Raw genomic sequence first — 50,347 nt, 5'->3', positions numbered from 1 at the left:
TCCTAGGGAAATCTTATCTTGAGGTAGGCTTCCCGCTTAGATGCTTTCAGCGGTTATCCCTTCCGAACATAGCTACCCGGCGATGCGACTGGCGTCACAACCGGTACACCAGAGGTTCGTCCACTCTGGTCCTCTCGTACTAGGAGCAGATCCTCTCAAATTTCCAGCGCCCACGGTAGATAGGGACCGAACTGTCTCACGACGTTCTAAACCCAGCTCGCGTACCTCTTTAAATGGCGAACAGCCATACCCTTGGGACCTGCTTCAGCCCCAGGATGAGATGAGCCGACATCGAGGTGCCAAACACCGCCGTCGATATGAACTCTTGGGCGGTATCAGCCTGTTATCCCCAGAGTACCTTTTATCCGTTGAGCGATGGCCCTTCCATACAGAACCACCGGATCACTAAGACCTACTTTCGTACCTGCTCGACTTGTGGGTCTCGCAGTTAAGCGCGCTTTTGCCTTTATACTCTACGCGTGATTTCCGACCACGCTGAGCGCACCTTCGTACTCCTCCGTTACTCTTTAGGAGGAGACCGCCCCAGTCAAACTACCCACCAGACATGGTCCTCGTCCCGGATCACGGGACAGAGTTAGAACCTCAACATTACCAGGGTGGTATTTCAAGGACGGCTCCATTGGAACTGGCGTTCCAACTTCAAAGCCTCCCACCTATCCTACACAAGTAAGGTCAAAGTTCAATGTCAAGCTGCAGTAAAGGTTCACGGGGTCTTTCCGTCTAGCCGCGGGTACACTGCATCTTCACAGCGATTTCGATTTCACTGAGCCTCTGCTGGAGACAGCGCCGCCATCATTATGCCATTCGTGCAGGTCGGAACTTACCCGACAAGGAATTTCGCTACCTTAGGACCGTTATAGTTACGGCCGCCGTTTACTGGGGCTTCGATCAAGAGCTTCGCTTACGCTAACCCCATCAATTAACCTTCCAGCACCGGGCAGGCATCACACCCTATACGTCCACTTTCGTGTTTGCAGAGTGCTATGTTTTTAATAAACAGTTGCAGCGGCCTGGTTTCTGCGGCTATCAACCGCTCAGGGAGCAAGTCCCATCACCGTCAACAGCGTACCTTCTCCCGAAGTTACGGTACCATTTTGCCTAGTTCCTTCAGCAGAGTTCTCTCAAGCGCTTTGGTCTACTCGACCTGACCACCTGTGTCGGTTTCGGGTACGATTCCAGTGTAACTGAAGCTTAGAGACTTTTCCTGGAAGCATGGTATCAGCCACTTCGCTAGTAAACTAGCTTGCTATCAGCTCTCAGCATAGAGCACCCCGGATTTGCCTAAGATGCATGCCTACAGCCTTCCACCTGGACAACCAACGCCAGGCTGACTTAACCTTCTCCGTCCTCTCATCGCATTACACTGAAGTATTGGAATATTAACCAATTTCCCATCGACTACGCCTCTCGGCCTCGCCTTAGGGGTCGACTCACCCAGCCCCGATTAACGTTGGACTGGAACCCTTGGTCTTTCAGCGAACGGGTTTTTCACCCGTTTTGTCGTTACTCACGTCAGCATTCGCACTTCTGATACCTCCAGCAGACTTCTCAATCCACCTTCATCGGCTTACAGAACGCTCCCCTACCACGTATACAATGTATACATCCGCAGCTTCGGCACATAGTTTTAGCCCCGTTACATCTTCCGCGCAGGCCGACTCGACTAGTGAGCTATTACGCTTTCTTTAAAGGGTGGCTGCTTCTAAGCCAACCTCCTAGCTGTCTATGCCTTCCCACATCGTTTCCCACTTAACTATGATTTTGGGGCCTTAGCTGGCGGTCTGGATTGTTTTCCTCTTGACTACGGACGTTAGCACCCGCAGTCTGTCTCCCGGATAGTACTCATCGGTATTCGGAGTTTGCATCGGTTTGGTAAGTCGGGATGACCCCCTAGCCGAAACAGTGCTCTACCCCCAATGGTATTCGTCCGAGGCGCTACCTAAATAGCTTTCGGGGAGAACCAGCTATCACCAGGCTTGATTAGCCTTTCACCCCTATCCACAAGTCATCCCCTGGCTTTTCAACGACAGTGGGTTCGGTCCTCCAGTTAGTGTTACCCAACCTTCAACCTGCTCATGGATAGATCGCCTGGTTTCGGGTCTACACCCAGCAACTATACGCCCTATTAAGACTCGGTTTCCCTACGGCTCCCCTATGCGGTTAACCTTGCTACTGAATGTAAGTCGCTGACCCATTATACAAAAGGTACGCAGTCACATAACAAAGTTGCTCCCACTGCTTGTATGCATGCGGTTTCAGGATCTATTTCACTCCCCTCACAGGGGTTCTTTTCGCCTTTCCCTCACGGTACTGGTTCACTATCGGTCAGTCAGGAGTATTTAGCCTTGGAGGATGGTCCCCCCATATTCAGACAAGGTTTCACGTGCCTCGCCCTACTCGTCATCATTATGTGTGCCCTTTCGTGTACAGGACTATCACCCACTATGGTTGCACTTCCCAGAGCATTCCACTAAAACACACATAACTTAATGGGCTGTTCCCCTTTCGCTCGCCGCTACTGAGGGAATCTCAATTGATTTCTTTTCCTAAGGGTACTGAGATGTTTCACTTCCCCTCGTTCGCCTCAATACACTATGTATTCATGTATTGATACCTACCTTATGGTAAGTGGGTTTCCCCATTCAGACATCTCCGGATCAAAGGATATTTGCCGCCTCCCCGGAGCTTTTCGCAGGCTATCACGTCTTTCTTCGCCTCTGACTGCCAAGGCATCCACCACATGCACTTAATTACTTGACTATACAACCCCAAACAGTCGTTAATCCCTACAAGTAGGATTAAGACAATTAAATAAATAATCAATTATCTATTTAATCTACAGTTCGAAGTCTCGTGCACTTAAGCACCGTACAGCTTCAATCTAAATTCATATACCAAAACGCTTGATTCAGTTAATTTGCTAGTTCTCAATTCAATCTACGTTCATCAACCCGTCATAACAACGCGTTAACGTATATTGATTGAGTGAACAATTTATTTCAGACTCAATTTTGCCAATCTGTTAATGATTTACTGCATCCTCGTCGGACTGCAGTCAACTGTGATAAATCACAGAACTTAATAAGCTTATACTTACTAAATTCTGTAATCTTTAGCTTAAAGCTTCAGTATATGTGTGCCTGCGCACAGCATAGCTGTTTGCTTAAATTTCAAGGAAAAACGTTGTTTTTCTAATCTTGAAATTTGGTGGAGACTAGGAGAGTCGAACTCCTGACCTCCTGCGTGCAAAGCAGGCGCTCTACCAACTAAGCTAAGTCCCCAGCTTATCATCTGTGATTCGATGTATCTTCAATTCCTGTAACTTGATTTATTCAATCTAGGTCAAAGTCATGGTGGGTCTGACAAGACTTGAACTTGTGACCCCACGCTTATCAAGCGTGTGCTCTAACCAACTGAGCTACAGACCCTGAGAAAAATCAAAGCATCGCTTTGTATTTTTCGCAAGACAAACGCAGTGCGTAGTATCTGCTACTCAATCCAATTCGAAAACCTCGAATTATCTTTTAAGACACATCGTCATGAAGAACAACTTGTTGTGGATTCTTACTAATCGTCAATCTTTCGTTAAGGAGGTGATCCAGCCGCAGGTTCCCCTACGGCTACCTTGTTACGACTTCACCCCAGTCATCGGCCACACCGTGGTAAGCGTCCTCCCTAAGGTTAGACTACCTACTTCTGGTGCAACAAACTCCCATGGTGTGACGGGCGGTGTGTACAAGGCCCGGGAACGTATTCACCGCGGCATTCTGATCCGCGATTACTAGCGATTCCGACTTCATGGAGTCGAGTTGCAGACTCCAATCCGGACTACGATCGGCTTTTTGAGATTAGCATCACATCGCTGTGTAGCAACCCTTTGTACCGACCATTGTAGCACGTGTGTAGCCCTGGCCGTAAGGGCCATGATGACTTGACGTCGTCCCCGCCTTCCTCCAGTTTGTCACTGGCAGTATCCTTAAAGTTCCCATCCGAAATGCTGGCAAGTAAGGAAAAGGGTTGCGCTCGTTGCGGGACTTAACCCAACATCTCACGACACGAGCTGACGACAGCCATGCAGCACCTGTATCAGAGTTCCCGAAGGCACCAATCCATCTCTGGAAAGTTCTCTGTATGTCAAGGCCAGGTAAGGTTCTTCGCGTTGCATCGAATTAAACCACATGCTCCACCGCTTGTGCGGGCCCCCGTCAATTCATTTGAGTTTTAGTCTTGCGACCGTACTCCCCAGGCGGTCTACTTATCGCGTTAGCTGCGCCACTAAAGCCTCAAAGGCCCCAACGGCTAGTAGACATCGTTTACGGCATGGACTACCAGGGTATCTAATCCTGTTTGCTCCCCATGCTTTCGCACCTCAGTGTCAGTATTAGGCCAGATGGCTGCCTTCGCCATCGGTATTCCTCCAGATCTCTACGCATTTCACCGCTACACCTGGAATTCTACCATCCTCTCCCATACTCTAGCTAACCAGTATCGAATGCAATTCCCAAGTTAAGCTCGGGGATTTCACATTTGACTTAATTAGCCACCTACGCGCGCTTTACGCCCAGTAAATCCGATTAACGCTCGCACCCTCTGTATTACCGCGGCTGCTGGCACAGAGTTAGCCGGTGCTTATTCTGCGAGTAACGTCCACGCATCTAGGGTATTATCCTAGAGCGCCTCCTCCTCGCTTAAAGTGCTTTACAACCAAAAGGCCTTCTTCACACACGCGGCATGGCTGGATCAGGGTTCCCCCCATTGTCCAATATTCCCCACTGCTGCCTCCCGTAGGAGTCTGGGCCGTGTCTCAGTCCCAGTGTGGCGGATCATCCTCTCAGACCCGCTACAGATCGTCGCCTTGGTAGGCCTTTACCCCACCAACTAGCTAATCCGACTTAGGCTCATCTATTAGCGCAAGGTCCGAAGATCCCCTGCTTTCCCCCGTAGGGCGTATGCGGTATTAGCATCCCTTTCGGAATGTTGTCCCCCACTAATAGGCAGATTCCTAAGCTTTACTCACCCGTCCGCCGCTAGGAATCAGGTGCAAGCACCCTATCCCCGCTCGACTTGCATGTGTTAAGCCTGCCGCCAGCGTTCAATCTGAGCCATGATCAAACTCTTCAGTTAAAATCATTTTGTCACTTTATTCGAAGTGACCAAATCTGGCTCATCAATTACTGACTTAAATTCGCTCAAATAAACTTCGAGTAATTTAAACCAATCAATCAATGAAAATAATTTCGATCAATCAACCAGTAAAAATCCACACAAGTTGTTCTTCATAATCTCTTAATGATCTTCTCGATGCTTCGTCAGCATCAAGCTAGGTCGGCTATATTGCTCTCTATTTTTAGAAAGTCAACATGCAATATTGATTTTATTTCTAAACTTACCACCTAAACCAGAATTCAACCATTTTAGCTAAATCCTTGTTTATCAACAAGTTTTTATCAACATCACCGCCGATGGATGTGCATTATAGGCGAAATATTTACGCTTGCAAGCCCTTTGATAAAAAAATTTAATCATCCGATTATTTTTTATTCATTTTACCTTTTTTAGCTATAAATTTCGGCCAAAAGTGTTTAAATACTCTCTTAAAATGTGCGCTGGGTCGAATGACCCTGCTTTCTCTTTTTTGCTTTCAGTATTCAAAGCACTAGGATCTTTTATGCGTCAACAACAATATGTATGGATTAGCCTGCTGACTTTAGGGATGGCCTCCCCTGCTTTTGCCAATGAATCTGCAGTAGACAGTTCTACCCGCACCACAGCAGAAGCAGACTCATCTGCAGCAACCAGCAAAGCCCCTTCACGCTTTGAATCCTTAAAAGAGCTGAAAAATATTAAAGCACAAGATTTGAAAGTGAATGCCAATGCCGCACAACCGGAAAGTGTTAAAGATCCACTACAACCTTTAAACCGTCAGGTCTATGCCTTAAATGATGTGTTAGACCGCAATATCGCCCGTCCGCTGGCTGTGCAATATACAGAAAAAGTTCCTGGCGATGTGCGTGGTTCTTATCGTAACTTCCGTAAAAACCTGGGTGAACCATGGAATGCAGTAAACCAGCTGATTCAGGGCCGTCCGCTCAGAGCAGCAAAAACGCTGGGCCGTTTTACTGTAAATACCATCACCACTTTAGGTCTGGCTGATCCGGCCCGTCGTTTGGGAATGGAAACCGAAGATGAAGATTTTGGCACCACTTTAGGCTATTTCGGGGTGCCGTCTGGCCCGTATCTGGTTTTGCCGATTATTGGCCCAAGTACCTTCCGTGATGGTTTTGGCCGTCTGGTTGACAGTCAGGCCCGTCCACAAAAATACATTCTAGAAGATCATGATGGACTGTACTGGACCGAGCAGGCTTTACGCGGCATTGATGCCCGTTCCCAGATTCTGGATGTAGAACAGGTGTTACAAGGAGATCGCTATGCCGCTATTCGTGATATTTACCTGCAGCGTAAAAACTTTGAAATTGCCGAGAAAAAAGGCTTAGAGGCCGAGAGCATTTCATTTATTGAAGATGTCGAAGACGACTACATCGAAGATGAAGAAAACTTTGATTCAGTTGCACCGCTCACTGAATAATTTGTAATACTTCTTTCTGGCGGGAAGTTCAACTTCCCCCTAGTAATTCATTGATTGTTATAGTACATCTATCCCCTAAAGCGCATAGGATTATATTCTACATTTATGTATTTCATTCAGCCCACACGTGATATTCCCTATCTAGATCAGGTGATTGACACACTGCCCAGTGTGCAAATGATTCGCATAGATGACATCGACCTATATGATCAGACCATCATTGCCATTGCCGATGTGCAGGATTATTTAACCCATCGCTGGAATTTACCGACCATTGTTTTGGGCTTTGAAGATGAAGGGCTGGCCCTATCGCAAGCCTGGGAACAAGGCGCTCTGGCCGGCTGGATCTGGAGCAAACTGCCAGCAGAACCGCAGCAGGCCCTGCTTAAAATTGATGCACAATATAAACGCAACCAGGACAGTCGTGATTTACCCTCGGCTGCGGAATTACAAAAACGTTTGCTGCCGAATCCGATTGAACTGGTCAATTATAAAATTGAAACCCTGTTTCAACCTTCCGCCTATTTATCTGGCGACTGGTTCGATTACTGGAAAATTAGCGATAAAGAGCTGATTTTTTATCTGGCCGATGTGTCCGGACATGGGGTAACCAGCAGTTTATTAACCTCATGGATGGCGGCTTTTCATGGCCGCTCCAAAACCCCGCGCGAGTTACTGAAAAAACTGAACGGGATGCTGGTACAGGAAAATATTGAAAAGCATATCACCATGATTAGCGGGATTTTAAACCTGGAAACCCATCAGCTGCGCTGGTCCAGTGCCGGACATTATCCGCCTGCGATTATCTTTGAGCCAAATCAGCCACCGAAAATCTTAAACACCAGCAGCTTCCCGTTGGGCCTGACCGAAGACCTGGAAGTAGAAGAATATGAATGCGTGCTGTCACGTCAGGCGCGCTTTATTATCTGTTCAGATGGTGCGCTGGAACCCTATGTTGGTGGACTCAATGAACAGTTTGAACAACTGGTCTATCACTTGCAGAATCAGTCCTTTAAAGCGCCAGAACACGTGGCCGACGATATTGCCATCCTCAGTTTGTGCCGACTGAATTAATCACTTAATCAACCACTTAAAACCATCCTTAGACTTATGTCCATAGCAGACACTTGAGTCTGTGGTGTCCCTATGGGATAATTTTATTTATCCTTCTCTGCAAATGGCATTTATATGTCAACAGGTCATGTTGAATACGCAAGTTTGGATGGAACGCATATTTTCAAGCTGATCGGCGAAGTGCGTGCCCAATCTTGTATCAGTTTAGACAAACTACTCAGTAAAATTGAACAGCAAACCAATGTGGTCGGCGCCATTGTCGATTTAACTCAAACCACATTTATTGACAGTACTGTTTTGGGTGTTTTAGCAAAACTCGGGCTAAAACTCAAACAGGTACATCAGATTCAGGCGGTTATGCTGTCGACCAATCCGGACATCACCACACTGGCCAATAGCATGGGCTTGGGGCAGGTGTTTGTGATTCTGAATTACTGTGGCGATCCGAGTGTCTGCACCCGTGCCCTGATTGAAGAGCATGTGACGCATAGCAATATGCTGTCGACCGTACTGGATGCCCATAAAACCCTGATGAAACTCAACGACAGCAACCAGAATATGTTTGAACCCCTGGTCAAACAGCTACAAAAAGAACAGGACAACTTGGAACAGGTGTCTAATCAGCAAAACGTATAATTTTCAGTTTGGGAGAATGCCTGCATGACTTTCGTTTCTGTTGCACAGATGAACTCGCAAAATGATATTGAAGCCAATTTCAACACAGTCGAGCAGCTGATTCAGCAGAGTAAAGCCGCCGGCAGTGAACTGCTGGTTCTTCCTGAAAATTTTATCTGTTTTGCTGCCGGCAAGCAGCGCGAAACTGCAGCCCAGTTTGAATCTATTCAACAACGTCTGGAACAACTGGCCCATCAGCATCAAATCTGGCTGGTGGCGGGTACCCTGCCGTGTCCATTCCGCCCGGATGGTTCAGTCATTGAAGATGGCCGGGTACGTACTGTCAGCCTGTGTATCAGTCCGGAAAAAACCGAAGCCCGTTATGACAAGATTCACCTGTTTGATGTACAGGTGGGTGATGCCGTCGGGGGTTATCAGGAATCCAAATTCTTTGAACCGGGCCAAGACGTTGTGGTGGCCAAAACCCCATTTGGCAATATTGGCCTGATGGTCTGCTATGACCTACGTTTCCCGGAACTGGCGCTAAAACTGCGTGCACAAGGCGCCAATCTTCTGACAGCACCTTCTGCTTTTACCTACACCACTGGCCAGATGCACTGGCAGCTGCTGCTACAAGCACGTGCCATGGACAGTCAGTGTCAGGTTTTAGGTGCTGCCCAGCAAGGCTGGCACGGCGAAAAACGTCAAACCTGGGGTCATTCTGGTGCGACTAATTCCCGTGGACAATTACTGGCCATGGTGCAGGACGAAGGCGCGCAACTGATTACAGTCGAATTTGACCTGAAAGAACAGCAACAGGTACGCGAGTCAATGCCTTTAATGCAGCATCGCGTGTTAGTCAATTATTAAGTCTTTCCCTTGATCTCGCTGATATTGTTATCGACGTAAGCTTTCAACTTACATATAATAATGATTCTTATTTTCAACAACAAATTATCCTGATGTTTAAAATCGTGATCACCAGTCTGGGGCTGCTGTGCTCGACACTGGCCTTGGCCGAGCTGAGTATTTCTGAAAAAATGCGTCCTGTGGTTTATTCTCAGGTCAATCCGGAGATGGCACGTCTGCCGGTTCCAGCCACACCGAATCAGATGAATCTTCCGGCCTTTGGACAGGGACTGATTGGCTGGGGCAGCGGCCCGGAAGGTGCGCAAGCGCGTTTAGATTCCATCACAGCTGCCGATGTGCATCAGATGCAAATTCAAGGTTTAACCCTGGAGATGGTGCAGGCCTGGCTGGCATTTTATACTCATGAAAGCCAGCGCAATCCCGGCAATCCGACGGCACCCTTACGCGCCCTCTTAATGCAAAAAATCGTCAGCCTGTGGTAGGGACTGACGATTTTTTTAAACAGGCTCTATAGCTCTGCTAGTCTGCCGCTTCATTGGTGACACGTAACACTTCTTCGACTGTGGTTTTACCGGCCAGCACCTTACGCAAACCGTCTTCACGAATCGAACCAGATTGCTGGCGCGCATAGTTTTCCAGTTCATACTCTGCAGCATTGCCATGAATCAGGCGGCGCATGTGATCATCTACCGGCACAATTTCATAAATGGCGGTCCGACCAGTAAATCCGGTATGCGCACACTGCTCACAGCCTTTTGGTTTTGGCAGGCGCAATAGCTCTGCGCTGCTGACAGGTTTAAACAGTTCTTTTTCAAAGTCATCAGCATCATGCCAGGTGGCACAGTGCGCGCACAAGGTTCGGACCAGACGCTGCGCAATCACGCCAATCAGGGAACTGGACAGCAGGAAAGGTTCAATGCCCATATCTTTTAAACGGGTTACGGCGCCAATCGCAGTATTGGTGTGCAAGGTCGATAATACCAGGTGACCAGTCAGCGAAGCCTGTACTGCAATTTCTGCAGTTTCCAGATCACGGATTTCCCCGACCATTACCACATCCGGGTCCTGACGCAACATGGCTTTTAAAGCACGGGCGAAAGTCATATCGACCTTGGTGTTGACCTGAGTCTGCCCAATCCCTTCCAGCTGATATTCAATCGGATCTTCAGCAGTCAGAATATTTTTCGAGCCATCATTCAGGTCCGACAGTGCTGCATACAAGGTGGTGGTTTTCCCCGAGCCAGTTGGACCGGTCACCAGAATAATGCCATGCGGACGATGCACCAGCTGTTTTAGCCGGTCATAATCATTTTGCATTAGGCCCAAATGGGTCATGTTCAGCCGTCCGGCCTGTTTATCCAGCAGACGCATCACCACCCGTTCACCATGCGAAGATGGCAAGGTCGATACCCGCACATCGACTTCACGGCCCGCCAGTCGCAGCGAAATACGGCCATCTTGCGGAATGCGTTTTTCAGCAATATCCAGTTTGGCCATGACTTTAATCCGCGATACCAGTAACGGCGCCAGCTCACGACGCGGCTGTACAATTTCACGTAATTGTCCATCTACCCGCAAACGCACCGATAAGCGTTTTTCAAACGATTCAATATGAATATCCGACGCACCGACCCGAATGGCTTCGGACAGCAGTGCATTAATCAGCCGGACAATGGGCGCATCATCTTCCTGGTCCATTAAATCTTCGGCTTCAGGTACCGAGTCGGCCAGACTGAGTAAATCTGGATGATCTTCCAGACCTGCCGCAACCTGTTGTGATTCCCCGGTATCGCCGGCAAAACTGCTGCTTAACAGCTGATGAAATTCCTGATCGGTACATAACTGGAACTGGGCCGGATGCCCGAGAAAACGGCGTGCTTCCTGAATAGCCAGCAGCGGCGTATTTTCACGGCGCACGATAAAAGCATGATCCCCCTCATAGCGAATCAGCACGCCATGGCGTTTTGCAAAACTATAGGGGATTTGTAATTGTTTAAGTACTTGCATCAGCGATTATAATAATGATGAAAAAATCTCATTTGAGTGTACTCTAAGCTTATGACAGCGTGAAGTCTGTTTTTAGGGTTTTAAATTGAAAGGAAGACGCCCTTGCCGCATCCGAATGAATTACTGAATCATGATGAATTGCCCGATTTAAAATGGTGGGGCGAACACGAGTTTGAACTGCATCAGCCCAAAGCCTGGCAATTTGGCTCCCTGCTGTTTCGTTTAACACGCGGCATGCAGGAGTGGCGTCTGGAATATCATCGTCCGCAGGTGCAGTATGACTATGAACAGCAATGGCATCGCATCAATGACCCGAATTTTTCCTTTCCGCAGCCGGTGAAAATTGAACGCTACATGTTCAAATCGACCACCAACAAACTCCAGCTGATGCCGCGTCTGGCAGATCGGTCGGTGGTGATTAAACCAGTCGATCCGATTTATATTCCGGCTGGCCAGCGCGGCACGCTATACATTAGTACCCCATTATGGATTGCTGGTTTTGTTGATGGCCAGCGTGAGCCAATTTTTGATTTGCCGGTGATTTTGCCCAAAGATACCTGGTTTGGACCGAATCACCGTTATGGCGAAATCTGTTATGCCACCGCGGTGGATGGCCGGACCGAGCTGCACCAGCTACGCCCGCGCGCCTTTCGTGCCATTACGCCTATTGAGTTTCATAATATCAGCAACCAGCAATTGCGCTTTGACCGGATGAATGTACCGGTGCCGGCACTACCGCTATTTTTTAGTGAAAGTACCGGACGTTTATGGACCTCGCAGATTAAAGTCTTGCACGAAGGTTCCGACCGGCCGCCACGGGTACGGATTGAAAACCGCACCCCACCGCATGCCGGTGAAGTGATTTATGTGCATCCGCCACGTGAAACCGCAGGGGCCTTATTTAATATGTTTGATTCATTCTTCTAGGGAGTAGACATGGCCGATTCCAATATCCCTAAAGAAATTACCAATAGCCTGAAAGGGATTTTCACCAATATCAACACCGAGCGCCTGACTGAAATTCTGGTGGCGCTGGTGCTGTGCTTCTTAGGCTTTCTGGTGGCGCGTTTTGTCTCTAATGCCTTTATCCGCACCATTGGTAAACGCTTTAATGCGCATCAGAGTCTGGTCTGGCGTCGCGGGATTTTCTATTTTATTTTCCTGATTTTTGTGATGGCCAGCCTGAAAGAAGCCGGCTTTAAACTTAGTGTCTTCCTGGGTGCAGCCGGTATCTTAACCGTGGCGTTGGGTTTCGCGTCACAAACTTCGGCTTCCAACCTAATCAGCGGTCTGTTCCTGATTGGTGAAGGTTCCTTTGAAGTGGGTGACACCATCCAGATTACCCTCATTCGTGGTCATACCGTAGAAGGTGAAGTGATTTCGATTGACCTGCTCTCGGTAAAACTGCTCACCCAGGACAACGTGTATGTGCGTTTACCGAACGAACAGCTGATTCGGGCGCCAGTACACAACCTGTCCAAATTCCCGATCCGGCGGATTCCAATTACTCTGGCCATTAATTTCCATGAAGATATTATCAAGGTGCGTGAAGTGCTGCTGGATGTGGCCAATAAATATCCATTGGTGCTGGCCGATCCGAAACCTGCGGTGACAGTAACTGCCTTCCGAGAATCCTCAATTGAACTGTTATTTGCGATCTGGTGCCAGCAGGAAAATTTCCTGCGAGTGCGTGATGAAATGCAGGAACGGATTCGTAATGGCTTTGTCGATAACCAGATTGAAATTCCGGTACCGAAAATGGGCTTTGTCGATCATCCGCTGTCCCGACCGCTGGAAAATGCAGAGATTGATCAATATGCCAATGAAAAAGCCCTGAAACGTGAACCGGATGTAAAATAAACTTTGTAATATTAGCCTTCTCCACCAAGAGAAGGCTTTTTCTATTCAGAGGGTGAGCGTTCAACCGGTTGTTCTGGATCGGGCATTGGCGCAATATAGGCAATAATCAGCATCACCGCACCGGCAGCTAAAAATGAAATGACCCGGGTTAAAGTGCCAATATGCGACAGATCAAACAGCACCAGCTTTAAGCTGACAATCACCAGAATACTGCCGCCCAGGACCCAGACCGAGCGTAACTGTTTGCGGCTGGCCCAGCTCATGGTGACAAACGCCAAGCTAACCCAAAGTAAAGTCAAACTCAGTTGCACCGTGCCATTACGCCACAGCGCCAGTTCATTCAGCGGCGTTCCCACATAGACATGCAAGCCACGCAGCACAATATAGCTACTCAGCCACAATAAACTCAGCACCATCAACACTGCAGCCATACTCCGATCCAGCCCAGCCTTAACCTGCAATGACAGCATCCATAAAAAGCCGACCAGCATGGCGATGCTGACCAGATCAAAAGGATTTAAGATGGGCAGCAGATAGCCATGAAACGCCTGCTGGCTTAACAGCTGCGAACAGATCATCCAGGCCAGCATCAACAGCAAACTGCTTCGGGCCTGCCAGAACATCTGCCAGTCGGGCTGTGCCTGCCAGTAACACCAGCCGCAGAACAGTAGCGGCAAAATCACCATACTGATATACGGTTGCTGCGGTAATAAAGTCAGACTGGTCAGTAGCAGACTGAGTAAAGTACAGGCACTGACCCATTCTTTTTCGGTTCGCACACCCAAAAGCGGCCTCAACCAGAGCAGACTGAGAATGATGCCAGCTCCGGCAAAGAACAGCCGCTCCTTGAAAGATACCCAGACAATACTGCCCTGTTGCATCCGCAGCATGATGATTCCTGCCGCAAACAGCAGCAAGGGAACCAGGCCCGACCATTTGCTAAATAACCAGGCCACCCCGGCCTGACGGCGTAACAGGATTTCATTCACAACCCAATAGGCCAGACCTAGAGTCAACAAGCTCAGCACCGCACTCAGCTCGCCGGACCATTCATCCTGGAGCAGCACCAGCAACATGGTGGTCGCCAGCAACATCAGCAGACATTGAAAGCCAATCATACTGCTACTAAGTTGTTGCTGAAATTGCAGCCGGCTATTGGACAGCAATACCACGCCCACATAGCTCAGGCACAGCACCCAGAACATGGCGCGTGGAAATACAATCAGCTCCACCAGATAGTACAGGCTCGACAGCCCCGCCACGACCAGCAGGCCCATGGCCAGATACAGACTGATTTTGGACTGCCGCACCAGCCCCAACAGGAAAATCAGCAGGCCTTCAATGGCCCAGCCCATAACACTTTTTTCAGCTGGTAATAAAATCGGCGGAATTAAGGCCAGAAAAATTAAGGTCAGGCTTAAATAGCTGTGCGCAATTAGCTGTACCGTTTGATGGTGTCTGGACAATCGGTACAACACGGCGAACAGCAGTGCAAACAGCAGACTGAGGCCCGCCTGCCAGGCTGTGTCCTGGAAATGCAGCACATATAAACTGCTATAGGCCAGCAACGGTGCAGCAAAAATCAGCCCAATATCCAGCGCCGGTTTAAGCTTAAACTTGTCTAAGTCCTGCTGTGCCAATAACTGGCTAAAGCGGAAACCCAGCCAGATAAAGATAGCGGCATGTGCCAGAATCAACCCAGTCATCAGGTCGCGGTCAGCATCGCTGCCATGCACAAAGGCATAGCTGCCACCGACCAGCACGGTCATTAAAAAAGCAATCTGATTCAGAAACTTCCACGGTCGCAGGCTGCTGAGCACGGCCACCGCAATATTAATCACCAGATAATAGCCAATAAATTCCGGTGCAGTTGCATCACGCACCGGTAAGGTAAATGGTGCAAGATAGACCATCACCATGGCCATTAACGCCAGTTCAACCGACTGCTGTCTTAAACTCAGCCATAACGTCAGGGCCATTAGTAGCAGAAAACAGCCACTGGCAATCAGCAAGTTTGGAATCACCGCATTGTAATAGGCAAAGAATAAGGTCAGACACAAGGCTGCCAGCCCGAGCCCTTCCAGCCCCAGGGCAAAACTGCGATTGCGCTGCTGCAAGCGATAACCCAGTCCGGTCACGGCAGCACTACTCAGCGCGACCATGGCCAGTTTGGTGGCCAGGCTCAGCTGCCAATGTTCCGTGGCAAAACGCAGCAGCAGAATAATGCCGATCACCAGAATAGAAATCGCGGTTTTCAGCACCGGATTACCCTCAAAAATCCAGTGTTTGATTTGCTGGACTAAATTGGGAGCAGGCACTGGCGTAGCTTCAGCTGTTGCACTAAACGGTAAAGGCGGTATGTCCGACTGTACCGAAGAAGCCGGCTGCGGCAAAAAATGCTGGGCCTGTTGAATCTGGCCCAAATACTGTTCCAGACGCCGCAGCCAGCGCAGAAAAAAGAAAATCCAGGCCGCAGCGCCAGCAGCAATCATCCAGCCCCAATCCAGCAGCCCACCGACCACGGCAATAATCGAGGAGAGATACAGCGGCACTTTGGAGGTGGCACGAAACTTAATTGACCGTTGTTCGCCTAGCACTTGAGCCGGTTGCTGAATAGCATCGACATAGTGCATAACACTCATCAGCAGTGCAAAACCACAGACATAGGTCAGCAGTGGAAATGATAAAAACCACGCGCTGATGGCGACAATCATCAGGCTCATCAACCAGATCATGCGGATTTCGCTCTGCCCTCTCAGCATCTTGTTTTATTCCTTTATTAATTGTGCTGATCATACAACAACTTGCACAGTGCTTATTTTATATTCATCAGATATTCGGTAACCTGCATATACAATCATCACTCAGCGTGCGTGTGTAAAATCACGTACAATAAACAGGTTTTTTGGATTAGGAAACTTTCAATGCCACCATTTGTCTTGGTCGATGGGTCTTATTTTTTATTTCGTGCGTTTCACGCCTTACCCCCTTTAACCACGTCAACCGGTATACATACCAACGCCATCCGTGGGGCAATTTCCGCAATCCAGAAACTGATACGCCGTACCCAGCCTACCCATATGGCGGTGATTTTTGATACCCCGGAACCAACCTTCCGTCACGAACTGTCACCTATTTATAAAGGTGACCGTCCAAGTATGCCAGATGAACTGTCACAGCAGATTCCTTATTTACACGCCTTAATTCGCGCACTGGGGATTCCTCTTTATATGCTGCCGGGTGCCGAAGCCGACGATATTATTGGCACGCTGGCCAAACGCGCCGAAGCCGAAGGTCATCAGGTGTTAATTTCCACCGGCGACAAAGACATGGCTCAGCTGGTGACCGACAAAGTTACGCTGGAAGACAGCTTCAAAGAGAAACCAATGGATGTGCAGGGTGTCTTTGAGAAATTTGGCGTCTGGCCGAATCAGATTGTTGATTATCTGACCCTGATGGGCGATGCCTCGGACGGGATTATGGGTGTTCCGGGCGTGGGTGCTAAAACTGCCGCCAAACTGCTGACTGAATACGGCTCTTTAGGCGGAATTCTAGAAAATGTCGACAAAATTAAAGGTCGCGTTGGCCAGAATATTAAAGACAATGTCGATGGTATTGCCATTGATCATCAACTGGCCAGTATTGTCTGTGATCTGGACATGGGCCTGACCTTTGCAGACCTGAAACTGTGCGATCCAAATACCGAAGAATTGCGCCGCCTGTATACCGAACTGGAGTTCCGGAACCAGCTGCAGTCGCTCGATCATCCGAACAACCCGAACAGCAACAGCTACAAACAGGTCAGCCAGGCCATTAGCCAAACACCAGCGGCCGCAGAAGTCGCCACCGAAGATCAAGCTCAGCTCAGCAGCAGTGAAGATCAGCTAGGTGAAGCCACCTATCATACAGTGTTAAGCCCGGCAGACTGGGATGTACTCTTCCAGCGTTTAAGCACCGCCACACGTTTTGCCTTTGATACCGAAACCACCAGTCTGGATTATCGGATTGCCCAGATTGTCGGCTTCTCGGTGGCTTTTGATGCTACGGAAGCCTTCTATGTGCCTCTGGCGCATGACTATGCCGGCGCACCAGAACAGTTAAACCGTGAAACAGTGTTGGCGCAGATCAAACCGATTCTGGAAAATCCAGCGGTTGAAAAAATTGGCCATCATTTAAAATATGATGCGCATGTGCTGGAAAACCACGGCATTCACTTACAGGGCTGGTACTTTGACACCATGCTGGCCTCGTATGTCTTAAATTCTGTCGCCACCCGTCATGGGATGGATGATGTGGCGCGGCTGTATTTAAGTCATCTGACCACCACCTATGAACAGATTGCCGGTAAAGGCGCCAAACAGAAAACCTTTAACCAGATCGAGATTGAAACAGCCGCGCATTATGCCGCTGAAGATGCACATGTGACGTATCGCCTGTATGAAGTGCTGAATGAAAAGTTACAGCGTCATCCGGAACTAAGCAATCTGCTGCATCATATTGAAATGCCGGTAGCACGCGTGCTAACCCAGATGGAAGAAAACGGCATCAAGCTAGATCTGAATTTCCTGGATCAGCTGGGCGTAGAATTCTCCAATACCATGCTGCAACTGGAACAGCAGATTATTGAACTGGCCGGCCAGCCGTTTAATGTCAGCTCGCCCAAACAGGTTGGCGAAATCCTGTTTGAAAAGCTGGGCATCAAAGGCGGCAAGAAAACTGCCACCGGCCAATACAGCACCAGTGAAAGTATTTTAGAAAAGATTGAGCACCCGATTGCCAGCCTGATTGTGGAATATCGCGGTCTGTCTAAACTGAAAAGTACCTATACCGATGGCTTACAAAAGCAGGCTAATAGCAGCAGCCATCGCGTGCATACCAGTTATCATCAGGCACTGACCGCAACAGGCCGTCTGTCTTCGACCGATCCGAACCTGCAAAATATTCCAGTGCGTATGGATATTGGCCGTCAAATTCGTAAAGCCTTTATTGCACCAGAAGGCCGCGTGTTACTGGCTGCCGACTATTCGCAAATTGAACTGCGTTTAATGGCGCATTTCTCGCAAGATGACGCGCTGGTTGATGCCTTCAATCATGGTCAGGATGTACACCGCCGTACCGCTGCAGAAGTGTTGAATATTGCCCTGGAAGATGTCACGCCGGATCAGCGTCGCCAGGCCAAAGCGGTTAACTTCGGCCTGTTATATGGTATGTCCGAATTTGGTCTGATCCGTCAATTGGGCTTTACCCGGGAAGAATCGCAGAACTATATCAAGCAATACTTCCAGCGTTATCCGGGCATTTATGAATATATGCAGCGCACCCGTCAGGTGGCTCTGGAACAAGGCTTTGTTGAAACCCTGACCGGCCGCCGTTTATATACCCCGGATATTGATGCCCGTAACATGATGGTGCGTAAAGCAGCAGAACGTGCAGCAATTAATGCGCCCTTACAAGGCTCTGCGGCAGATATTATTAAAATGGCCATGGTGGAGGTAGATAAAATGCTGCCACGCCATCAGGCCAAAATGCTGCTACAGGTGCACGATGAACTGGTGTTTGAAGTCGATGCCAATGTCGCCGATGAACTGGCACCCAAACTGGCCGAAGTGATGCAGTCGGTGATTGAACTGTCTGTTCCGCTGGTGGTCGAAGTGGGTAAAGGCCAGAACTGGGATGAAGCACACTAAAGTCTTTCCACCTTCCTCCTCGGAGGAAGGCTGGGCTGAAGGTCATTTGCCTCTTGGGCGAAATATCAAGGTCTTCACCTCAAAACTTGAGCCATAAAAAAGGACTCAATTGAGTCCTTTTTTTCTTGAGCTGAATTTATTAGAAGCCGGTCAGCAAAACAATCGCCACCTGGTTCATCAGAATTTCAGCAATATATAACGCCAGAAATGCCAGAATTGGAGACAGGTCAATCATGCCCATATTCGGCATGATCCGGCGAAACGGCGCCAGTAAAGGTTCTGCCAGCTCCTGAATCACTTCAATATAAGGCCCGCGTGACTGGGTAAACATCACTACCCAACTTAAAATAATGGTGGCAAAAATCAGGTAACGACAGAAACGTAGCAGGTCCTGAATCATGGTCACAAAGGTGAGAATCAGCAGATGTACCGGGCCATTAGGCATCGCCCCGTTTAAATACATCATGCCGTAATTTTTCAGCAGATAAAGCACCACCAGCAGCGCCAATGCCGCCAGATTCACCCGGCCTTTTGCCACGGTCGGGAAAATACGGCTAAATACATCTACAATTTTCGTGGCCTTGATCGTAGACAACACCACCGGATTATAAGGACTCACCGCAGCCAGCTGCATGAGAAAACGGAAGAAGACGAGCAAAATCGCTACGTTAATGATGATGCCAAAAATTAGCGCAGAATTTGCACCCATACTTGAACGTTCCTAAAATTAAATACTTTATTTAATGCTGTCACTCAGCTCGGCAGCCAGTTCCTGACTGCGTGTTTTGGCAGCCGCCAACGCCGCCTGAATATTCTGCGACACTTGCGCACGGTCAAACACTTCCAACGCTGCCTGCGTGGTCCCGTTTGGAGAGGTCACGTTTTTACGCAGCTCTGCCGGGGTGTTGGAACTGGTAATTGCCATTTGTGCCGCACCCAACGCAGTTTGCAAGGTTAAAGCCGTTGCCACTTTTTCATCCAGGCCCAAGTTTTTGCCGGCACGAATCATACTTTCCATCATATAGAAAAAGTAAGCCGGGCCAGAACCGGATACTGCCGTGACTGCATCAATTTGCGCTTCAGAGTTTACCCAAATTGTTAAACCCGTGGCAGCCAAAACCTGACTTGCCAATTCACGGTCTTTGCTATCGACCGCATCATGCGCATATAAACCATGCGCACCAGTTTGTACCAGTGCCGGGGTATTTGGCATCACCCGCACCACACGGTCGGTATCGAGCAATGCCGAAATGGTGGCAATTTCTGCACCGGCAACAATCGAAATCACCAGTTTGCCTTCAAACTGCCCTTTTAGCGGTTGCAGCACGCTGGCCAGCACCTGCGGTTTGACTGCGAACACCACAATATCGGCGTCACGAATGGCAGCCTGGTTGTCTTCGGTCACATGTACATCTTTTTCTTCAAGCAACAAACGGATTTTTTCGACCGGATCAGCAACTGTAATACGCGTTGAAGGCATGCCACGTGCAATCAGGCCACCAATTAAGGCCTGTGCCATATTTCCGCCACCAATAAAACTAATATTACAATTTAACACTGCACTCATGATTCACACTCTTGGTTGAGTTCTTTATAGTTAAGAGATTAAAGTCGGTTGCCAGCCATCCGGTTCGCAATAGGCAGAATCTGCCAGCCAAAACCCTTTTGGCGTGAAAACCCCTAGCATAACATTATCTCTGCTTAATATTTGAATTGTATGACGCTTCCAGGGAAAAATTTGTGCCTGCTGTATCGCCTTTTTTAATGGCCAGGCCCCGACCCGTCCATGAAGATGGATTTTTTCTCCGCCCACTCGCGTACTTAAAGTCAATTCTTGTTGGAGTAATGCAAAAGACAAACCAACCTGATGCGGTGCATTCAACTGAAACTGTCCGGCAGGTAAATCTAGGGTTTGCCCCAACTGCCAGAACACCTGTTCCCGCGCAGGGATGGCCTGTTGACTGGCCAAATATTCCAGCTGGGCCAAACGGTAAATGACATTTTGATAGCGGACATAATAAAAGCCGTTGCAATGCAAAGCCGCTTGCGCATCGGCCCGAGCCTGAATCACTTCCTGCTGAATGCGCTGCACCATGTCAAAACTTGGCCGGTACTGGTTGTCCCCTTTCATCCAGAATGACAATAACTGGCGTTGCCGCGCCTCGGACAATTGCTGAATACGGTGTAAATCTAGATGCTCGGCATCGCCACAGCTGGCCAAATCCTGCAGCAATACTTCGGCCAAAATCTGCTCGGCATCCTGCATCAGCTGGCTGCTGCGGCAAATGCTTTGCTGCATTTTGGGAAAGCGCGCGTTTAACAGCGGCCATAACTGTTCACGACACCAGGCCCGGTCGTAGTGAATATCCTGATTGGTCGGATCTTGAATATGTGGAATCGAAAGCTGCTGGCACCAGGTCTGAATCTGCTCACGCGATAAAGATAGCAACGGTCGCCAGATTGACAGTTCAGGACGAGAATCGAAAGTTTTCATAGCCGCCAGGCCAGGAATTCCAGCACCGGAAAACAGGCGCAATAACACTGTTTCTGCCTGATCCTGCTGATGATGGGCCAGTACCAATATCTCATTGGTTTGAATATGCTGCTGAAATGCCTGATAACGTGCGGCGCGTGCCTGCTGTTCCAGATTGCCTTCGGCGACCTGTACCGCTTGAATGATGCAAGGAATATTGAAGGTCCGACAATACTGCTGGACAAATTTGCCCCAGGCCTGACTAGAAGGCTGCAATTGATGATCAATATAAATGGCCCGGACTTTTTCCGGGCATAAAAACGCCATCAGATGCAGCAGCAGCATGGAATCCATGCCGCCACTACATCCGATGAGAAAATGCGTATCTTCTGGAAAAGACTGAATCTGGGTTAAGACGCCAGTCCTAAATTGTCGCTGCCAAACTTCATCAAACGCTGGTAACGTGCTTCGCATCGTTCTTGTGCATCCATCGGTTGCAATTCTTCTAGAGCCTGTTTTAACACGGCTTTTAAATCTTGCATGACTTTTTCTGGTTGCAAGTGAGCTCCCTCACCTTCATCAACCACATATTCAACAATGCCCATCTGCTGTAATTTTTCAGCAGTCAGTGCCAATGCTTCACTTGCTTGTTCTGCTTGTTCAGCAGTTTTCCACAAAATAGATGCACAGCCTTCTGGAGAAATTACTGAATAAATACTGTGAGATAACATCACCACACGGTCCGCCACACCAATACCCAAGGCACCGCCTGAACCACCCTCACCCAGAACTGTTGCCACGACCGGCACTTTCAGGTTCGATAATTGAGCAAGACTGGTGGCAATCGCTTCCGCCTGACCACGTTCTTCTGCACCCACACCCGGATAAGCACCCATGGTGTCAATAAAGGTAAAGACCGGCAGCTTGAAACGTTCTGCCATATCTAGCAAACGCTGTGCCTTACGGTAACCTTCCGGGTTACTCATGCCGAAATTGTGCTGCAATTTCTCGCGGGTACTACGACCACGATGCTGGCCCACGACCATGACCGGCTGACCATCGAAGCGTGCCAAGCCACCCACCATTGCACCATCATCACCAAATAAACGGTCGCCGTGCAACGCATCAAATTCAGTGAAAATTTCGCCTACATAGTCCAGGAATTGCGGACGCTCTGGATGACGTGCAATTTGGACCGTTGTCCATGCTTTTGATTGAGCAGCTTTATTTTTCATAAGTCGACTGTTATCCCTAAATTAACCAAAACGTTAATCGACAAATTGTTCCGAATGAATTTTTAATTCAATGTCCCAATTCTTGAACTGCACTTGTTCATCGTGCAATTCAGCGACAAGCAATGGCCATTGTTTAGCATCACCCGAAACGCTGAGCTGCCATTGTTGCGCATTCTGAACACTCAATTCAATGGCAGGAAGCATCTGATCGCTACGACTGTGATTGACTAAAACTGCTAGGCGCAGCAGCAGACATAAATGCATTAATTTATGGCCACCGACCTTGTTGACATCAATTTTATCGTCCTGACGCAGCTTGCGGCGATGATGCGCAACCAGATGCGACAGATGGTTTTGATCAATTTGTGAAAAGCCTGGAATATCCGAATGTTGTAATAAATAAGCACCATGACGATGATAGCCACCATGACTGATCGCCAGACCAATTTCATGTAAATAGGCCGCGCGGCGCAGTAAATCACTGTCATCGCTGGTCAATTTCAGCTCCGCGGCTACGCCTTCAAACAGGTGCTGCGCGGTTTTGACCACACGTTCTGCCTGTTTCGGATCGGCGTTATAACGGCCCATCAGCGCCTGCACACTGCGGTCCCGGATATCTTCATGCTGGAAACGGCCCAGCAGGTCATACATTACGCCTTCACGTAAGGCACCATCGGAATAAACCAGTTTATCAATATCTAAAATATCAAAAACTGCATATAAAATCGCAATCCCGGCTGGCAAAACTGCTCGTCGATCTTCTTTTAAACCGTCAAAGTCCATTTCAGAGACATGCTTGTATTTAAGCAGTTTATCTTTGAGTTTTTCCAGGCCCTCACGGGTCAGATTTTCCTGCGCATTGCTCCAGCCCATATTCACGGTAATCTGGCGGCAGGCTTTAATGGTGCCACTTGAGCCTACTACGGTATCCCAGCCGGCATTTTTATAGGTATTGGCAATGGTGGATAATTCTTTGCGTGCGGCAAACACGGCTTTGTCAAAACTTTTATGGTTAATTTCACCTTCGGCGAAAAAGGCTTTGGTATAAGCCACACAGCCCATCTGTAAAGATTCGGTATGAATAGGTTCGAATTCTTCACCAATAATCAGCTCGGTTGAACCACCGCCAATATCAATCACCAAGCGGCGACCACTGTTTTCCATGGTGTGCGACACACCCAGATAAATTAAGCGGGCTTCTTCACGACCGGCAATAATTTCAATGGGTTTTGGCAAGATTTCTGCGGCTTTTTGAATAAATTCATGTCCGTTTTTGGCCTGACGCAAGGCGTTGGTGGCAACAATACGTAAACGGTTCGGCTGTACAGCGCTTAAACGTCCGACAAAGCGTGCCAGACAGGCTAAACCGCGCTGCTGTGCGGCTTCGGTTAAATTTTTATTCTCATCTAAACCAGCGGCAAGCTGTACTTTTTCTGACATTGATGCCACTTTTTTTACTTCACCATGATCCACACGGGCAATGGCCAGGTGGAAGCTGTTCGACCCCATATCGATGGCTGCAAGTAACTCTTCATCAATTAAAAAATCAGACATTCTTCAAACAAACCTATACAGAATTGTGCCTAGAGTAATTCACATACATGCAATTTAAAAGCCATTTGTGCGCACATTTCGATGAGTATTTAAATTTTCGGCAGATGTGACAATTGTGTGACACGATCATCAGCATCGTGAGCATCAATTAGACAAATTCACAGGAAAGATCGAAAATTTACATATTCCTCTACATTGTTCTAGATGGCTATGTAATACTAATAAATATAGCTATCTATACAAAAATTCATTTGGAGCACATTCCATGTCTGGCAACATCGTAAACACAACGGATGCAAACTTCGAAGCAGACGTTGTTCAATCTGAAACACCTGTATTGGTTGACTTCTGGGCGGGCTGGTGTGCGCCTTGTAAGGCAATTGCGCCAGTACTTGAAGTTTTGGCGACTGAATATGAAGGCAAAGTTAAAATTGTGAAAGTTGACGTGACCGCTTGCGAACAAACTGCCGTGAACTACAACATCCGTAACATCCCTGCACTGTTGATGTTCAAAAATGGTGAAGTGGTTGCACAGCAGATTGGTGCTGCACCAAAATCGAAACTGACTGCATTTATTGATGAAAACATCTAAATCCTGTCTGTTTAGAAAAATTAAAATACGCTATGTTTCATAGCGTATTTTTTTCGTCTATAAATTGACAAATCGGCGTTTCTCTCTTATATTGCTTGCTCAAGAAATAAAGGACTTCCCGTCCCGCCCGTTTCTTAAAAGACACAACACAAAAATGCCGCTCGGCAACAGAAATTGTTTTTTCACATTTTTCTCTGAAACAATTAATCAGTCCTCTGAATTGTTATTGTGCAAATACAATTGCGTTCGTTTTATTGCCTGCATGCGGTCAAATGTTGCTTCCCTTCCAACCTGTACCCCAGAATTTTTGATTCTATCTGATCACCTATGAATTTAACCGAACTCAAGAAAAAACCGATTGGCGAACTCATCAAGATTGCCGAGTTTATGGGCCTTGAAGGAATGGCTCGTAACCGTAAGCAAGACATTATTTTTGCCATCTTAAAACGTCATGCAATGAATGGCGAAGAGATTTTTGGTGATGGCGTGCTCGAAATTCTGTCAGATGGTTTTGGCTTCTTACGCTCTGCAGCAGGCTCTTATTTAGCCGGTCCTGACGATATCTATGTCAGCCCTTCGCAAATTCGTCGTTTTAACCTGCGTACCGGTGACACCATTACCGGCACCATTCGCCCACCAAAAGAAGGCGAACGTTATTTTGCCCTGTTAAAAGTTAACCAGATTAACTACGACACGCCAGAAAACTCGCGCAATAAAATCCTGTTTGAAAACCTGACCCCGCTGTTCCCAACCGAACAACTGGTCATGGAACTTGGTAACGGTACCACTGAAGATTTAACCGCGCGTGTGGTTGACTTGGTTGCGCCAATTGGTAAAGGCCAGCGTTCAATTATTGTAGCGCCGCCAAAAGCTGGTAAAACCATGTTATTACAAAACATCGCCCAGTCGATTGTACGTAATAACCCGGAAGTATTCCTGATTGTTCTGCTGATTGACGAACGTCCGGAAGAAGTGACCGAAATGGAACGTACCGTGCGTGGTGAAGTGGTTGCCTCAACCTTTGATGAATCTCCAGCCCGTCACGTACAAGTGGCTGAAATGGTAATTGAAAAAGCCAAGCGTCTGGTGGAGCACAAAAAAGATGTGGTGATTCTGCTTGACTCGATTACCCGTTTAGCGCGTGCCTATAACACCGTGGTGCCATCTTCAGGTAAAGTCCTGACTGGTGGTGTCGATGCTCACGCACTGGAACGTCCAAAGCGTTTCTTTGGTGCCGCACGTAATATTGAAGAAGGCGGCTCACTGACCATCATCTCAACCGCGTTAATTGAAACCGGCAGCAAGATGGATGAAGTGATTTACGAAGAATTCAAAGGTACCGGTAACCAGGAAATTACGCTTGATCGTCGTATTGCCGAAAAACGCGTGTTCCCTGCCATGAACATCAAGAAATCAGGTACCCGTCGTGAAGAGCGCCTGATGTCTGAAGACAACCTGCGTAAGGTCTGGATTCTGCGTAAGCTGCTGCATACCCAAGATGAACTGGCAGCCATGGAATTCCTGCTGGATCGTATGAAAGAAACCAAAACCAATGACGAGTTCTTTGATCATATGAAGCGTAAAGCCAGCAACTAAGATCAAAACTTTTTAAAAAGGCCATCGTATAACGATGGCCTTTTTATTTCGGTTGACCATCTTTACATAAAGACACAATTGGACGTTTTCTGTGTAAACTTATTTTTAAGTAAATGATTATAAATAAGTATTTCAAAAAAACCCTATAATTTTTAATGATTTAAATCGCCTTTCGCCAATATAAACTGAACTCTTGATTGTTATTTTCTGTTAAAAAACAACGCATTTTAGGGCTTTTTTCGGCTTTTTTTAGAGCAAGCTAGTAGTAATTAAAAAAACTCAGTGATAGCATATTCGCAGACCAGTTAGACTGCTCCTGCGTTGTTAGTGCCTAACAAAATTAGGAATAATAAAAGCATATAACAGGCTAACGTCGGTTTTTTTTAATCTCAATTTTTTAGAGAGTGATGCCATGTTATTCAAAAAAATCGCTATTGCTGCTGCAGTTGCTACTACTTTAGCTTTCGTTGGTTGTGCTAAAAAAACTGAAGAAGCTGCTGCTGACGCTAACCAAGCTGCATCTGAAGCTGTTGTAGCTGCTTCTGAAGCTGAAGCTGCTGCTGACGCTGCTGCTGTTGAAGCTGCTTCTGGCGCTGATGCTGCTGTAGATGCTGCTGCTGATGCTGCTGACACTGCTGCTGCTGCTGCTACTGACGCTGCTGATGCTGCTACTGACGCTGCTGATGCTGCTGTTGACGCTGCTGCTTCTGAAGCTCAATAATCTTAGATTATTGACAAAAAGAGAGCCTTTTGGCTCTCTTTTTTATTGTCTGAATATTTCTTACAACATCTCATCATCACATACAAGGAACACGGTAATACCTGCCGTTAGAACCTCAGCCCTTACTTTTTTAGCGGCATAAAAAAAGCAGATCAATCGATCTGCTCATTTCCAACACGTTGGCGGAACTTCTGTCCGGCACGGAAGGTTACCACCCGGCGTGCAGAAATCGGAATTTCTTCACCCGTCTTCGGATTTCGGCCTGGACGTTGACGTTTATCACGCAACTCGAAGTTACCAAAACCTGAAAGTTTCACCTGCTCCCCAGAGATTAGCGCCTGGCTAATCTCATCGAAGAATAACTCGACCATTTGTTTCGCTTCACGACGGTTTAAACTCGTGAGCTCACTTAAATGATCAGCCATTTCTGCTTTTGTTAATGCTGTCATGAAGCCCTCAATGTCGCTTGATAAGTGTTTTCTAACACTTTTAGGATATTGTCCATACCTGATTTAATTTCAGCATCTTCAAGCGTACGTGTCGGATGTTGCCATAACAGTGCAAATGCCAATGAGCGTTTACCCGCTTCAACACCTTGACCAGTGTACACATCGAATAACCAGGTTGAATGCAGAAGCTCGCCGCCCGTTTGTTCGATAAGTTGCTGAATTTCGCTAACATTAATCTTATCACTAATTAAAAGCGCAATATCACGTCTTACCGACGGAAAACGTGATAATTCTGTAAAATTAGATACATAAGTTTGCAAAACAGCCTGCTGATCCAGTTCCGCCACCCAAGTGGTGCCCAAATCCAGTTCATTTTCCAGAGATGGATGCAAACGGCCCAAATAACCAATTGACTGACCATTGACCAGAATCTCTGCAGATTGGCCTGGATGCAACCAGCTACGCTCTGAGCGTACATATTCGACCTGTACACGACCTGCTGCCAGCAACTCTTCAACTTCACCTTTCAGGTCAAAGAAGTCCATGGCTTGTGGCTTGCCATGCCATGATTCTGCTGTTTTAGCGCCCACTGCAATCATTGCCAGGGTTGGAATCTGTTTCAGGTCATGAATTGAAGCTGCATTCTGATAATCAAAACGTAAACCCAGTTCAAAGAAACGCACACGGCTTTGCTGACGGTTAATGTTGTACTGTACGCAAGGAATCAGGCTCGACAGCAAGGTTGAACGCATCACCGCCAGATCGCTTGAAATCGGGTTCGCCAATGCCAGCGGGTTGACCGCCGCATTTAGCTGTTTTTCCAGTTTCAGGTCAGCAAAGCTAAAGCTGATTGCCTCCTGATAGCCCAAAGTCACCAGGGTTTGACGCAGCTGTGCCACTTCAAACTGATCCTGATACTTCGCCAGTTTGGTGTCAATCACCGGCAGGCTGATTTGAATATTGTCATAACCGTGAATACGCGCGACTTCTTCAATCAGGTCCTGGTAAATGGCCATGTCATAACGATGCGATGGCGGTACCACAGACCATTGGCCTTGCGCTTTTACCGTCACTTCACAACCCAAGCGTGTTAAAGCATCGGTAATAAAGTCTGAATCTACGCTATAACCCAGCAGCTGATCGACCTGTGCCTGTTCCAGTTCAATCGCGTCACGTGTTGGCAATACTGCTGCATTTTCTGCCACAGTAATCGGGCCAAACTCACCGCCTGCAAGCTCAGAAATTAACTGAGAGGCACGGTGCATGGCGATCAATGGCAGTTCAAAATCCACACCACGCTCATAACGCTGAGAGGCATCGGTATGCAGGCCAAAACGGCGCGCACGACCGGCAATATGCAGCGGTGCAAAGAAAGCAGATTCCAGGAAGATTTCAGTGGTTTCATCGGTAACCGATGAAGACAGACCACCCATGATACCGGCAATCGCCAGAGCTTTTTCATCATCGGCAATCACCATGACATCGTCTTGCAGTTCTACTTCTTGTTCATTCAATAGAACAAGTTTTTCGCCCCCAGTCGCCTGACGCACCTGTACAGCACCTTGCACTTTTGCACCATCAAAGGCATGGAGTGGTTGACCCAGTTCCATCAAGACATAGTTGGTAATATCAACCAGAATGCTGTGCTGACGGATACCCGAACGTGCCAATGCGCGCTCCATCCATTCAGGCGTCGCGGCTTTGGTATTCACGTTCTTGATCACACGACCTAAATAACGTGGACAGCCTTCAGTAGATACAACCACTTTCTTTTCATCAGAAATGCTTGCAGCCATTTCTTTAATTTCAGGCGCAGTCACAGGCAGTTGGTTAATCACCCCAATTTCACGTGCGATCCCACGAATACTGAAACAATCACCACGGTTTGGCGTGATGCTGATGTCAATCACGTTGTCATCTAGGTCCAGATATTCACGGATGTTGACACCGACCGGTGCATCCACAGGAAGTTCTAATAGACCGTCGATTTTATCTTCTAAGTCAATTTCAGATGCACCGCAGAGCATGCCTTGTGATTCCACACCACGCAGTTTGCCTTTCTTGATTTTAAAATCGCCTGGTAATACTGCACCAATAGTTGCCACAGGTGCTTTCATACCTGCTCGTACGTTTGGCGCGCCGCAGACGATTTGTAAAGGCTCACCGGAACCAATGTTCACCGTCGTTACACGTAAACGGTCTGCATCTGGATGTTGTTCAACCGTCAGCACTTCACCAACCACTACACCAGTAAATGGTTTTGCAGCTGGAGATAAATCATCAACTTCCAAACCCAGCATGGTTAACTGGTCAGAAAGTTTTTCGCTATCGATGGCTGGGTTGACCCACGTGCGTAGCCAATTTTCGCTAATTTTCATTAATATAAAACCTGTAATTCAAATCTCTAAAATCCCCCCTCTAACTCCCCCTTTAAAAAAAGGGGGAGAACCCTATGTCACCGATGGACAACCCCTCTCCTTTTAGGAGAGGTCAGGGAGAGGTATAAATTTGTTTTAAGCAAACTGGCGTAAGAAACGCACATCATTCTGGTAGAACATACGTAGGTCGTTAATGCCATAACGCAACATTGCAAAACGCTCTACGCCCAGACCAAAAGCAAAGCCTTTATATTTGTCCGGATCAATACCTGCCGCGCGTAATACATTTGGATGCACCATACCGCAGCCCAGCACTTCTAACCATTTACCCCGCTCATCCATAATATCCACTTCAGCACTTGGCTCTGTGAACGGGAAATACGACGGACGGAAACGGACTTTCAAATCTTTTTCAAAGAATTCGTTCAGCAAGTTCACCAGTAAACCTTTCAGTTCAGCAAAGCTGGTGTTTTCCGCCACGTACAAACCTTCAATTTGGTGGAACATTGGTGAATGCGTCTGGTCGGAGTCACAGCGATAAACACGGCCCGGGCAGACAATACGGATTGGCGGCTGCTGGGATTCCATGGTCCGAATCTGTACACCAGAGGTATGGGTACGCAGTAAATGAGTCGCATCAAAATAGAACGTGTCGTGCATGGCACGGGCCGGGTGATGGCCTGGAATATTCAGCGCTTCAAAGTTGTGATAATCATCTTCAACTTCTGGGCCAGTAGCCACAATAAAGCCAGCTTTGGTAAAGAACTGGCAAATACGCTCTTGCACCTGAGTTACCGGGTGAATGGAGCCAATGGTCTGACCACGGCCTGGTAAAGTAATATCCACCGTTTCGCTGGCAAGTTTTTGTTCTAATGCCGCTTGCTGTAATGCTGCCTGACGCTCGGTTAATGCAGTATTAATGGCTTCACGCACCGCATGGATTTGCGCACCAAACGCTTTACGCTGTTCAGGATCCATTTTACCAAGTGACTTAGATTGTTCCGCGAGCTGGCTTTTCTTCCCCGTAAATTGCACCCGTACTTGATCGAGTGTAGCAAGGTCGTCTGCTGCTGCAATGGCAGCGAGCGCTTCAGTGGTCAGGGCTTCCAGTGACATAGTAACTCTCAAAGCAACAAATTTTGAATATAATTAAAAAACCCCACATTCTAACAGTTTTTGGACAGTAGAATGAAGTTGCATTGCAGGAAAATTAGATTGGCATCGCAATTTGGAAAAAGTATAAGATAATCAAAATATCAATGAGATCAAACACTATGGCGCTCGATCAAATTTGGAAACAGCAACTGACCCTGGTCACCTATGGCAATGAATATCTGAGCCAAGATTTGAGTTTCAGTCGCTGGCGTGCGCATCCCATTTTTAATCAGCACCTGTTCTGGTTTCGTGATTTAAATTCCCAGCATCTGCTGGCCCAGCATTTTGAAATCTGGCTGGAAGGCTTAAAACGCCAGGGTACAACCCGACTGAGTCTGCACAATGCCAGCCTGCTGGTCGATGAAAAAAATCCCAACGCCAATGTCGAGCTGCTGCCCTACCCGCATTTTATTGTCAGCCATGAAGCACATAAAAAATTCGCCTGGATTTGTGGCAAGGAATTGCCGGAATGGTATAACGCCGACAATGATTATGAATTTCCATCGGCACAGCGTATTGAACTGCGCCAGGAAACGTTCTGGCGTTATGAACTCAATAGCAAGCTGGCCAAAAAGGTAGAGGCCGATCTAGAACCCGCTCACTGGGATGAAATTCATCTGTTTACCGAGCAGGAGCTGTTTTCCCATACACTGGCGGCCGACTTTCAGCCACCTGAACAGCAGAATTTACCCTATTATGGTGTTCCGCTTACGGCAGATACACCTGATCCGCATCAGCTGTCTTTATTACCGACTCACTATCAGGCCGATTATGCACATCGCATGCTGTACCGTTTAGAAGCGCTAAAAGATGATATTCAACAGAAAATCCAGCATCCCTATAATGCAGATAATGAAGTGCTGAGTCCGGAAGAGCAGCTTGACCTGCGCCATTTTGCCCAGAAGCTGGATGATTTAAGCGCCAAATTTATTGTCAAGGTGGCCAACCATTACCAAAGCGCCCAGCTGACGCCTATCGCACAGCCGAATCCGCTGGAACCGTTCGCATCTGACAACAAGGCTACCCATGCGCAAGCAGCGCATTCAGCCAAAGTCCCGTCTCATCATAAAGTTGGTGCGACTGGAGTCATCAAGCTGATTCTTATTACTGTGGTAATTTGTTTATTGGCCTATTATTTCGGACTTTAAACGCGATTCAGAAACCGTTCAACCTCAGCGACCGAGGTCAGCCGAATCCAGTGCAGATGGGCATATTCAGGAGATTGCATCAGCTGCAGATAATGCCGGCGATTTTTCTGATGGGTTTTAATCATCCACCAGACAATCGAATCGCGACTAAACAGCTGCCTGATCGTTTCCCGATTATTGGAATTGGACCAGAGGGTTTGCTGTGAAACCGCGCGCTGCACGGCGCGTTGTACAGAACGCAGTAAATTGCTATGAAACGGTAAATCCAGCCAGATGATGGTATCGGCCTGCGCCCATTTAATGGGAATGGTGCGAGTATAGTTGCCATCAATCACATAGCCATTGGGTGCCTGCTCAATGGCGGCCTGAATTTTGGCAAAAAAATCTGTATCAGCACTTTGCTGCCAGTCATCTAACCAGAACAGATTATCCAGCTCGATATAGGCCAGTCCCAGCTTTTCTGCCAGCGCCCGGGCAAAGGTCGACTTGCCTGAGGCCGAAGTACCAACCACATTAATTCGCTGCATACAATTTCCCTGTTTCATCATCCAGATCCTGATTCTGCGCAATAAAAAAGACCGCATAAAGCGGTCTTCTTTTAAGTCACGAGGACTTAGGCAGCCAATGCACCTTTCGCTTTTTCAGCTAAAGCAGCAAATGCAACTGCGTCATGCATAGCGATGTCAGCAAGTACGCGACGGTCGATGATCACTTGAGCTTTCTTCAAACCAGCAATCATACGGCTGTAAGACAAGCCGTTTTGACGAGCACCAGCATTGATACGCGCAATCCATAGAGCACGGAATTGACGTTTCTTCTGACGACGGTCACGGTAAGCGTATTGACCTGCTTTGATTACCGCTTGGAACGCTACGCGATATACGCGTGAACGAGCACCATAGTAACCTTTAGCACGAGCAAGAATTTTTTTATGACGGCGATGAGCCTGTACACCACGTTTTACACGAGCCATTTATAAATCTCCTTAGATGTATGGGCACATACGACGAACTGAAGCAACGTCACTCACGTGAACCATTACACAGCCGCGCAATTGACGGATACGTTTAGCAGATTTTTTGGTCAAAATGTGGCGTTTGAACGCTTGTTTACGCTTGAAACCGTTAGCAGTCGCTTTGAAACGTTTAGCTGCACCACGGCGAGTTTTTAACTTAGCCATAACAACCTCTTTTAAGTACCTGTTCGGCTCATTTGCACCATTACAAACGACCTGCAGGTAAGGGAGCACGTATTCTAAAGCATCTTTGTCTAAAACAAAAGCAAATATTGCAAAAGTCGCTCGCCTTCTATCGGCAGATGAGGTCTTTGAGATTAGCAGGATCTCTCCTTGTTATTGAGCAGCCAAAACATGAAGATGGAACCTCTTATTTTTATAGAGGAAGACTTGTACTGAAGCCCGATTCAGGAAATACTGCGCAGCGTTCCTTCTTTTGCCCAACAACAAGCTAATCCTCATGAAAAAAACCATTTGCCTGAGTCTGTGTCTGGCGCTGCCGCTTAGTGCCACGCTTGCCATTGCTGCCCCTGCCGAACAACTGCAAGTACAAAAAACCTCGGCGTTGGCCGCCCATCTGACCACGCGTATTCAATGGACCGAGTTTCCGCAGCTGCGTTATAGCAATGCCGATTTAAAGCAGCAAAACCGCGCGGCCATTTTACGGATTCATGCCGATGAATCGGGGCAAATCAACAAGGTCACGGTACAGGAAAGCACCGGACTAAAATCTTTAGATCAGCTGATTAGCCAAGCGGTAAAACAGGCCAGAATCAAACCACATCTGGTCGATGATACCCCGGTTCCAGTGATTGGTTATCAGGTCTTTCATCTGGATTTAAAAGATACTGCTCAGGACTGCCACTACAGCTTTGACTCGACTGTCTGGCAAGCGCAGCAAGCCGGCGCAAAAAGCGCGTTTCAATATCGCAGCCAGCCTCAACTGAACGTCACCGAAGATGAGTTAAATGGTCATGCCCGCCGGATTCAGTTCAAAATGAAAGCCGATAAATACGGCAACATCCACAAGGTTAAAATTCAGCAAGGTTCCGGCCGTTATGCGCTGGACCAGAAACTGATTCAGGCGCTGCAAGGTGCACAGGTCGATGTACCACGCAAATTCTGGATCTATAAAAAATCCAGCCTGAAAGATGAAGTCCGTTTTCAGCCAGCAGAATGTGAGGGCTAAACTAGAACATGGCATAAGCCAGATAAATAAACAGATAACGCCCGATTTTGGCTACACTCACCATCAGCAGAAATCGGGCGAAGTTTTCTTTCATTAAACCGGCAATTAGGGTGATTGGATCACCAATCACCGGCACCCAGCTCAGCAGTAAGGACCAGAAGCCATATTTCCGATAAATCTGCTGTGCCTGCTGCAGCTTGGGTTCAGACACCGGAAACCAGCGCTTGTCTTTATACTGCTCGATCTTGAGTCCTAACCACCAGTTCACACAGCTGCCCAGAATATTGCCCAGACTGGCGATGGCTATTAAAGCCATCACCGAATGTTGCTCTTGAATGAGCAGGCCCAGTAATACCGCTTCAGATTGCAACGGCAATAAGGTAGCCGCCCCAAAGGCCGACAGAAATAACAGCAGATAAGCCATAACAGATGCAGTTAACAGGTTCTGCCCATCTTAACTGAAATCACAAAAAAAGCACCCGAAGATGCTTTAGGTGATTTTATGATGATTATTTAAACCTGAATCGCCAGGGCGCGTTGTACTGCCGGACGGGCGGTTAAACGCTCAATATAATCCTGCACATGCGGATAATCTTCTAGCGGAATCTGCTGCCATTCATGGCGTAACAACCACGGTAAAATCGCCATATCGGCAATTGAATATTCACGGGCTACATATTTCTGCCCGATCAGCTGCTTGTTTAACACGCCATACAGACGTTTGCTTTCATTGACATAACGCTCGGTGGCATAGGCAATACGCTCGGGTGCAAAGCGGCTAAAGTGATGGTTCTGACCGAGCATCGGGCCTAAGCCACCCATTTGCCACATCAGCCACTGCTCCACCTCTACCCGCTCGAGCTCATCTACCGGATAGAACATGCCGGTTTTACGGCCCAAATATTGCAAGATCGCCCCCGATTCAAAAATCGAAATCGGCTGGCCATTCGGTCCATCCTGATCGACGATAGCTGGAATTTTATTGTTGGGAGAAATGCGCAGAAAATCTGGCTGGAACTGGTCGTTTTCAAGGATGTTAATCGGGAAAATCTGGTATGGCAGCGCCATTTCTTCTAAGGCAATCGTAATTTTATGACCATTGGGCGTGCCCCAATAATAAAGATCAATCATGTGTATATCCTTGCGCTCTTGTCGTTGTCATGTGTTATTGCTCTGCCGTTAAAGATACGAGATAAGCCTGAGCAGGGCAACTGTTGTCACATAAAAATTAAACACCAGAGATGACCCGCAGCTGTTCGAAAGTCACCGAGCTTTTATCATGCAAAGTATGCTGAGCTGCTCAACATACCGAACGATCATTACGTCAAAATATTAGTGACCTCATAAACTGTAGTCACAAAAAAAGCACTGCTGGGCAGTGCTTTTTTGATTCGGAGATGCTTACTTTTTCTTTTTCGGTCCAAGCAGCATACCCATTTGACGACCTTCCATTTTTGGCGCCTGTTCAACTACACCAATTTCAGCTACATCCGCTTCAATTTTCTGTAATTGTGCCAGACCCAATTGTTGGTGCGCCATTTCACGACCACGGAAACGCAGTGTGATTTTGACTTTGTTGCCTTCTTCCAAGAACTTTAAAATGGCACGCAGTTTTACGTTGTAGTCACCTACATCGGTTGCTGGGCGCAATTTAATTTCTTTTACCTGCACTTGATGCTGCTTTTTCTTGGCATCTTTTTGCTTTTGCTTCAGGTCAAACAAGTGCTTGTTGTAATCCATGATTTTACAAACAGGCGGCTCTGCATTTGCCACAATCTCAACGAGGTCAAGATCTGCATCCTCTGCAGCACGCAATGCTTCCGCTAAAGAAACAATTCCTTTTTGTTCACCATCCGCTGCAACGAGGCGTACTTCTTTTGCACGGATCTCGTCATTAATTGCAGGGCGGTTACTCTTAGCACCTTGTTGTTGGTTACGGTCAGGCTGTTTAATCTTTCTTACTCCACAATGTACCGGCCGCGTTCGGCAACGGCTGCTTTTACTAGGTCAATGAAAGCATCAATTGACATAGTACCCAAATTTTTTCCTGAGCGGGTACGCACGTTCACTGTACCTTCCTCTACTTCACGGTCGCCAAGAACCAGCAAGTAAGGAATACGCTCTAAAGTACGTTCACGAATCTTAAAGCCGATTTTCTCATTTCTCAAGTCAGAAATCGCACGGATACCGTTTTCTTTCAGTTTTTCGACGACTGACCCACAGGCTTCAGCTTGCGCGTCGGTAATATTCATTACACAGGCTTGTGTTGGCGATAACCAAGGTGGCATAAAGCCCGCATAGTGTTCAATAAGTATACCAATAAAACGCTCAAAACTCCCAAGAATCGCACGGTGTAACATTACCGGCTGATCACGGTCGTTATCTTCCGTCACATAAGAAGCATCTAAACGTTCTGGCAAGTTAAAGTCACACTGAATGGTACCGCACTGCCATACACGGCCTAAGCAGTCTTTCAATGAGAATTCAATTTTCGGACCATAGAATGCACCTTCACCCGGCTGTAATTCCCAGGCCAGAGCCGCTGCATCCAAAGCATCGGCCAGTGATTTTTCCGCCAGATCCCACAGTGCATCATCACCGACACGTTTTTCAGGACGAGTCGATAACTTCATTTGCACATCTTCAAAGCCAAAGTCTTTGTAGACATCTAAGGTTAACTGAATAAAGTCAGCAACCTCTTGGCCAATCTGCTCTTTGGTACAGAAAATATGCGCGTCATCTTGCGTGAAACCACGTACCCGCATAATACCGTGCAATGAACCCGATGGCTCGTTACGGTGACATGAACCAAATTCTGCCAGACGGATTGGTAAATCACGATACGACTTTAGGCCCTGGTTAAACACCTGCACGTGACATGGGCAGTTCATTGGCTTCACTGCGTAGTTACGGTTTTCAGAATGCGTGGTAAACATGTTTTCCGCATAGTTCGCCGCATGACCCGATTTTTCCCACAGGGTGAAATCGACCACCTGCGGGGTACGGATTTCCTGATAACCGTTGTCCTGCTGCACTTTACGCATGTACTGTTCCAGCACCTGGTAAATGGTCCAGCCATTTGGATGCCAGAACACCATACCCGGTGCTTCTTCCTGCATATGGAACAGGTCTAAGGCTTTACCAATTTTACGGTGGTCACGCTTTTCTGCTTCTTCAATACGTTTGATGTAGGCAGCCAGCTGTTTCTTGTCAGCCCAGGCGGTACCATAAATCCGTTGCAGCTGCTCGTTTTTGGCATCACCGCGCCAGTAAGCACCCGAGATTTTGGTCAGCTTGAATGATTTTAAGAATTTGGTATTTGGTACGTGCGGACCACGGCACATATCCAGATAGTCCTGATGGTAGTACAAGCCCATTTGAGTTTCTTCAGGCATGTCTGCAATCAGGCGCAGTTTGTATTCTTCGCCACGCGCAGTGAATTCAGCAATGACTTCATCACGCGGGGTCATTTTTTTCACAACATCGTAGTCCTGGTCGATGAGCTTTTTCATGCGCTCTTCGATGGCCGCCATGTCATCTAAAGTAAATGGACGTGGCATCCAGATGTCATAGTAGAAACCTTCTTCAATGACCGGACCAATCACCATTTTTGCTTCAGGGAACAATTGTTTTACCGCATGGCCCACCAGGTGCGCACAAGAGTGACGAATAATTTCGACCCCTTCTTCGTCTTTCGGTGTGATGATTTGTAAGGTGGCATCTTCAGTAATTAAATCGCAGGCATCGACTAAACGATCGTTCACACGACCTGCCACAGTATTTTTGGCAAGACCTGGGCCGATGCTTTGTGCAACTTCCATCACAGATACGGCTTGATCAAATTGTTTTTGATCACCATTCGGCAAAGTGATAATTGGCATAGAAAATCCTTAAGGAGTGATGCCCCGTACCATGGAGCATGTCACCGCGAGATTATGATCGAGGAGAACCTCAAAAGATAAAAAACGGTGGTAAATAAAAAATCGACTAGAATTTTACACGTCTTGGCGCGGTGATTAAACCTTTTCTCCGAGAAAATTCAAATTAAGCCTCGTGTTTATGCTTAATTTTTTCTGATTTAAAAAAATGTGCTGCATGGGCCAATTTTATTTCCGGATTTACCGGTCAAACGGATGATGTGGCTTTTTATACGCTGATCTGGCCGATCTATCTGCAACTGCCATCATCAGCTGCACCCAGATAAAAAAGAAATATCTCCATACAATTTTACCGGATCAAAAAAGGTTTATATTTCAGGTGATAGCGTGCCTATTTAGCTGCAATACCGCTCACTCGACTAAAGAATAACTGCAAGCCTGCACTGAAATGAATATCTTTAAACCAGATAAACAATAAATATGATTAGGGAGTAATAATAATGGTTAGCGCATATGATCAATTGCCGCGTACCCCTGCCAATTTCGTGGCCTTGTCTCCACTGAGATACCTTGAACGCGCTGCTTATATCTACCCGCATCAGGATGCAATTATTCACGGTAAACGCCGCATTACCTGGCGAGAAAAATATCAGCGCTGTCGCCAGTTTGCCCATCAGCTACAACAGCTGGGGGTCGGCAAGAATGATACCGTGTCCACCTTACTCCCGAACGTACCAGCCATGCTGGAAGCGCATTTTGCCGTGCCAATGGCAGGCGCCGTCCTTAATACCCTCAATACCCGGCTCGATGCCAAAAGTCTGGCCTTTATGCTGGAACATGCCGAATCCAAAGTGTTACTGGTTGATCCGGAATTTTCTGCCGTGGCCAAAGAAGCGCTGGCGCTGGTGCCACAAGAGATTTTTGTGATTGATGTTGAAGATGAGCTGTATGAGCAGTGCTTTACTGCCCCAATTGGCCAGATTGAATATGAAGACTGGCTGGCTGAAGGCGATGCCAATTTTGAATGGTCACTCCCACAAGATGAATGGGATGCGATTAGCCTGAACTATACCTCTGGCACCACCGGCAACCCGAAAGGCGTGGTCTATCATCATCGTGGGGCTTATATCAATGCCGCCAGTAATATTATTGCCTGCGGCATGACCCCACGTGCCACCTATTTATGGACCTTGCCGCTGTTCCACTGCAATGGCTGGTGTTTTGCCTGGACCATGGCAGCCAATGGCGGCACCAATATCTGCCTGCGTAAAGTCGACCCTGAGCTGATTTTTAAACTGATTGCTGAACATAAAGTTGATTACTTCTGCGGCGCACCGATTGTACTGTCGATGCTGATTAATGCCCCGGAACAGCAGCAGATCAAAATTAAGCATCGCGTAGAAGTGATGGTGGCCGGTGCAGCGCCGCCTGCGGCGATTATTGAAGGGATGCGTAATCTGGGCATTAACGTGACCCATGTTTATGGCTTAACGGAAACCTATGGCCCATCAGCGCTATGTGCATCACAAGCTGGCTGGTCCGAGCTGACCATTCAGGAACAGGCGCAATTACATTCACGCCAAGGTGTGCCGTATCCGCTGCAAGATGGCATGAAAGTCCTCGACCCGGAGACCATGCAACCGGTACCGAACGATGGCGAAACCATGGGCGAAATTATGTTTCGTGGCAATATCGTGATGAAAGGCTATTTAAAAAATCCGGAAGCGACGGCCGAAGCCTTTGCCGGCGGCTGGTTCCATACCGGCGACCTGGCCGTTTGCCAGCCGGACGGCTATGCCAAAATTACCGACCGCTCCAAGGATGTGATTATTTCCGGCGGTGAAAATATTTCCTCGCTGGAAGTTGAAGAGGTGTTGTATCAGCACCCTGCGGTCCTCACCGCGGCAGTGGTGGCCAAACCGGATCCGCGCTGGCAGGAAGTCCCGTGCGCCTTTATTGAAATTAAAGAAGGTAAAACCGTGACCGAAGATGAAATCATTGCCTTCTGCCAGCAGCATCTGGCGCGCTTTAAAGTGCCAAAAGAAGTGGTGATTACCGAGATTCCTAAAACCTCGACCGGCAAATTACAGAAGTTTGTATTACGTGAATGGGCCAAAGAACGCGCTGTCGGCGAGTTTGGTTAAAGCCAGCCGAGATGTTGATGCGGGTCATAGTGCCCGTTTTCACATCAGTCACCCAAAAATGAACCGCAATAAAAAAACGACTCCATTGAGTCGTTTTTAATGGCTTCGGACCAGATGAAGTCTGATTAGCTTAATTGTCAGATAACAGCGCCACTTGCTGCACATAGTTAAACAGTTTTAACTTGGATGCTTCCAGCTCTGCTTCCGGCATTTCCACTTTCAAATCACGGTGAATGCGCAACACATGCTGACGCAGGGTATGTCGTTCTGCCGCATTATAAGTTTTGCAGAAATCATTAATTACCGGATCACCATCTTTAATAATCCGCTCGACCCAGCGTTGCAGCTGCGCGGTTTTTTTGGCACCCTGCTGCGGGGTTAAATAAGACAGAATCACCGATTCATCTTCATTGCGCAGCAGTTTCCCAATCCGCTGGAACTGACGGCGACGCGCCTCATGCGAACTGATATTCTGCACTTCAATGAGTGCATCAATTAAACGCTCATCTACAGGAAGCTTTTGAATTTGCTTCGGGTTCAGTTGAGCCAACTGCTCGCCCAAAGCAGCCATACGCTGTACGGCTTTTTTCTGTTCAGTTTTACTTGCACGTCCTTCTAAAGATTCGAAATCATCTTCGGTAAAACGGTGCGGTCGACGTGCCACGATTAATCTGCCTCGTAAAATTTTGCTGCAAAAAGTGCCTGAATTTCAGATAAAGCTTGTTCTTCATCTGCACCTTCAATCACTAAACGTAAAGTTGTGCCCTTACCTGCGCCGAGCATGAGCAGGGACATGATATTTTTTGCATCGACCAACTTGTCACCTTTGCCAATTTGAATGGACGAACGGAATTTCGTGGTGACTTCAATCAGTTTGCCTGATGCACGCGCATGTAAACCTAGTTTATTAATTACGTCAACAGTTGTGTCAATCATGACCAGTGCTTCATTTCCCGGTGTAAGACTTGAATAGACCATTGTGCCTCAAGTGCCTTTTTTAGTCTATCCACCATATAAACAGATCGGTGCTGCCCACCGGTACAGCCAATAGAGATGGTCATATAATGACGATGCCCTTCTGCAAATGCAGGCAGCCATTTATTTAAAAACTGATAAATATCCTGGAACATTTCATTGGTCTGTTCATGCTGTTCCAGAAACTGTTGCACCGGCTCATCCAGCCCGGAATATTTGCGCAAAGACAGATCCCAATGTGGGTTCGGCAAATGCCGGATATCAAAGACATAGTCGGCATCCAGCGGAATACCATGCTTGTAGCCAAAAGATTGCAAAATCACAATCAGCTTATCGGTCTGGCCCAGCTTCGACAGCAAGGTGTGTTTTAAGTCATGCACACTCTTGTCGGTGGTATCAATGTGCACCGTGGAGCGCAGCTGAATCGGCATAAGCAGGACTTTTTCTTCCTGAATGCATTGATGCAGACTTTTAAACCGGCTGGCCAGAGGATGCGGACGGCGCGAAGCACTAAAGCGGGTGATCAGCTCCTGATCTTGGGCAGTCAGATAAATAATATCGACCGAGCCATGACCTTGCAACTGTTCAAACACCTGGTCAAATTCCTGCAAATTGGCGCGGGTACTGCGTACATCGACCCCTAGCGCCAGCTGTTCCAGATTATTTTCCAGATCAAGCTTGGCCACAATTTCGGGCAGCAATGCCAGAGGAAGGTTATCAATACAGTAATATCCGAGGTCTTCGAGAACCTGCAAAGCCGAGGATTTTCCTGAACCTGATTGTCCGGTCACAATCAAAATACGCTTCATGACAAGGCTGTCCTTTCCATTGCTGAGCTATGCAGTCGGTTTGATCTGCATATTATCAATTAAGCGGGTGCTTCCCAATTTTGCCGCCACGAACAAAACAATCTCTTGATTAAATTCATCAATTTTTTGCAGTTCAGGTGTACGTGCCTCTACATAGTCCACAACAAAGCCGGCCTGCGTCAATGCTGCCTTAATATTCGCTAACACTTCTGACAGCTTTTCACCCTGTTGCAGTGCCTGTTCAGCATTTTTCAGGCTTTGATAAATTACTGGTGCCGTTTTACGTTCCTGTTCACTTAAATAACCGTTACGTGAACTGAGCGCCAGACCATCCTCTGCCCGGACAATTGGCACGCCAATCACTTCCAGCGGAATATTCAGGTCACGTACAAACTGACGGATCACCGCCAGCTGTTGATAATCTTTTTGGCCAAAGAAGGCATAGTTCGGCTGCACAATATTAAACAGCTTGGTCACCACCACCGCGACACCATCAAAATGTCCCGGACGCTGCAAACCACACAGGTCTTCGGTAATTTCAGACACACTGATGTTGGTTAAACGCGGGTTTTTGCCATACATTTGCTCGACAGAAGGTGCAAATACGATGTCACAACCGGCTTCTGCCAGCAATTGACTGTCTTGTTCCAAGGTCCGTGGATAGTTGTCAAAGTCTTCATTTGGACCAAACTGAATCGGGTTCACGAAGATGCTGACCACCACCACATCACATAATTGACGCGCTTCACGCACCAGGCTCAGATGGCCTTCATGCAAATTGCCCATGGTCGGGACAAAACCAATAATTTTACGCGCTGCACGTGCAGGATTTAATGAGGCTGCCAATCCCTGAATCGTGGTTTCTGTTTTCATGTTTTACAACTCAACTTGGAAAGTTTGTTCACGTGCCGGGAAAGAACCGTCTTGTACCGCAGCATGATAGGCTTTGAAGGCATCTAAAATGGCTGTTTCACCAGACTGCTCTTTCATAAAGTTCCGTACAAATTTGGCAACGCGGCCAAACGTCAGACCCAGCATATCTTGCACCACCAGCACCTGACCATCGGTGTCTGCACCGGCACCAATTCCAATTACCGGAATATGCGGGAACAGGGCGCTAATTTCCTGACCAAGCTGCGCCGGTACACATTCCAGCAATAACAGCGCAGCACCGGCATCAACCACCGCCTGACAGTCGGCAATCAACTTGTCCGCCGCTTCACGGGTACGCGCCTGGAGTTTATAACCGCCAAAGACATGTACCGATTGCGGCGTCAGGCCCAAATGCACACACACTGGAATTCCGTTACGGGTCAGCACTTCTACGGTTTCAGCCAGCCAGGCACCACCTTCCATTTTGACCATTTGCGCACCGGCCTGCATCACGGTTTTCGAGCTTTGCAGTGCATCATTCAAGGTGGCATAACTCATAAATGGCAGATCGGTCATGATAAAGGCATGCTGATTGCCACGACGCACTGCTGCCGTATGATAGGCCATATCTTCAACGGTCACCGGCAAGGTAGAGTCACGGCCCTGAATCGACATCCCCAGCGAGTCGCCAATTAAAATACTATCAATTTCAGCAATTTCCATTGCCTTGGCCATACTCGCATCATAACAAGTCAGGCAGGAGAATTTGCGACCATCGGCTTTAAATTGTCTTAAGTCACTGAGACTAATCATGGAGATGTTCCTCTAGGAAAAGCATAGAACATGCTAAAAATCACTTTAAATATTTGCCCAGTGTTCATGGTCCAGCACATCCAGTGCGGGCTGTTGAATGAACGGCAAGTCTTTTAATAATTGCGTATGCACACGCAGTTCGGGGTCTAAATCCAGTAATGGAATGACCACGAAATCGCGTTCTAAAACGCCGACATGCGGCACAGTCAGACGTTCATGCTGAATCTGCTCCTGTCCATAGAGGAGTAAATCCAGATCGAGCGTGCGTTCACCCCAATGGCGTAAACGCACCCGTCCGGCTTCCTGCTCAAAACGCTGCAGCTGATCCAGCAATTCCAGCGCCGGTAAATCTGTACGCAGCTGTACCACCGCATTTAAATAATTCGGCTGGTCTTGTGGCCCCATTGGCGGACTTTGATACAGTTTAGAGGTTTTGACCTGACCCAACGTCGCCAGCTTGTGCACAGCTTCGGTCAGAATCTGGCGTGAATCGCCCAGGTTACTACCCAGGCCAATATAAGTCACCCTACTCATTGTGTTGGCCCGAAAATAACCTGACTTAAATCCCGTTGTACCCGCTTGCGCTTCAGAATTGGATGGTCTGCACCAATCCCCGAGCCATTGCTTGATGATGTTGATGCAACCTGGGCACGGGCATCTTCCTGCTGTTTGGCTTTACGGGCACGGCGGCTGCGTGGCTCCGGCTCATTCACCAGCGGTTCAATTTCGGCGGTCTGCGCGGCATTCAGCTGCTGCTCCAGATGTTCTTCCTGAGCAGCTTTGCGACGGCTCTTGGCCCGCTGACGGTTGTACTGGCCAATGGCACGTTCTTTTTCATCGGTGCTCATGGTCTGGTACTGATCCCACCACGTACCCATCTCTTGAGTCTGGGCATCGCCAGATCTTTCACGCAGCAGCAAAAAGTCGAAACCGGCACGGAAACGCGCATGGTTGGACAAGGCAGCAATTTGCTGAGGTTTTGGATTCAGCAAACGGGTTTGCATTTCCCAGACTTCACGAATAAAGGTTTCGGCAAAACGCGGAATCACCGTGCGGGTGGCCTGACGTTTCAACACATCCAGCCCAGCCTGTGCACGTGCTTCTGCCGGAATTACCCCTTTGGACAGATAAAAATCACAGCGCTCTAAAAATGGCTTCCACAGCAGCACCGCATAGAAAAAGGCCGGGTTGATGGTTTTGCCAATCGCAATGCGCTGATCGGTATTTTTTGCAGCCAGTTCAATAAAGGGAGTGATGTCCGGCTTGATGTCGGCAAAAAGCTGACGCCAGATACCGAAGTCAATCAGCATCGGCAAGACGCGATTTAAATGCCCCATGGTGAACAGTTTTTGCGATTCATCATACAGACGGTGCGGAGAAACATCGCGCAGCAACTGGGTCATTTCCGGAGTAAAAATCTCCAGAATGGCCGGATCAATATTGAAATTCAGCTTGGCCGCAAAACGTAAGGTCCGCAGCATCCGCACCGGATCTTCTTCAAAACGGACGGTCGGATCCCCAAGCAGACGCAAGGTTTTGGATTTAATGTCATCAACTGCATGACAGAAATCCAGCACGATTCCTTTACGTGGCTGGTAATACAAAGCATTGATACTGAAGTCACGACGGGCAAAATCCTGCTCAATCGTGCCCCAGTTATTGTCTCTTAAAATCATGCCCGCAGCAGAGGTCACCGCTCTTTTCGGCGGTGCACGGAAGGTAGCAACTTCCACCAGTTCACGTCCAGAATAGACATGAGCCAGCTCAAAGCGGCGTCCGATAATGCGACAGCGGCGTCCGAACACCTCTTTGACCTGAGATGGCGTGGCATTGGTCACGGCATCAAAATCCTTCGGATTCAGGCCCAACATCAGGTCACGAACACCACCACCAACGATATAAGCTTCATAGCCAGCTTTGGTTAAAGCATCAATAACATCTAGAATGTAAGCAGGTAATTGCGTGGTTGATAAACCACATTTTGACGCGCGCAAAGTTTGCAAAAGACGCTGTCTCCTACGTCTGAACGTAAAATAGATTAGATGACGCTAATCATATCTCTAACACAATCAAAGGGCAATTTGATTATCTCAATACTCGGGCCCGGCTGATGCGGTGTTGGCCGATGATCAGACCCGATTAAATACCCAGCCGGTGCCGGTTTTTGGCCAATAATGCCGGTCCAATCCCTTTGACCAGCTGTAAATCTTCAATCCGTTTGAATTTTCCATGCCGATTACGGTACTCAATAATGGCTTCCGCCTTCTTTTGTCCCACGCCAGATAATTGCTGTAATTGCGCGGCTGTTGCCATATTCAGATTAATTTTTTCACTGCTGCCTGCGCTAGCTGAACGGGGTTGGGAAGTCTTCGTAGAAGCCGACGGGCTTAAGCGGGCATCAATCGCCTCTTGTTCGGCCTTCCATTGCAGATAACGCGCATCATAATTTTCTGCCTGCGCATTTTGCAGCGCGAAAAAGCTACAAAACACGCAGAACATTAACGCCAGTTGAATTAGAGCTTGAGCGTGTTGAAATCTTATTCTTCTTGTCATGGTCACTCTGTCATTTTAATTGTTGTTTTGCCTGCTCCCACAGCTGATCCATTTCAGCCAACGACACCTGTTCTATATTTTTATGCTGCTGTTGTAACTGCTGTTCAATGAAAGCAAAGCGGGTTCTAAATTTATGTACGGTACTCAGCAAAGCCATTTCGCTGGACAGATTCAGTTTACGGCCAACATTAATTAAAGAGAATAAACAGTCACCCAGCTCATCCAGAATTTCGTCGGAATTTTGCCGATCCACCGCCTGTTTCAACTCCTGCAACTCTTCATCGACTTTTTGCATCGCACCAGTGACATCGGGAAAATCAAAGCCAATCTGCGCGACATTGTGCTGTAACTGCTGTGCCTGCTGAATGGCCGGGCCATGTTTGACCTCAGATAAGCGCGATGCAGGTTTGCCGGCTTTTTCCTGCTGTTTAATCTGCTGCCACAATGCACTGACATCTTCCGGGCTTAAGGCCGCAAACTGCTCGGGCTGAAATACATGCGGATGACGGCGAATCATTTTATCGGTAATGGCCTGCACCACATCCTGAAAGTCAAAAGCACCCTGCTCGCTATACATTTGCGACTGGAATACCACTTGCAGCAATAGATCACCCAGTTCTTCTTTGACGTCCTGAGCATGACCACTGCGCACGGCCGCTTCGACTTCATAGGCTTCTTCAATTGCATACCTGGTCAGCGATTCCGGGGTCTGCTTCTGGTCCCATGGGCATTGCTCACGAAGCTGTTTCATCACTGCCAATAACTGATCCATGCCGATTTCTACCTTCTTTAACCATCATCTACATAAAAATATTTGCTATGCTCTCAACAGAACAACACTTTGAAAAACAAAAACAAAAGGAGTTAGCCACATGCACAGTATCTTCATTAGTGGTGCAGCACAAGGCATTGGTGCAGCAGTGGCCCGCTTATTTTATCAGGCGGGTTATAAAGTCGGAATTTATGATTTAAATGTTGCACAGGCCGAGCAACTGGCGCAGCAGCTGGGTCCCAATGCGCAAGCCGGCGGGCTGGATGTCGCGGATTATGCACAGTGGCAAACGGCTTTGGCGCGTTTTGTAGACTGGGCTGGCGAGCTGAATATTTTAGTCAATAATGCCGGTATCTTATATTCGGGTGCTTTTGAAGACACCGAGATTCAGGCGCATCAGCGTACCATGCAGGTTAATGTCAATGGGGTGCTAAATGGCTGTCATGCCGCACTGCCTTATTTAAAACAGGCGACTTTTGCCCGGGTGGTGAACCTGTCATCAGCTTCGGCCATTTATGGACAGGCCGATCTGGTATCGTATTCGGCCAGCAAATTTGCGGTACGCGGTATAAGCGAAGGGCTGGATGTTGAATGGCAAAAATACGGTATCCGGGTGCTGGATGTGATGCCTCTGTTTGTACAAACCGCCATGGTCAAAGATATGGATGCCGGCACCATCCAAAATATGGGGGTACATTTAAGCGCGGAAGATGTGGCCGATGAAATTTTCAGTTGTGTTACGCGAAAAAGCTCGCTATTTACCGCCACCCATCAGCCGGTCGGATTAAAAAGCAAATTCCTGTTTACCCTGTCACGCCTAAGCCCGCAGTGGGTGAATCGTTATAGCAATATGTTGCTGGCACGGCGTCCAGACTAGAAACTAATGGCCATAAAAAAGCCCGAATCTGATTCGGGCTTTTTTTGTATCAAGCGACAAACCGCTTAACCGCGTTTAAATTTCTTCTCGGCTTTCTTAAACTTCTGTACATAACGACGACGACGCGCAGCAGTACGTTCATCCACCTGTGATTTACGTCCTTCAAACGGGTTCTCAGAGGTTTTAAATTCAATCTTCACCGGAGTTCCTTCCAGCTTATAGACCTTACGGAACACGTTTTCCAGGTAACGACGATAATCGGCCGGGGTTTTATCCACCTTGTTACCGTGAATTACAATCGTTGGCGGGTTCTGGCCTCCCATGTGTGCATAACGCATTTTAATGGCACGACCCTGCACTTTTGGCGGATGGTGCGCTTCAGTTGCATCATTCAGAATCTGAGTCAGTTTGGCTGGTGATACTTTTAAGCGCGAAGACTCATAAGCACGATGAATCGATGGATAAAGATCACCCACCCCAGTGCCATGCAGCGCTGAAATCAGGTGAATACGCGCCCAAGGAATAAAGTCAAAGCGGCGCTCGACATCCAGCTTACACTGCTTGCGATCATATTCAGACATGTTGTCCCATTTATTGATCGCAATCACCATGGCACGGCCAGCTTCCAGCGCATAACCAATCAGGTGCAGGTCCTGCTCGACAATCCCTTCACGCGCATCGACCACCACAACCACCACGTTGGCATCTTTCATCGCCTGCAAGGTTTTTACAATCGAGAATTTCTCGATCATTTCATCAACCTTGCCTTTACGGCGTACACCGGCAGTATCAATCAGGGTGTATTTACGCCCTTCACGCTCAAACGGAATATAGATCGAGTCACGTGTTGTGCCCGGCTGGTCAAAAGCAACCACGCGCTCTTCACCCAGCAAACGGTTCACCAGCGTCGATTTACCCACGTTTGGACGACCAATAATCGCTAGACGCAGACCCGTGTCTTCATCACGCTCTTCCGGGTTTTCATCTTCCGGCACATCTTGCAGTACTTCTTCCAGCATCTGCTGAACACCGCGACCATGGCTGGCGGCCACTTGCATTGGCTCGCCCATCCCCAGTTTAAAGAATTCAACCAGCGCGGCTTCTGCATGTACGCCATCGACCTTGTTGGCCACCAGAAAGACTTTTTTACCCAGCGTACGCAGTTCACGGGCAATCTGCTCATCCGAAGCCAGCAGACCGGCACGCGCATCGACCACGAAGATGATCATATCGGCTTCATGGATGGCGGTTTTCGACTGCTCGGCCATGTAAGAATCGATACCACCTTCAGATTCGCCAATACCGCCAGTATCGACCACGATGAAGGATTTATTCTGATAGGTCGCATCACCATATTTACGGTCACGCGTCAGGCCGGCAAAGTCTGCGACCAGAGCATCACGACTCTTGGTGATCTGGTTAAACAACGTTGATTTTCCGACGTTCGGACGACCAATGAGCGCAATTACGGGTTTCATAGATTAACCTTTATTTGAGATCAGTCCACTACACGGGTCTGAACATCAGAAACAAATGGGAAGAAAAAATTTCAGTCAAAGACCTGAATAAAAACACGGGGCATTGAATATTCAATCACCCCGCGTTAAAAAATACGGAAATTGTCGGCTAGTTTAACATAAGGCAACAAAAAGTTAACGGTTCTGCCAAATGCTGAATGCACCCTTTTGCGTACCGACATATAACTGGTTGTCGATGACACGTAAAGAACGCACTTCACCGCTGGTTTTGGCGCGACCAATCAGCTGACCGTTGCTCGGGTTAAACAGATGCAAGACACCATCCATATCTCCCACCACCAGGTCCTGACCCAGCATTACCGGGTTACTTAAACGACGGTTAAGCAACTGGTCATTTTCCCACAGCTTCTGGCCACTGGTAATTTCATAAGCCACTAAACGGCCATCGGCACTGGCGACAAAAACCCCATTGCCGACCACTTCCGGACGCTTGGTGCTGCTCAGGTCTTCGCTCCAAACCACTTGCTGTGAAGCCAGATCAGTGACGGTCACCTGGCCCTGGAAGCTGGTAGTGACCAGGAACTGGCCAGCTACTACCGGATCGCCATCAATATCATTTAAACGCTGAATATCGGAGCGACCTTCACTGATGGCCACACGGCGCTGCATACGCGGCGTACCGGTCACCACATCAATTGCATAAATATAAGCATTGGCGGTTGCTACCAGGACGGTACGCGGATCAACCGCTACCGGTGCAGCGCTACCACGCAGGCTAAACTGGACATTCGGCAAATTGTAAGTCCACATTTGCTGGCCAGTCGCCAGGTTATGCGCATAGACAATACCATCATTGCTGATAGTCACCACACGGTTGGCATGCACCAGCGAAGGTGCCAGAATAGCCCCAGTCAATTGTGCGGTCCACTTTTTCTCACCTGTGGCCTGAT

43 protein-coding genes, 2 tRNA genes and 2 rRNA genes (1 of these 47 cut by a window edge) are annotated in these 50,347 nt (G+C 47.9%); 15 read left to right on the top strand and 32 right to left on the bottom strand.

Annotation, left to right across the window (positions count from 1 at the left end; genetic code table 11):
• The 4 genes from F905_RS14900 to F905_RS14885 form a co-directional block, all read right to left on the bottom strand.
• Nucleotides 1-2,781 (bottom strand): 23S ribosomal RNA (locus F905_RS14900); the annotation flags it as partial.
• 445 nt (nucleotides 2,782-3,226) lie between these two features.
• Nucleotides 3,227-3,302: transfer RNA gene (locus F905_RS14895), tRNA-Ala, on the bottom strand.
• A 70-nt stretch (nucleotides 3,303-3,372) separates the two neighbouring features.
• Nucleotides 3,373-3,449: transfer RNA gene (locus F905_RS14890), tRNA-Ile, on the bottom strand.
• Nucleotides 3,450-3,607: 158 nt separating this feature from the next.
• Nucleotides 3,608-5,145: ribosomal RNA gene (locus F905_RS14885) — 16S ribosomal RNA — on the bottom strand.
• Nucleotides 5,146-5,689: 544 nt separating this feature from the next.
• Here F905_RS14885 and F905_RS14880 point away from each other — a divergent pair.
• The 5 genes from F905_RS14880 to F905_RS14860 all read left to right on the top strand — a co-directional run bounded on the left by F905_RS14880 (nucleotide 5,690) and on the right by F905_RS14860 (nucleotide 9,648).
• Nucleotides 5,690-6,607, top strand: a complete 918-nt coding sequence (locus F905_RS14880) for an MlaA family lipoprotein (protein ID WP_005182530.1) — start codon at nucleotides 5,690-5,692, stop codon at nucleotides 6,605-6,607.
• A gap of 105 nt (nucleotides 6,608-6,712) precedes the next feature.
• Nucleotides 6,713-7,681, top strand: a complete 969-nt coding sequence (gene gigA / locus F905_RS14875; RefSeq protein ID WP_005182527.1) for an RsbU family protein phosphatase GigA — start codon at nucleotides 6,713-6,715, stop codon at nucleotides 7,679-7,681.
• A 114-nt stretch (nucleotides 7,682-7,795) separates the two neighbouring features.
• Complete coding sequence (gene gigB / locus F905_RS14870) at nucleotides 7,796-8,317, top strand: anti-anti-sigma factor GigB (RefSeq protein WP_005182525.1); 522 nt, start codon at nucleotides 7,796-7,798, stop codon at nucleotides 8,315-8,317.
• Nucleotides 8,318-8,341: 24 nt separating this feature from the next.
• A complete protein-coding gene (locus F905_RS14865; RefSeq protein WP_005182522.1) occupies nucleotides 8,342-9,166 on the top strand; it encodes a carbon-nitrogen hydrolase family protein in 825 nt (274 codons plus the stop codon).
• Nucleotides 9,167-9,258: 92 nt separating this feature from the next.
• The gene (locus F905_RS14860; RefSeq protein ID WP_005182519.1) at nucleotides 9,259-9,648 is read left to right on the top strand and encodes a DUF4951 domain-containing protein; all 390 of its coding nucleotides are present in this window, start codon (nucleotides 9,259-9,261) and stop codon (nucleotides 9,646-9,648) included.
• A 37-nt stretch (nucleotides 9,649-9,685) separates the two neighbouring features.
• On the opposite strand, the gene gspE is transcribed toward F905_RS14860, so the two are convergent.
• A complete protein-coding gene (gene gspE, locus F905_RS14855) occupies nucleotides 9,686-11,173 on the bottom strand; it encodes a type II secretion system ATPase GspE (protein WP_005182516.1) in 1,488 nt (495 codons plus the stop codon).
• Nucleotides 11,174-11,296: 123 nt separating this feature from the next.
• Here gspE and F905_RS14850 point away from each other — a divergent pair, with 123 nt between their 5' ends.
• On the top strand, nucleotides 11,297-12,100 hold the full coding sequence (locus F905_RS14850; RefSeq protein ID WP_034598323.1) for a hypothetical protein: 804 nt from the start codon (nucleotides 11,297-11,299) through the stop codon (nucleotides 12,098-12,100).
• A gap of 9 nt (nucleotides 12,101-12,109) precedes the next feature.
• Nucleotides 12,110-13,033: a mechanosensitive ion channel family protein gene (locus F905_RS14845; protein ID WP_005182510.1), complete on the top strand. Its 924-nt coding sequence runs from the start codon at nucleotides 12,110-12,112 to the stop codon at nucleotides 13,031-13,033.
• Between the two features lie 41 nt (nucleotides 13,034-13,074).
• On the opposite strand, the gene F905_RS14840 is transcribed toward F905_RS14845, so the two are convergent.
• Nucleotides 13,075-15,795 carry a DUF2339 domain-containing protein gene (locus F905_RS14840; protein WP_005182507.1) on the bottom strand — a complete coding sequence of 907 codons (2,721 nt, stop codon included), beginning with the start codon at nucleotides 15,793-15,795 and terminating at the stop codon, nucleotides 13,075-13,077.
• 162 nt (nucleotides 15,796-15,957) lie between these two features.
• Here F905_RS14840 and polA point away from each other — a divergent pair, with 162 nt between their 5' ends.
• Nucleotides 15,958-18,720, top strand: a complete 2,763-nt coding sequence (gene polA / locus F905_RS14835; protein WP_005182504.1) for a DNA polymerase I — start codon at nucleotides 15,958-15,960, stop codon at nucleotides 18,718-18,720.
• A gap of 139 nt (nucleotides 18,721-18,859) precedes the next feature.
• On the opposite strand, the gene F905_RS14830 is transcribed toward polA, so the two are convergent.
• From F905_RS14830 to ppx, 5 genes are read right to left on the bottom strand one after another with little or no spacing between them, the layout of a single operon-like run.
• On the bottom strand, nucleotides 18,860-19,429 hold the full coding sequence (locus F905_RS14830; RefSeq protein ID WP_005182501.1) for a YggT family protein: 570 nt from the start codon (nucleotides 19,427-19,429) through the stop codon (nucleotides 18,860-18,862).
• Nucleotides 19,430-19,456: 27 nt separating this feature from the next.
• Nucleotides 19,457-20,287, bottom strand: a complete 831-nt coding sequence (proC, locus tag F905_RS14825; protein WP_005182498.1) for a pyrroline-5-carboxylate reductase — start codon at nucleotides 20,285-20,287, stop codon at nucleotides 19,457-19,459.
• Between the two features lie 30 nt (nucleotides 20,288-20,317).
• Nucleotides 20,318-21,667, bottom strand: a complete 1,350-nt coding sequence (gene tilS, locus F905_RS14820) for a tRNA lysidine(34) synthetase TilS (protein WP_081401171.1) — start codon at nucleotides 21,665-21,667, stop codon at nucleotides 20,318-20,320.
• On the bottom strand, nucleotides 21,604-22,428 hold the full coding sequence (locus tag F905_RS14815; RefSeq protein WP_005182488.1) for an acetyl-CoA carboxylase carboxyltransferase subunit alpha: 825 nt from the start codon (nucleotides 22,426-22,428) through the stop codon (nucleotides 21,604-21,606). The genes tilS and F905_RS14815 overlap by 64 nt, the downstream gene beginning before the upstream one ends.
• Nucleotides 22,429-22,461: 33 nt before the next feature.
• Nucleotides 22,462-23,982: an exopolyphosphatase gene (gene ppx, locus F905_RS14810; protein WP_005182484.1), complete on the bottom strand. Its 1,521-nt coding sequence runs from the start codon at nucleotides 23,980-23,982 to the stop codon at nucleotides 22,462-22,464.
• Nucleotides 23,983-24,247: 265 nt separating this feature from the next.
• Between ppx and trxA the strand changes: the two genes are divergently transcribed.
• From trxA to F905_RS14795, 3 genes are all read left to right on the top strand, one after another.
• Nucleotides 24,248-24,574: a thioredoxin gene (gene trxA / locus F905_RS14805; protein ID WP_005182476.1), complete on the top strand. Its 327-nt coding sequence runs from the start codon at nucleotides 24,248-24,250 to the stop codon at nucleotides 24,572-24,574.
• Between the two features lie 327 nt (nucleotides 24,575-24,901).
• The gene (gene rho, locus F905_RS14800) at nucleotides 24,902-26,170 is read left to right on the top strand and encodes a transcription termination factor Rho (RefSeq protein ID WP_005182456.1); all 1,269 of its coding nucleotides are present in this window, start codon (nucleotides 24,902-24,904) and stop codon (nucleotides 26,168-26,170) included.
• 412 nt (nucleotides 26,171-26,582) lie between these two features.
• On the top strand, nucleotides 26,583-26,891 hold the full coding sequence (locus F905_RS14795; RefSeq protein ID WP_005182453.1) for a hypothetical protein: 309 nt from the start codon (nucleotides 26,583-26,585) through the stop codon (nucleotides 26,889-26,891).
• Between the two features lie 152 nt (nucleotides 26,892-27,043).
• Here the strand turns inward: F905_RS14795 and F905_RS14790 are convergent, their stop codons facing one another.
• From F905_RS14790 to pheS, 3 genes are all read right to left on the bottom strand, one after another.
• Nucleotides 27,044-27,340 (bottom strand): integration host factor subunit alpha, encoded by a 297-nt coding sequence (locus F905_RS14790; RefSeq protein WP_004649746.1) that lies wholly within the window; start codon nucleotides 27,338-27,340, stop codon nucleotides 27,044-27,046.
• A complete protein-coding gene (gene pheT / locus F905_RS14785; protein WP_005182450.1) occupies nucleotides 27,337-29,718 on the bottom strand; it encodes a phenylalanine--tRNA ligase subunit beta in 2,382 nt (793 codons plus the stop codon). The genes F905_RS14790 and pheT overlap by 4 nt, the downstream gene beginning before the upstream one ends.
• A gap of 135 nt (nucleotides 29,719-29,853) precedes the next feature.
• The gene (pheS, locus tag F905_RS14780) at nucleotides 29,854-30,834 is read right to left on the bottom strand and encodes a phenylalanine--tRNA ligase subunit alpha (protein WP_005182447.1); all 981 of its coding nucleotides are present in this window, start codon (nucleotides 30,832-30,834) and stop codon (nucleotides 29,854-29,856) included.
• A gap of 158 nt (nucleotides 30,835-30,992) precedes the next feature.
• On the opposite strand from pheS, the gene F905_RS14775 reads away from it, so the two are divergent.
• The gene (locus F905_RS14775) at nucleotides 30,993-32,021 is read left to right on the top strand and encodes a hypothetical protein (protein ID WP_005182445.1); all 1,029 of its coding nucleotides are present in this window, start codon (nucleotides 30,993-30,995) and stop codon (nucleotides 32,019-32,021) included.
• On the opposite strand, the gene F905_RS14770 is transcribed toward F905_RS14775, so the two are convergent.
• The 3 genes from F905_RS14770 to rpmI form a co-directional block, all read right to left on the bottom strand.
• Nucleotides 32,018-32,548, bottom strand: a complete 531-nt coding sequence (locus F905_RS14770; RefSeq protein WP_034598321.1) for an AAA family ATPase — start codon at nucleotides 32,546-32,548, stop codon at nucleotides 32,018-32,020. The genes F905_RS14775 and F905_RS14770 overlap by 4 nt on opposite strands.
• An 86-nt stretch (nucleotides 32,549-32,634) precedes the next feature.
• On the bottom strand, nucleotides 32,635-32,994 hold the full coding sequence (gene rplT, locus F905_RS14765; RefSeq protein ID WP_005182440.1) for a 50S ribosomal protein L20: 360 nt from the start codon (nucleotides 32,992-32,994) through the stop codon (nucleotides 32,635-32,637).
• Between the two features lie 12 nt (nucleotides 32,995-33,006).
• Nucleotides 33,007-33,201 (bottom strand): 50S ribosomal protein L35, encoded by a 195-nt coding sequence (gene rpmI, locus F905_RS15305; RefSeq protein WP_001096359.1) that lies wholly within the window; start codon nucleotides 33,199-33,201, stop codon nucleotides 33,007-33,009.
• 295 nt (nucleotides 33,202-33,496) lie between these two features.
• Here rpmI and F905_RS14760 point away from each other — a divergent pair, with 295 nt between their 5' ends.
• Nucleotides 33,497-34,225, top strand: a complete 729-nt coding sequence (locus tag F905_RS14760) for an energy transducer TonB (protein ID WP_005182437.1) — start codon at nucleotides 33,497-33,499, stop codon at nucleotides 34,223-34,225.
• Between the two features lies 1 nt (nucleotide 34,226).
• Here the strand turns inward: F905_RS14760 and F905_RS14755 are convergent, their stop codons facing one another.
• From F905_RS14755 to thrS, 4 genes are all read right to left on the bottom strand, one after another.
• The gene (locus F905_RS14755) at nucleotides 34,227-34,649 is read right to left on the bottom strand and encodes a YqaA family protein (protein WP_005182435.1); all 423 of its coding nucleotides are present in this window, start codon (nucleotides 34,647-34,649) and stop codon (nucleotides 34,227-34,229) included.
• An 89-nt stretch (nucleotides 34,650-34,738) separates the two neighbouring features.
• Nucleotides 34,739-35,356, bottom strand: coding sequence for a glutathione S-transferase N-terminal domain-containing protein (locus tag F905_RS14750; protein WP_005182432.1), 618 nt, complete (start codon nucleotides 35,354-35,356; stop codon nucleotides 34,739-34,741).
• A gap of 270 nt (nucleotides 35,357-35,626) precedes the next feature.
• On the bottom strand, nucleotides 35,627-36,178 hold the full coding sequence (infC, locus tag F905_RS14745; protein WP_075167371.1) for a translation initiation factor IF-3: 552 nt from the start codon (nucleotides 36,176-36,178) through the stop codon (nucleotides 35,627-35,629).
• A gap of 5 nt (nucleotides 36,179-36,183) precedes the next feature.
• A complete protein-coding gene (thrS, locus tag F905_RS14740) occupies nucleotides 36,184-38,106 on the bottom strand; it encodes a threonine--tRNA ligase (RefSeq protein ID WP_005182425.1) in 1,923 nt (640 codons plus the stop codon).
• Nucleotides 38,107-38,603: 497 nt separating this feature from the next.
• Between thrS and F905_RS14735 the strand changes: the two genes are divergently transcribed.
• Nucleotides 38,604-40,247, top strand: coding sequence for an acyl-CoA synthetase (locus F905_RS14735; RefSeq protein ID WP_005182423.1), 1,644 nt, complete (start codon nucleotides 38,604-38,606; stop codon nucleotides 40,245-40,247).
• Between the two features lie 130 nt (nucleotides 40,248-40,377).
• Here F905_RS14735 and yjgA read toward each other — a convergent pair whose 3' ends face one another.
• From yjgA to mazG, 9 genes are all read right to left on the bottom strand, one after another.
• Entirely contained in the window at nucleotides 40,378-40,911 is a 534-nt protein-coding gene (gene yjgA / locus F905_RS14730; RefSeq protein WP_005182421.1) for a ribosome biogenesis factor YjgA, read from the bottom strand.
• A gap of 2 nt (nucleotides 40,912-40,913) precedes the next feature.
• Nucleotides 40,914-41,183, bottom strand: a complete 270-nt coding sequence (locus F905_RS14725) for an HPr family phosphocarrier protein (RefSeq protein WP_034598158.1) — start codon at nucleotides 41,181-41,183, stop codon at nucleotides 40,914-40,916.
• Nucleotides 41,180-42,031 (bottom strand): RNase adapter RapZ, encoded by an 852-nt coding sequence (gene rapZ, locus F905_RS14720; protein ID WP_005182418.1) that lies wholly within the window; start codon nucleotides 42,029-42,031, stop codon nucleotides 41,180-41,182. Before rapZ ends, F905_RS14725 begins: the two co-directional genes overlap by 4 nt.
• Before the next feature lie 27 nt (nucleotides 42,032-42,058).
• The gene (gene panC / locus F905_RS14715; protein ID WP_005182413.1) at nucleotides 42,059-42,904 is read right to left on the bottom strand and encodes a pantoate--beta-alanine ligase; all 846 of its coding nucleotides are present in this window, start codon (nucleotides 42,902-42,904) and stop codon (nucleotides 42,059-42,061) included.
• 3 nt (nucleotides 42,905-42,907) lie between these two features.
• The gene (gene panB / locus F905_RS14710) at nucleotides 42,908-43,717 is read right to left on the bottom strand and encodes a 3-methyl-2-oxobutanoate hydroxymethyltransferase (protein ID WP_005182412.1); all 810 of its coding nucleotides are present in this window, start codon (nucleotides 43,715-43,717) and stop codon (nucleotides 42,908-42,910) included.
• A gap of 45 nt (nucleotides 43,718-43,762) precedes the next feature.
• Entirely contained in the window at nucleotides 43,763-44,251 is a 489-nt protein-coding gene (gene folK / locus F905_RS14705; RefSeq protein WP_005182411.1) for a 2-amino-4-hydroxy-6-hydroxymethyldihydropteridine diphosphokinase, read from the bottom strand.
• Nucleotides 44,248-45,720: a polynucleotide adenylyltransferase PcnB gene (gene pcnB, locus F905_RS14700; RefSeq protein WP_005182410.1), complete on the bottom strand. Its 1,473-nt coding sequence runs from the start codon at nucleotides 45,718-45,720 to the stop codon at nucleotides 44,248-44,250. Before pcnB ends, folK begins: the two co-directional genes overlap by 4 nt.
• 136 nt (nucleotides 45,721-45,856) lie before the next feature.
• On the bottom strand, nucleotides 45,857-46,270 hold the full coding sequence (locus F905_RS14695; protein WP_005182409.1) for a ComEA family DNA-binding protein: 414 nt from the start codon (nucleotides 46,268-46,270) through the stop codon (nucleotides 45,857-45,859).
• A 10-nt stretch (nucleotides 46,271-46,280) separates the two neighbouring features.
• Nucleotides 46,281-47,042, bottom strand: a complete 762-nt coding sequence (mazG, locus tag F905_RS14690) for a nucleoside triphosphate pyrophosphohydrolase (RefSeq protein WP_005182408.1) — start codon at nucleotides 47,040-47,042, stop codon at nucleotides 46,281-46,283.
• Nucleotides 47,043-47,142: 100 nt separating this feature from the next.
• Between mazG and F905_RS14685 the strand changes: the two genes are divergently transcribed.
• Nucleotides 47,143-47,919, top strand: coding sequence for an SDR family oxidoreductase (locus tag F905_RS14685; RefSeq protein ID WP_005182407.1), 777 nt, complete (start codon nucleotides 47,143-47,145; stop codon nucleotides 47,917-47,919).
• A gap of 65 nt (nucleotides 47,920-47,984) precedes the next feature.
• Here F905_RS14685 and der read toward each other — a convergent pair whose 3' ends face one another.
• Together der and bamB are read right to left on the bottom strand one after the other, a co-directional pair.
• Entirely contained in the window at nucleotides 47,985-49,397 is a 1,413-nt protein-coding gene (gene der, locus F905_RS14680) for a ribosome biogenesis GTPase Der (RefSeq protein WP_005182406.1), read from the bottom strand.
• A 174-nt stretch (nucleotides 49,398-49,571) separates the two neighbouring features.
• On the bottom strand, nucleotides 49,572-50,347 hold the 3' portion of the coding sequence (bamB, locus tag F905_RS14675) for an outer membrane protein assembly factor BamB (protein ID WP_005182405.1). It continues 373 nt past the right edge of the window; only the last 776 of its 1,149 coding nucleotides appear in the window; its start codon lies off the right edge, out of view; it ends in the stop codon at nucleotides 49,572-49,574.

Source organism: Acinetobacter sp. CIP 53.82, assembly GCF_000369465.1.
Taxonomy (GTDB): Bacteria; Pseudomonadota; Gammaproteobacteria; order Pseudomonadales; family Moraxellaceae; genus Acinetobacter; species Acinetobacter indicus.
Note: the sequence above shows the minus strand (reverse complement) of the source record. Positions and strands in the feature narration are given on the sequence as shown.

Coding starts and splice junctions, on each gene's coding strand:
- F905_RS14880 (WP_005182530.1), top strand. CDS start 5,690: ATGCGTCAACAACAATATGTATGGATTAGCCTGCTGACTTTAGGGATG.
- gspE (WP_005182516.1), bottom strand. CDS start 11,173: ATGCAAGTACTTAAACAATTACAAATCCCCTATAGTTTTGCAAAACGC.
- F905_RS14770 (WP_034598321.1), bottom strand. CDS start 32,548: ATGCAGCGAATTAATGTGGTTGGTACTTCGGCCTCAGGCAAGTCGACC.
- gigA (WP_005182527.1), top strand. CDS start 6,713: ATGTATTTCATTCAGCCCACACGTGATATTCCCTATCTAGATCAGGTG.
- F905_RS14860 (WP_005182519.1), top strand. CDS start 9,259: ATGTTTAAAATCGTGATCACCAGTCTGGGGCTGCTGTGCTCGACACTG.
- rapZ (WP_005182418.1), bottom strand. CDS start 42,031: ATGAAGCGTATTTTGATTGTGACCGGACAATCAGGTTCAGGAAAATCC.
- F905_RS14695 (WP_005182409.1), bottom strand. CDS start 46,270: ATGACAAGAAGAATAAGATTTCAACACGCTCAAGCTCTAATTCAACTG.
- F905_RS14750 (WP_005182432.1), bottom strand. CDS start 35,356: ATGATTGATCTTTATTATTGGGGCACGCCCAATGGTCATAAAATTACG.
- trxA (WP_005182476.1), top strand. CDS start 24,248: ATGTCTGGCAACATCGTAAACACAACGGATGCAAACTTCGAAGCAGAC.
- proC (WP_005182498.1), bottom strand. CDS start 20,287: ATGAGTGCAGTGTTAAATTGTAATATTAGTTTTATTGGTGGCGGAAAT.
- F905_RS14760 (WP_005182437.1), top strand. CDS start 33,497: ATGAAAAAAACCATTTGCCTGAGTCTGTGTCTGGCGCTGCCGCTTAGT.
- F905_RS14815 (WP_005182488.1), bottom strand. CDS start 22,428: ATGAAAAATAAAGCTGCTCAATCAAAAGCATGGACAACGGTCCAAATT.
- rpmI (WP_001096359.1), bottom strand. CDS start 33,201: ATGGCTAAGTTAAAAACTCGCCGTGGTGCAGCTAAACGTTTCAAAGCG.
- rho (WP_005182456.1), top strand. CDS start 24,902: ATGAATTTAACCGAACTCAAGAAAAAACCGATTGGCGAACTCATCAAG.
- F905_RS14685 (WP_005182407.1), top strand. CDS start 47,143: ATGCACAGTATCTTCATTAGTGGTGCAGCACAAGGCATTGGTGCAGCA.
- F905_RS14790 (WP_004649746.1), bottom strand. CDS start 27,340: ATGACAGCATTAACAAAAGCAGAAATGGCTGATCATTTAAGTGAGCTC.
- F905_RS14865 (WP_005182522.1), top strand. CDS start 8,342: ATGACTTTCGTTTCTGTTGCACAGATGAACTCGCAAAATGATATTGAA.
- panB (WP_005182412.1), bottom strand. CDS start 43,717: ATGATTAGTCTCAGTGACTTAAGACAATTTAAAGCCGATGGTCGCAAA.
- tilS (WP_081401171.1), bottom strand. CDS start 21,667: ATGCGAAGCACGTTACCAGCGTTTGATGAAGTTTGGCAGCGACAATTT.
- der (WP_005182406.1), bottom strand. CDS start 49,397: ATGAAACCCGTAATTGCGCTCATTGGTCGTCCGAACGTCGGAAAATCA.
- thrS (WP_005182425.1), bottom strand. CDS start 38,106: ATGCCAATTATCACTTTGCCGAATGGTGATCAAAAACAATTTGATCAA.
- polA (WP_005182504.1), top strand. CDS start 15,958: ATGCCACCATTTGTCTTGGTCGATGGGTCTTATTTTTTATTTCGTGCG.
- gigB (WP_005182525.1), top strand. CDS start 7,796: ATGTCAACAGGTCATGTTGAATACGCAAGTTTGGATGGAACGCATATT.
- F905_RS14845 (WP_005182510.1), top strand. CDS start 12,110: ATGGCCGATTCCAATATCCCTAAAGAAATTACCAATAGCCTGAAAGGG.
- rplT (WP_005182440.1), bottom strand. CDS start 32,994: ATGGCTCGTGTAAAACGTGGTGTACAGGCTCATCGCCGTCATAAAAAA.
- F905_RS14755 (WP_005182435.1), bottom strand. CDS start 34,649: ATGGCTTATCTGCTGTTATTTCTGTCGGCCTTTGGGGCGGCTACCTTA.
- pheS (WP_005182447.1), bottom strand. CDS start 30,834: ATGTCACTGGAAGCCCTGACCACTGAAGCGCTCGCTGCCATTGCAGCA.
- F905_RS14830 (WP_005182501.1), bottom strand. CDS start 19,429: ATGGGTGCAAATTCTGCGCTAATTTTTGGCATCATCATTAACGTAGCG.
- F905_RS14725 (WP_034598158.1), bottom strand. CDS start 41,183: ATGATTGACACAACTGTTGACGTAATTAATAAACTAGGTTTACATGCG.
- F905_RS14735 (WP_005182423.1), top strand. CDS start 38,604: ATGGTTAGCGCATATGATCAATTGCCGCGTACCCCTGCCAATTTCGTG.
- ppx (WP_005182484.1), bottom strand. CDS start 23,982: ATGTCTGATTTTTTAATTGATGAAGAGTTACTTGCAGCCATCGATATG.
- mazG (WP_005182408.1), bottom strand. CDS start 47,042: ATGGATCAGTTATTGGCAGTGATGAAACAGCTTCGTGAGCAATGCCCA.
- pheT (WP_005182450.1), bottom strand. CDS start 29,718: ATGAAAATTAGCGAAAATTGGCTACGCACGTGGGTCAACCCAGCCATC.
- F905_RS14795 (WP_005182453.1), top strand. CDS start 26,583: ATGTTATTCAAAAAAATCGCTATTGCTGCTGCAGTTGCTACTACTTTA.
- F905_RS14840 (WP_005182507.1), bottom strand. CDS start 15,795: ATGCTGAGAGGGCAGAGCGAAATCCGCATGATCTGGTTGATGAGCCTG.
- panC (WP_005182413.1), bottom strand. CDS start 42,904: ATGAAAACAGAAACCACGATTCAGGGATTGGCAGCCTCATTAAATCCT.
- folK (WP_005182411.1), bottom strand. CDS start 44,251: ATGAGTAGGGTGACTTATATTGGCCTGGGTAGTAACCTGGGCGATTCA.
- F905_RS14775 (WP_005182445.1), top strand. CDS start 30,993: ATGGCGCTCGATCAAATTTGGAAACAGCAACTGACCCTGGTCACCTAT.